Origin of the sequence: Massilia sp. UBA6681, from assembly GCF_002454935.1 — a bacterium.
In the GTDB taxonomy this organism is placed as follows: domain Bacteria; phylum Pseudomonadota; class Gammaproteobacteria; order Burkholderiales; family Burkholderiaceae_D; genus Telluria; species Telluria varians.
Map to the genome: position 1 here is coordinate 1 of NZ_DKJX01000128.1, position 56,739 is coordinate 56,739.

A 56,739-nucleotide genomic window follows, 5' to 3' on the forward strand; every position below is an offset into this window, starting at 1 on the left:
GGTGGGCGTTGCGACCGCCGAACAGGCCGACATCCCGATCCTGATCGACGCCCTCGGTACCGTGGTGCCGGCGGCCACCGCCACCGTGCGGCCGCAGGTCTCGGGCGTGGTGCAGAAGATCCTGTTCACCGAAGGGCAGACGGTCAAGGCCGGCCAGGTGCTGGCCACGATCGATCCGCGCCCCTTCGAGATGGCGCTGCTGCAGGCGCGCGGCCNNGCGGCCAGCGCCAGCGCGACGAGGCCCAGCTCGAGAACGCACGCCTGCTGCTCGGCCGCTACCGCACCCTGCTGGAGCAGGAATCGATCGCCCGCCAGGAGGTCGACACCCAGGCGGCGCTGGTCAAGCAGCTCGAGGGCACGGTCATGACCGACCGCGCGGCCGAAGGGATCGCCCAGCTCAATGTCGGTTACACCCAGGTCAAGGCGCCGATTTCCGGCCGGGTGGGCCTGCGCACGGTCGATATCGGCAACCTGGTCAACACGGGCGATGCGAACGGCGTGGCGGTGATCACCCAGCTGTCGCCGATCGACGTCGAATTCACCGTGCCGCAGGACCAGGTGCCGGCGCTGCAGGGACGCATTGCGCAAGGCGCCAAGCTGCCCGCCACCGCGCTGGACCGCACCCGCACCGATACCCTGGCCACGGGCAGCTTCATCGCGCTCGACAACCAGGTCGACGTGCAGACCGGCACCGTGCGCGCCAAGGCGCGCTTCGCGAACAGCGACAACAAGCTGTTCCCCAGCCAGTTCGTCAACCTGCGCTTGCAGCTGGACATGATCGACGATGCCGTGGTGGTGCCGGTGACGGCGCTGCGCCATGGGGCCAACGGCGACTTCGTGTTCGTGCTCAATGCCCAGGACAAGACGGTGTCGCAGCGCGCGGTGACGCGCGGGCAGGCGACCGTGGACAAGGTGCAGATCAAGACCGGCCTGAAGGTGGGCGAGCAGGTGATTACCGAAGGCGCGGATCGCTTGCGCGATGGGGCCAAGGTGACCTTGCCGGGCGATCGGCCGCAGGGTGCGCGTGTTGGTGCCGGCGGACAGCAAGTGCAGGGCGAGGGACGTCGTCAGCGTCAAGGGACACAACAATGAGCCTGGCTGTGCAAGCGAACTTGGGCCCCGGCCTGCGCCGGGGCGACGGAATTGAGGCTAACTAATGAGTCCATCGGCGCCATTTATTCGTAGGCCGGTCGCGACGGCCTTGCTGATGCTGGCAATCGTGCTGGCCGGCCTGGTCGGCTACCGCTTCCTGCCGCTGTCGGCGCTGCCGCAGGTGGACTTCCCGACCATCCAGGTGCAGACCCTGTACCCTGGCGCGAGTCCCGAAGTCATGGCGCGCACGGTCACCGCGCCACTGGAGCGCCAGTTCGGCCAGATGTCGGGCCTGACGCGCATGAGTTCCACCAGCGCGGCCGGAGTGTCCGTGATCACGCTGCAGTTCGGCCTCGGCCAGACCCTGGACGTGGCCGAGCAGGAGGTACAGGCCGCCATCAATGCCGGCGGCTCGCTGCTGCCGACCGACCTGCCGGCGCCGCCGGTCTACGCCAAGGTGAACCCGGCCGACGCGCCGGTGCTGACCCTGGCGATTACCTCCGACACGCTGCCGCTCACCGAGGTCCAGAACCTGGTCAACACGCGCCTGGCGCTGAAGATCAGCCAGGTTTCGGGCGTCGGCCTGGTGACCCTGTCGGGCGGCCAGCGTCCGGCCGTCCGGATCCAGGCCGATACCGAGGCGCTGGCCTCCTACGGCCTGGGCCTGGACACCCTGCGCTCCGCCATCACGGCGGCCAACGCGAATAGCGCCAAGGGCAATTTCGACGGCCCCACGCGTTCCTACGCGATCAACGCCAACGACCAGCTGCTGGCGGTCGAGGACTACCAGAACCTGATCGTCGCGTACCGCAATGGCGCCCCGGTGCGCCTGAAAGAAGTGGCGCGCGTGGTCGACAGCGCCGAGAACGTGCGCATCGGCGCCTGGGCCAACATGAAGCCCGCGATCATCCTGAACGTGCAGCGCCAGCCCGGCGCCAACGTGATCGCCACCGTGGACGGCATCAAGGAGCGCCTGCCCGAGCTGCAGGCCGGGCTGCCGGCCGCGGTGCGCATGGACGTGCTGAGCGACCGCACCGCCGGCATCCGCTCCTCGGTCGAGCACGTGCAGATGGAACTGCTGCTGGCCGTGGTGCTGGTGGTGCTGGTGATCTTCGCATTCCTGCACAGCCTGCGCGCCACCGTGATTGCCAGCCTGGCGGTGCCGATCTCGCTGGTCGGCAGCTTCGGCGTCATGTACCTGATGGGCTACAGCCTGAACAACCTGTCCCTGATGGCGCTGACGATCGCCACCGGCTTCGTGGTCGACGATGCGATCGTCATGATCGAGAACATCGCGCGCTACATCGAAGAGGGCGAGAAGCCGATGGCGGCGGCGGTCAAGGGGGCGACCCAGATCGGCTTCACCATCATTTCGCTGACCGTGTCCCTGATCGCGGTGCTGATTCCGCTGCTGTTCATGGGCGACGTGGTCGGCCGCCTGTTCCGCGAGTTCGCGGTGACCCTCGCCGTGACCATCCTGATCTCGATGGTGGTCTCGCTCACGCTGGTGCCGATGATGTCGGCGCGCTGGCTCAAGAGCCATGAAGAAGAGCGCCCGGGCCGCTTCGCGCAAAAGTCCCAGGCCTTCTTCGACCGCGTGATCGGGCGCTACGACGTGGCGCTGGGCTGGGTGCTGGCGCGCCAGGGCCTGACCCTGCTGGTGGCCCTGGCCACCCTGGTGCTGACCGCGCTGCTGTGGGTGGTCATTCCGAAAGGCCTGTTCCCGACCCAGGACACCGGCCAGCTGCAGGCACGCCTGCAGGCGCGCCAGTCGATCTCCTATGCCGAGATGGCCAGGCTCCAGCAGCTTGCCGCCGCCGAAGTGCTGAAGGATCCGGCGGTCGCCTCGCTCAGCTCCTACGTGGGCGTGGACGCGGCCAACAACACGATGCTCAACACCGGCACCATGCTGATCAACCTGAAGGACGAGGAACGCGGCGACCAGGAAGCGATCATGAACCGGCTGCGCAGCCGGGTGGCGGGCGTGGCCGGCGTTACCCTGTACCTGCAGCCGACCCAGGACCTGACCATCGACGCCGAAAGCGGCCCGACCCAGTACCGCCTGTCGATCGAGGGCGCCGACAGCGCCACCGTCAACGAATGGGCGAGGAAGCTGGTCGCCCAGATGGCCACCAAGAAGGAAGTGCGCAACGCCACCACCGACGCCGGCGCCGTCGGCAGCGCCGCCTACATCGACATCGACCGCGACACCGCCTCGCGCCTGGGCATCACGGCGGCCTCGATCGACGACGCGCTCTACAGCGCCTTCGGGCAGCGCATCGTCTCGACCATCTTCACCGAAACCAACCAGTACCGGGTGATCCTCGAGGCCCAGCAGGACGAGGCGATGTCGCTGGCAAGCTTGAACCGCCTGCAGCTGCGCACCAGCTCGGGCCAGCCGACCCCGCTGTCGGCAGTAGCCACCATCCGCGAGGCCGAGGCGCCGCTGCAGATCACCCACGTGGCCCAGTATCCGGCCGCCACCGTCGGCTTCGACACCGCAGCCGGCGTCAAGCTGGGCACTGCGGTGAATGCGATCCACAAGGCGGCGGAAGAAATCAAGATGCCGAACGCGGTCAGCATGACCTTCCTCGGCGCATCCGGCGCCTACCAGGCCTCGCTGTCGAACCAGCTGTGGCTGATCCTGGCGGCGGTGGTCTGCGTCTACATCGTGCTGGGCGTGCTGTACGAGAGCTACGTGCATCCGCTGACCATCCTGTCGACCCTGCCGTCGGCCGGCGTCGGCGCGCTGCTGGCCCTGTGGGTGACCGGGCAGGGGCTCGGGGTGATCGGCATCATCGGCATCATCCTCCTGATCGGCATCGTCAAGAAGAACGCGATCATGATGATCGACTTCGCCATCGAGGCCGAGCGCGACGAGGGCAAGGCGCCGCTGGAGGCGATCCGCCAGGCCGCGCTGCTGCGCTTCCGTCCGATCATCATGACCACGCTGGCCGCGCTGTTCGCCGCCGTCCCGCTGATGCTGGGCACGGGCGAGGGCGCCGAGCTGCGCCGTCCGCTGGGCCTGGCCATCTTCGGCGGCCTGATCGTCAGCCAGCTGCTGACGCTGTTCACCACGCCGGTGATCTACCTGGCCTTCGACCGCCTGGCGCAACGCAAGGGTGGGGACAAGCGCGGAAAGGCGCCGAACAAGCCCGAGAGGATCGGCGCATGAACCTGTCGCGGCCCTTCGTCGAACGCCCGATCGCGACCGTCCTGCTGACGATCGGCCTGGCGCTGGCCGGCATCGCCGCCTTCTTCGTGCTGCCGGTCTCGCCGCTGCCGCAGGTCGACTACCCGACCATCTCGGTGTCGGCCTCGCTGCCCGGCGCCAGCCCCGAGACCATGGCCTCGAGCGTGGCCACGCCGCTGGAGCGCAGGCTGGGCGTGATCGCCGGGGTCAACGAGATGACCTCGAGCAGCAGCAATGGCTCGACCCGGGTCAGCCTGCAGTTCGACCTGAACCGCAAGATCGACTCGGCCGCGCGCGAAGTGCAGGCCGCCATCAACGCCTCGCGCGCCGACCTGCCGGCCACGCTGCGCAGCAACCCGACCTACCGCAAGGCCAACCCCTCGGACGCGCCGGTGATCATCCTGGCGCTCACCTCGAAGACCCGCTCGCCCGGCCAGATCTACGAATCGGTATCGAACCTGGTGCAGCAGCGCCTGGCGCAGGTGAAGGGCGTGGGCGAGGTCGAGATTGGCGGCGGCTCGCTGCCGGCGGTGCGCGTCGAGCTGCTGCCTTATGCGCTGAACAAATACGGCCTGTCGAGCGAGGACGTGCGCGCCGCGATCCAGGCCACCAATGCCAACCGCCCGAAGGGCGCGATCGAAGGTGCGGGGAACCGCTTCCAGATCTATTCGCAGCCGGCCGGCAAGGAGGGGAGCACCCCCGGCCAGGGCAGGCCGCAGGCGGCCGACTACCGCGACCTGGTGGTGGCCTGGCGCGACGGCGCGGCGATCCGCCTGCGCGACGTGGCCGAGGTCATCGACGGCGTCGAGAACGTCAACACGCTCGGCCTGTTCAACGGCCAGCCGGCGGTCATCGTGCTGGTGACGCGCCAGCCGGACGCCAACGTCATCGAGACCGTGGACGGCGTGCGCGCGCTGCTGCCGACCCTGCAGGCCCAGTTGCCCGGCGACGTCAGCCTGCAGGTGGCCTCGGACCGCACCAACTCGATCCGCTCCTCGCTGCACGAGATCGAGTTCACCCTGGTGCTGTCGATCCTGCTGGTGGTGCTGGTGGTGAGCGTGTTCCTGCGCAGCCTGCGCGCCACCATCATCCCGGCGGTGGCCACCGTGGTATCGCTACTGGGCACCTTCGGCGTGATGTACATGCTGGGCTTCAGCCTGAACAACCTGTCCCTGATGGCGCTGACGGTGGCCACCGGCTTCGTGGTCGACGACGCCATCGTGGTGCTGGAGAACACGGCGCGCCACATCGAGGCCGGCATGGACCGCATGAAGGCGGCGCTGCTGGGCGCGCGCGAAGTGGGCTTTACCGTGTTGTCGATCTCGCTGTCGCTGGTGGCCGTGTTCATCCCGCTGCTGTTCATGGGCGGGCAGGTGGGCCGGCTGTTCCGCGAATTCGCCGTGACCCTGTCGGCCGCGGTGATGATTTCGCTGGTGATCTCGCTGACCACGACGCCGATGATGTGCGCCTGGCTGCTGCGCAAGGAAGACAAGGACAAGAAGCCCGGCTTACTCGCACGCTGGTCCGAGCGCGGCTTCGATCGCACGCTGCGGGTCTACCGGCACGCGCTCGACTGGGCGCTCGACAGCAAGCTCTTGGTGATGATCATCCTCGCTTTCGTGGTCGGCCTGAACGTCTACCTGTTCGCGGCGGCGCCGAAGGGCTTCTTCCCGCAGCAGGACACCGGCCAGCTCAACGGCGGCATCCGCGCCGACCAGAGCATCTCCTTCCAGGCCATGCAGGGCAAGCTGCGCCAGCTGGTGGACATCATCCGGCGCGACCCGGCGGTCGACACCGTGGTCGCCTTCACCGGCGGCGGGCGCGCGGGCGGCGGGTTCATGTTCATCAACCTGAAACCCATCGACGAGCGCGCGAAAGGCGATACCGGACAGGCCGTCATCGCGCGCCTGCGCCCGAAGCTGGCGCGCGTCACCGGCGTGTCGATCTTCCTCAATCCGGTGCAGGACCTGCGCATGGGCGGGCGTTCCAGCAACTCGACCTACCAGTACACGCTCAAGAGCGACAACGCGGCCGACCTGAAGCAATGGGCCACGCGCCTGGCCGAATCGATGAAGCGCCAGCCGGCGCTGGTCGACGTCGACACCGACCAGGCCGAGAACGGCGTCGAGACCTTCGTCACCATCGACAAGGACACGGCGGCGCGCCTGGGCATCGGCACGCGCGACGTCAACAATGCGCTGTACAACAAATTCGGCCAGCGCCAGGTCGCCAACATCTACGACGAGCTGAACCAGTACCGCGTGATCATGGGCGTGGCCCAGCGCTATGCCCAGTCGCCGGAAGCCCTGCGCGACGTCTACGTGCCGGCGCGCGGCGGCGGCGGTGGGACCGCCACCGGCACGCAGTCCACGTCCGGCACGGCCGCTTCGTCCACCAACCTGACCGCCGCACGCGACCCGTCCAGCGGCGCGGCACTGTCCACCGGCGCCACCACCATGGTGCCCCTGAGCGCGATCGCCAGCTACGCCGAAAGCTCGACCCCGACCTCGGTCAACCACCAGGACGGCGAACTGTCGACCACCGTCTCGTTCAACCTGGCGCAAGGCTTCAATCTCGAGGACGGCCAGGCCGCGGTGAAGCAGGCCGAAGCGGACATCGCCATGCCGTCCAACGTGCGCGGCAGCTTCCAGGGCACGGCGCGCGCTGCCCAGGAATCCAGCAAGGAGCAGCCGATGCTGATCCTGGCGGCGATCGTCGTGATCTACATCGTGCTCGGCATCCTGTACGAAAGCCTGGTGCACCCGGTGACGGTGCTGTCCACGCTGCCTTCGGCGGGCGTGGGCGCGGTGCTGGCCCTGCTGCTGTTCCGGATGGAGTTCTCGATCATTGCCCTGATCGGGGTCTTCCTCCTGATCGGCATCGTCAAGAAGAACGCCATCCTGATCATCGACTTCGCCCTCGAGGCCGAGCGTGCGCGCGGCCTCTCCGCGGCGGAGGCGGTGCGCGAAGCCTGCATCCTGCGCTTCCGCCCGATCCTGATGACCACCCTGGCCGCTGCCTTGGGCGCGCTGCCGCTGGCGATCGGTTTCGGCGAAGGCTCGGAGCTGCGCCGCCCGCTCGGCATCGCGATCATCGGCGGCCTGGTCGCCAGCCAGCTCCTGACCCTGCTCACCACGCCGGTCGTCTACGTCCTGCTCGACAAGCTGCGCACCAGGAAGCCGAACGAGCATGAGCTGACCCGCCATGCCGACCTCGATCAGCCGATCCCAGCAAAATAACGAATCCATGATGAGAACCCACGCCATGTACCGCCTTTCCCTCGTCGCCCTGGCTGCCGGCATCGCCGGCGGCTGTGCCGTCGGCCCCGCCTACCAGCGCCCCATGACGCCGGAACCGGTGGCCTTCAAGGAAGCCCAGGGCTGGGTGCCGGCGGCGCCCGCCGATGCGCTCGAACGCGGCCCCTGGTGGCAGCTGTTCGACGATCCGGTGCTGAACGAGCTGGCGGGTGCCATCGAGGTCTCGAACCAGAACGTGGCGGTGGCGGTTGCCAACTATGCGCAGGCGCGTGCGCTGGTGGCGCAGCAGCGCGCGTCCCTGTTCCCGACCGTGAACCTGAGCCTGTCCGGCGACCGCGCCGGCGTGCGCGGGCAGGGCGCGGACAATGCCTATCGGCTGAACCTGGGCGGCAGCTGGGAGCCGGACGTGTGGGGCCGCCTGCGGGCCGGCGTCACCAGCGCCCAGGCCAGTGCCGAGGCCACGGCTGCCGACCTGGCCAGCGCGCGCCTGTCGGCCCAGGGCGAGCTGGCGGCGAATTATTTTGCCGTGCGCGCCCTCGACGCCCAGCGCAGCCTGCTGGCGCGCACCATCGCCGGCTACGAGCGCGAGCTGCAGATCACGACCAACCGCTTCAATGTCGGCATCGTTGCCCGCACCGACGTGCTGCAGGCCCAGACCCAGCTGGCCAATGCCCGCAACGACGAATTGAGCCTGAAGCGCCAGCGCGCCCAGTTCGAGCACGCGATCGCGGTGCTGGTCGGCAAGGCGCCGAGCGAGTTCACGCTCGCGCCGCTGCCCGAATGGCGGGTGACGGTGCCGGCGGTGCCGGTGGGCGTGCCTTCGCTGCTGCTGCAGCGCCGCCCCGACATCGCCGCCGCCGAGCGCGACGTGGCCGCCGCGAATGCGGAGATCGGCATCGCGCGCTCGGCCTACTTCCCGAACATCGGCCTGTCGGCTTCGCTCGGCACCGGCGGCAGCAGCGTGTCGGACCTGTTCTCGGCATCGAATGCCGCCTGGTCCTTCGGGCTGTCGGCGGCGCAGGCGATCTTCAACGCCGGCGCCACCCGCGCCAGTGTGGCGGGGGCCGAGGCGCGCCACCAGGCGACCGTCGCGCGTTATCGCCAGACGGTGCTCACGGCCTTCGCCGACGTGGAGAACCAGCTCAGCGCGACCCGCATCCTGGAGCAGCAGCAGGAGCTGACCCGGGCGGCTTCCGAAGCCGCCGACAAGGTCGAGCAGCAGATCCTGAACCGCTACCGCGCGGGGCAGGTGAGCTATTCGGAAGTGGTGCAGGCGCAGGCCACCGCCCTGAGTGCGCGCCGCCAGCTGGTGCAGGTGCAGGCCGACCGCCAGGCGGCGGCGGTGGCGCTGATCCAGGCGCTGGGCGGCGGCTGGCGCGCGGGGCAGGAGCAGGGCTGAACTGCCCGTCATTACGCCAAAAAACGACCTCATGCATATATAACAAAGTTATACTGCCGGGTGCTTTTTATTCATCTGGGGTCTACCTTGTTCAAATCGTTCGTCCTGCCTGTTGCCTTGATCGGCGCCGCAAACCTCGCGCTCGCCGATGAAGGCCAATGGCAACCGCACCAGCTGCCGCAACTCAAATCCGAACTCAAGCGTATCGGGATCACCATCCCGGCCGAGAAACTGGCCGACCTGAGCAAGCATCCGATGAGCGCCATCGTCTCGCTCGGCGGCTGCTCGGCCTCGTTCGTGTCGCCGGATGGCCTGGTGGTCACCAACCACCACTGCGCCTACGGCGCGGTCCAGCGCAATTCCACCCCCGAGAAGAATTACATCGTGGGCGGCTTCCTGGCCAAGACCCGCGCCGATGAACTGCCGGGCGGCCCGAACACCCTGGTGTACGTGACCGAGAAGGTCGAGAACGTCACCGACCGCGTGCTCAAGGGATTGAGCCCGGCCATGTCGGGCCGCGATCGCCACGAGCTGGTGGAGTCGCGCATCAAGGCACTGGTGGCGGAGTGCGAGACCGACAAGTCGGTGCGCTGCTCGGTGCCGGCCTTCCACCGCGGCCTCGAGTACTACCGCATCAAGCAGCTGATGATCCGCGACGTGCGCCTGGTGTACGCGCCGTCCGACCGCATCGGCAACTTCGGCGGCGACATCGACAACTACGAATGGCCGCGCCAGACCGGCGACTACGCTTTCCTGCGCGCCTACGTCGGCAAGGACGGCCGCCCGGCCGACCCGTCGCCCGACAACGTGCCCTACAAGTCGAAGGACTTCCTGGTGGTCTCCGCGGAAGGCCTGAAGAACGGCGATCCGATCCTGCTGGCGGGCTATCCGGGCCGCACCAGCCGCTACAAGCTGCCGAGCGAGATCCGCTTCGCGCGCGACGTCGACTTCCCGGCCAAGGTGGGCAGTATCACTGCCGACCTGTCGGTGATCTCGGCCGCCACCATGGGCAACCCGGCCTGGGACGTGCGCTACGCGAGCGTGGCCAAGAGCCTGAACAACGTGCTCAAGAAGACGCAAGGCCTGCTGGACGGCTTCGCGCGCAAGGACATCGCCGCGATCAAGGACGTGCAGGACGCCGAGTTCCGCGCCTGGCACAAGCAGAACGGCAAGGGCGCCAAGGGCCTGCTGGGCGAGCTCGATGGCGTGATCGCCCAGGACATGGCGGCCTCGCGCCAGGAAGCCGCCTGGCTTGAGGCCACGCACAGCGACCTGCTCAAGAGCGCGCGCACCCTGTACCGCCTGGCGCTGGAGCGCCAGAAGCCGGACGCGCAGCGCGAGTCGGGCTACCAGGAGCGCGACCTGTCCTTCATCAAGGCGCGCCTGACCCGCCTCGAGCAGTCCTTCGTGCCCCAGGTCGACGAAGCCCGCTGGGGCGCCGCGCTGGCGCGCTATGCCCGCATCGATGCGAAGATGCACCCGCAGGGCCTGGATGGGCTGTTGCCGGCGCCGAACGCGCTGAACGCGATGTACAAGGCGACCGAACTGGCCGACACCGCCAAGCGCCTGGCCTGGATCGGCAAGGATGCGGACGCCTTCCGCAAGTCGAACGACCCCTTCATCCAGCTCGCCGTGCGCCTGCACGAGACCGGCATGGCGCTGGAAAACCGCCGCAACGAGATCGACGGCAATCTCGAACGCGTGATCCCGCAGTACATGGCGGCCGTCATCGCCTGGAAGAAGTCGCAAGGCAAGCCGGTCTACCCGGACGCCAACTCGACCCTGCGCGTGACCTACGGCACCGTGGCGCCCTACGCCCCGCGCGACGGCCTGGTCAAGGGTCCGTTCACGACGGTGGAAGGCATCGTCGAGAAGGCCACCAACAAGGATCCGTTCATCGCCCCCGCGCCGCTGCTGGATGCGATCAAGGCCAAGCGCTACGGCGTGTTCAAGGACCCGGTGCTGGGCACCGTGCCGGTGAACTTCCTGTCGAGCGCCGATACCACGGGCGGCAACTCGGGTTCGGCCGTGATGAACAAGCGCGGCGAACTGGTGGGCCTGAACTTCGATTCGACCTATGAATCGATCACCAAGGACTGGTACTTCGATACCGCGATCACGCGTGCGATCCACGTCGACATCCGCTACATGCTGTGGGTGATGAAGGAAGTCGACCACGCCGACAACCTGCTGAAGGAAATGACGATCAAGTATCCGAAGAAGTAATCGGGAAAGCTTGATCCAGAACCGCCGCCGGAGCGATCCCGCGGCGGTTTTTCTTTTGCTCACGGACGTGAGTATTTCCGCTTGTCTCGACCAGACGATTGACCAGCAACGTCTTTACATCCAATACTAAAAATGCAATTACAACAACATCATTGGAGACAGCATGAGAACACCAAGCTTGAAAGCCTTGCTGCAAGGCTGCGCACTATTCACGATGTTGGCCAGCGCATCGATGCAAGCCCAGGCCGCATTCGGCGTCACCACGACCAAGGACGCCAGCGACAGGATCGTCAGCTACACCATCGATACCGGCGCCGGCCTGGTATTCAAGGTGCGCGGCCACCCGAACGACACCAGCACCACCTCTCCCGGCGACCTGTCCAGCATCGTCTATAACGGCGTCGAATTCCAGGATGCGGCCCGCGGCACCCAGGTCAACAGCGGCTACGACTGGATCTATACGGACCAGACCGGGGTCGATGTCAAGGCCGAAGTGGTCGATGCCAACGGCAATGCCGTGCCGGTGACGGTGCCGGCTGCCGGCCAGAGCGCGACCACCGCGGCCAGCGACTACATCAAGGTGACGGTCAGGACGCTCGGCAGCGCAACCGGGGTCCTGACCCATTACTACCTGGTGAGGAAGGGCGACCCCAGGATCTACATGGGCACCCACTTCACCGCCGAGCCGACCGGCCAGGCGCTGGTGCGTTTCATTGCGCGCCTGCGCATCGCCGCGCTGCCCAGCGGCACGCCGGCCGGCACGCCCGGCGGCCTGGTGACGAATGCCGATCCGAACCGCCCGCCATCCTGGCCCGACGATCTGCGCGGCACTACCGGCGCCATCGAGTCGGGCGACATCTTCGGCATCAACAGCGGCGCGAATGCGGGCGAGACGCGCTCCAAGCACTACTCCAACATGCGCCTGAAGGACTGGACCCATATCGGCGGCACCGGTCCGAACGTCGGCGTGTGGATCGTCCGCGACAACAACGAAGGCGGCTCCGGCGGTCCGTTCTACCGCAGCCTGCTCAACCAGATCACCAGCACCAACAACGAGATCACCTACATCGTCAATTATAACGAGGGCCAGACCGAAGCCTTCCGTTTCAACCGCCTGAACGCCTACACCATGGTGTTCAACAACGGCGCGGCGCCAGGCAGCGTCGATACCGCATGGTTCTCGAAGATGAACCTGCTCGGTTACGTGCCGCCGACGGCGCGCGGCAACGTGTTCGTGCCCGCCATCTACGGCCGCAACCCGGCCTTCCCGTACACCGTCGGTTTCGCCAACGCCACCGCGCAATACTGGGCCGATGCCGCCAGCCACGACGGCAATACCCAGGCCAACGGCATGCTCCCCGGCGCCTACACCATGACCGTCTACAAGAACGAACTGGCGGTCGCCACGTCGACGGTCAAGGTCACGGCAGGCACCACCAATATCGTGCCGGCGCTGACGATCGCCGCCGATCCGCTGGTGAACAACGACGACCCGCGCGGCAAATGGCACATCGCGAAAGGGGACCCGAGCCTGACGCAGGCGCTGTTCCGCATCGGCGAGTGGGACGGCACGCCGCGGGAATTCCTGAATGGCGACAAGATCACCATCATGCACCCGTCCGACGTGCGCATGAGCCCATGGTTCGCCACGGCGAGCAGCGCCGATCCCTACCGTGTCGGCACCTCGACGCCCGGCCTGCACATGCCGGCCTTCCAGTGGAAGGGCTTGAATACCGCGCCGAACGGTCCGGTCACGATCAGCTTCGCCCTGAAGGCGAGCCAGATCTCGGCCACGTCGACCTACCGCTTCAGGATCGGCATCACCGCCGCGCAGGCAGGCGGACGCCCGCAGATCAACGTGAACAGCTGGACCTCGCCTTTCGTCGGCTCGCAGTCCGGCGACCTGTTCCCGCCGGGCCAGCCATCGACCCGCACCATGACGGTCGGCACCTACCGCGCGCGCAATATCACCTACGACTACACGATTCCGGCCAGCGCGCTGATCGCCGGCCAGAACACGCTCAAGATCTGGGTCGTCAGCGGGTCCACCAGCTCCTCGAGCTGGCTGACCCCGGCCGTCTCCTTCGACGCCATGGACCTGGTCAAGATCAACTAAGCACACGCAAGCAGAGGCTCTCCCGCGCCACGGGAGAGCACTCCACCACAACACATTCCAGAAGAGACCATCGTGAAACTCAGCTCCCTTTGCCTGACCCTCGCCGCCGCATTCGCCATCGGCAGCACCAGCGCCCACGCCGGCGTCATCACCGTCGCCAGCCCCAACGTGCCGGTCGAGATCTGCGATACCTGCACGGTCAGCTCGACGCTGAACGTGGAGCACCATGGCCGCGTCCTGGACGTCGACGCACTGGTCAACATCACCCACGGCTGGGATGCCGACCTGGTGCTGAGCCTGAGCCATGACGGCGTGACCGTGCTGCTGTCGAACCGCCAGGGCGGCTCGGGCGGCGCCAACTATACCGATACCCTGTTCGACGACGGCGCCGCCATCAGCATCGCCGAAGGCTATGCCTATGCCCCTTACACCGGGTCGTTCCGGCCGGAGGAGGCATTGGCCGCCTTCATCGGCCACAACGTGTTCGGCGCCTGGACCCTGACGGTGGTGGACAGCGAAGCGGGCGACGCCGGCAGCATCGACGGCTGGGCACTCACTGCCGAGGTGCCGGAGCCCGGCTCGCTGGCCCTGTTCGCGGTGGCGGCGCTCGGCCTGGGCGGTGCGCGCCGCTGCAAGCTCAGGTAAAGCGGGTCGCGAAGCGGCTCTCGATCAGGCCGGCTTTGCCCGGCTGGGGGCAATCGTGTCCGGATCCGGACGGTGAGCCTTGCGCATTGGTCAGCGAGTGGCCATAATCGCCTGCTGACCTGACCTTGCGTCCCCCGCATCGAATGAACGAACCGCTCGCCTTTCTCGGTTTCAGCACCACGCCGCTGGAACTCATCTCCTTCCTGCTGGCGGTGACCACCGTGCTGCTGAACATCCGCCAGAAGCACTGGGCCTGGCTGTTCTCGATCGCATCCTCAGCGACCTTCGCCGTGGTTTTCTTCGAGGCCAGGCTGTATGGCGACATGGGCCTGCAGTTCGTGTTCATCGGCGCCTCGGTATGGGGCTGGTACCAGTGGCTGCACGGCGCCGGCGACCGGCCGCTGGTGGTCACGCGCCTGAAGAGCGCGGGCTGGGGCTGGTCCATCGCCGCCTGGGCCATCGGCTTCGTGCTGCTGTCCCAGTTCCTCGACCGTCTCACCGACACCGATGTGCCGCATGCGGACGGCTTCCTGACCGCCGGCAGCCTGGTGGGCCAACTCCTGCTGGGCCGCAAGAAGGTGGAGAACTGGCTGGTGTGGATCGTGGTGGACGTGCTCTACGTCGGCCTGTACATCTACAAGGACCTGCACCTGACCGCCATCCTGTATGGGGTGTTCGTGGTGCTGGCCTGGACCGGCTGGCGCGCTTGGTCGAACATCGCGCGGAGGGATGCGTGAAGCCCAAGCCGATGCGCATCGCCGTGCTCGGCGCCGAATCGTCCGGCAAATCGACCCTGTGCGACGCCCTGGCGCGGCGCTACGGCACCGTGTGGGTGCCGGAGTACCTGCGCGAATTCGTCGATACCCACGGCCGCGTGCCGGACGAAGAAGACCAGTACCCGATCGCGTGCACCCAGCGCGCGCGCGAGGACGAGGCGGCCGCGCGCGCCGCAGGCTTCCTGTTCTGCGACACGACGCCCCTGATGACGGCGCTGTACAGCCGCCAGTACTGGGGCCGCGTCGACCCGCAGCTGGCGCGCCTCGCCGGCAGCCACGACTACGCCTGGACCCTGGTGACGGCGCCCGACAGCCCCTGGGAGCCGGACGGGCTGCAGCGCGAATCGGAAGAGGTGCGCCAGACCGTGCACCTGATGCTGGTCGAGACGCTGCAGGCGCGTGCCATCCCCTACGTCCTGCTCGAAGGCAGCCTGGAGCAGCGCTTGCGCAAGGTGGAGGGTCTGCTGGGGCGTCCTGCTGACTCTTTGTCTCTTGATTGAGGTGGATTGAGGAGACAAGCGGTTACATTTGCCTTTTTGTTGCCGTATGGTATTAGAATGTTTTTCTCAGCTTTGACAACTACGGCGGTGCGCTGTGAAAAACTGGATAGGCCGCCTGCTCGGCGGCACCGAGAAGGAGACCGCTGCCTCAGCCGCCATTGACGCGGCCGCGGTGGCAAATGAGACCGATATGGCGGCCGATGTGGACGCTGCCTACTACCGTTGGCTGGCCGCCTCGAGCGGCACCAACGCCAGTCCGGAGATCGAACGGCAGATCCTCGACGAGCTGCGCGCCCTCACGGACGACCCCGAAAGCGCCTCCGGCCTGGTGCCGCGCGTGCCGGAACTCGTGACGCAGCTGTTGGGCGCCCTGTCGGACGAGAACATCTCCACTGCCGCGCTGTCGGCCGAGGTCGGGCGCGACCTGGTGCTGGTCGCCGAAGTGATCCGCGAGGCGAACAGCGCCTACTACCGGCCGGCCAAGCCGATCGAGACCCTCGACGGCGCGGTGACCATGCTCGGCCTGAACGGCCTGCGCATGCTGCTGGCGCGCATCGCGATGCGCCCGCTGATCCGCGTGAAGGTGCAGGGCGTCGCGCGCCAGGTGGCGCCGAACGTGTGGCGCCACTCCGAGCGCTGCGCCTTTGCCGCCAGCGTGATGGCGCCGGGCCTGTCGGCCGGCGTTTTCGAATCCTACCTGGCCGGCCTGATGCAGAACGTGGGCCTGCAGGTCGCGTTCCAGATCGCGGACCGGGTCTGCCAGGGCAAGGTGCCCGGTTCGGGGACCTTCGGGATCGAACTGTTCGAGGCCAGCCGCCAGCTGTCGGCCGTGATTGCCCGTCACTGGGACTTCCCGGCCGAGGTGGTCGAGGCGATCGCCTGGGCGGGTGACCCGGACGGGCCGCACCTGGCCCAGGCGCTGACCCAGGGCGACCGCATCGCCAAACTGCGCCTGCTGCTCGATGCAGAGGTGATCGAGCCGGACGACAGTTTCGTGACCGCCGGCCTGGATGGCTTCCAGCGGCGCTGCCTGGGCAAGCTGGCGGAGCTGGCGGATTGACGTAGTAGGGTGCACGGCTCTGCCGTGCGCGCGTTCAACGAGCAGGAGCAAACCACGGTGCGTCCACGCAGCCGTGGTTTGAACGCGCGGTCGGCAGAGCCGACCACCCTACGAAAGAGCCGATCAGAAGTCGAACTGCGCCGACACCCTGAAGGTGCGCGGCGCGCCCGGCAGCAGGTAGCCGCCCAGCGACTGCGTCACGTCGCGCCAGTAGAACTTGTCGAACACGTTGTCCACGCGGGCGCGCAGGATGGTGTTCATCCCACCCACGCGCAGCGCATACGAGGCCCCCAGCGCGGCCACGTGGTAGCCTGGCACGACGGCGCGGTTGGCCGGGTCGAAGGCCTTGCTTCCCGAGTACTGCCAGGTGGCGTCCACTTTCAGCCCGCGCAGCGCCGGCACCGCGTATTCCACCCAGGCGGTCGAGCGGAACTCCGGCACATTGGTCACGCGCTTGCCTTCGACATCGAGGTCGCCGGTGCCGGTCTGTTCGGCGTCGAGCGCCATCAGGGACAGGCTGTAGTTCAGGTCGGAATTCAGCTTGCCCTGGGCCGCCAGTTCGAGGCCGCGGTGGCGCTGCTGGCCGGCGCGCACGAAGAGGTTGGCGGCGTTGACGTACTCCAGGCCCTGGCGAATGTCGAAGGCGGCGGCCGACAGCATCACCGCATTGCCCACCACGCCCTTGACGCCCACTTCCACCTGCTTCGAGCGGCTCGGCGGCAGCACGCTGTTTTCGTTGGCGGTTCCCATTTCGGCGATGCCGCCATGCTGCAGGCCGTGGCTTAGCGAGCCGTAGACGCTCCAGTCGCGCGCCGGCTTGTAGACCAGGGCGACGCTCGGCAGCACGAAGGAATCGTCGGCATGCACCCAGCCCTGTTCGATCTCGGCCAGCTCGTCGCGCTTGAGCTTTACCCAGCGCAGGCCGGTGTGCAGCGTGATCTTGTCGGACAGCGCCGCCACGTCCTGCACGAACAGGGCGCTTTCGCGGTCGCTGCGGCGCTCCATCACCGGGCCGGTACGCGGATTGCCCGGGGCCGGATCGACGGCCTGGTTGTTCCAGATGTTGCTGTAGCCCGCGTAGTCGTAGACGTATTCGCCGAAGCTGTCGTGGCGCTCGGACAGGGCGGCGCCCACGGTCAGCTGGTGGCGCACGGCGCCCGTGGCGAAGCGGCCCTGCAGCATGGCCTGCAGGCCCCACGGTGTCCGGCGTTCGCCCACGCTCTGGTAGTCATACACGTCGTAGTCGCCGTTCGAGCAGTAGCCCGGATAGAAGCCGTCGCCCTCGTTGCTGCAGCCGTAGGGGAAGGCGGTGTAGTCGTCGCGCTTGAACCAATGCTTGTTGGCGTTGAACGTGGCGGTCCAGTCTGGGTTTAGGCGGTATTCGAAGCGCAGGCCCAGGTTGCTGCTGTCGGTCTCGACCGGCCTGGTCCAGGGCTGGTCGTTCAGCAGGGTCTTGGCCGATACGCCGGTCGGCAGGACTTCGTTGCGCAGCAGCTGGTAGCCAGGCGCCGTGATCTGCGCCTTGTGCTGGTGGTCGACGTCGAGCTGGAGCAGGGCGTCCGGGCTGATCTGCCAGTCGAAGGCGGCGGAGACGAACTGGCGCTCGCCGTCGGCGCCGCGCACGTAGGACTTCAGGTCATCAAACGCGGCATTGATGCGATAGCCGAAGCGGCGGTCCTCGAAGCGGCCGCCCAGGTCGATCGAGCCATGCAGGGTGCCGCGCTCGCTCGCTTCCACCAGGACGGATCGCAGCGGCGCATTGGTCGGGCGCTTGGTGACGAAGTTGACCATGCCGCCGGGCGCCGCGACGCCGGCCTGCAGGCCGGCCAGGCCGCGCAGCACTTCGATGCGTTCCTTGTTCTCCAGCGGGATCTGGGTGTCGGCGGAAATCGCGATGCCGTCCTTGCGGTAGCTGGTGGCGTTGTCGAGGGCGAAGCCGCGGATCGAGAACTGCTCGGCATAGCCGACCGCGTTGTAGGCGTCGCCGATCGAAGCGTCGTAGCGGGCGGCGTCGGTCACGTTGCGGATCGACAGGTCCAGCATCTGGGTGCGATTGATGGCGGTGATCGATGCCGGGGTGTCGAGCAGCGGCGCGTCGGAAAAACCGCCGATGCTGGCGCGGTCGCTGGCGACCCAGCGGCTGCCGGTGACGACCACCGAGGCCACGCCGTCAAGCTCTTGTGCGGATGCGTTGGTGGAGAAGGCCTGCAGGATGGCGCAGGCAATCAGGGAGTATTTCAGCTTGGATGTCATGGTTTGCTCGTCTTCGCGCGCCACATCAAGCATGGCGCGCTGCTTTCATTAAAAAAGCCGGAGCCAACGTGGGGGAAGGGCAAACAAGGATGGGAACTGCGTTGCGCTTTCCTTCGCTGGCATTATCCAGATCAGGTACGAAGGGTATCTCTCACCCGGCAACGCGCTGTTCGCGCATGCCAGGACCCCTAGCGAGGCGGCAGTGTAGCACGGACACGGGAGGCCGTGGTGAATGTGGCAAGACGGGCCGGAACTCAGGACGCCATGGCGTCTGTGGGGGCGGCCGCGGGTGCGCAGGGAAGGGTCACCACGAATGTGCTGCCCAGGCCCAGGCCCGGACTGTGCGCGCTGACGGTGCCGCCATGCAGTTCGACCAGGCTCTTGACGAGCGCCAGGCCGATGCCCAGGCCACCTTCGTTGCGGCCCGGCGTGCGCGTGACCTGGCTGAAGGAGTCGAACACCCGGCCGAGCATTCCGGCCTCGATGCCGACCCCGTTGTCGTGCACGCTGATCTCGGCGCGCTCGCGCCCGACGTACAGGGCCAGCCGAATCTCGCCGCCTTCGGGCGTGTACTTGGCGGCGTTGACCAGCAGGTTGGCGACGATCTGTACCAGGCGCTTGTGGTCGCCCAGCACGACCGGCCCCTGCGGCGGAAGGTCTGCATTCAGCCGGTGGCGGCGCTGCCTGAACAGCGGGCGGGTCTGGTCGAGGGCGTCGTTCAGGACCAGGCACAGGTCCACGGGCGCGCGTTCCGCCGCGATCAGGCCTTGCCGCACGCGCGACACGTCGAGCAGGTCCTCGACCAGGTGGGTCATCGTTTCCACCTGGCGCCCGATGATCTCGGCGGTGCGATGCTGCTGCGCGGCGTCGGCGCCGCCTGGCAGGCGCAGCAAGTCGGCCGCCGCCCGGATCGGGGCCAGCGGATTACGCAGCTCGTGCGCCAGCACCGCCATGAACCGGTCCTTGTGCGCGTCCGCTTCGCGCAACGAGGCCAGGGCCCGTTCCAGCGCCTGCTCGGCGCGCCGGCGGGCGGCATCGGCGCGGTTCAGGCGCAGCGCCGCGTGCCAGGTGCTCGCCACGATCAGGGCCACGATCCCCCAGACCAGCAGCGCGATGCCGGTTTCGGTGTCGATGGCATCGAAGTGCAGGGCGAGCCAGACCAGCGCGCCGAGCAGGACCGGCATGGCGATGGCCGACAGCAGCAGCCGGCGCGCCATCTGCGCCTCGGGGGTGTGGCCGGCGACCGCCGCCATCATTCCTGCGGAAGGGCGTGCGGCCAGGGCGCCCAGCGGCAGCAGGATCAGCACCAGGGCCGTCAGGATCGAGGTGCCGCTGCCGGGCAGCGGCTGGTACAGGAAGGTGTCGCGGAACATGTAGCTTGCCAGCGTGAGCGCGGCCAGGGAAAGCACCCCGAGCGCCAGCCATTGCGCGAGCTGGACATGGCGCGCACGGGGCAGGGCCAGGAGGCTGATGCCCATGCCGAAGAACATCGCCGCGGTCAGTGGCGACGACAAACGCCACCAGCCGGCATGGTCGGCAATGAAGGACGCTGCGAATGGCCAGTCCAGCCGCGCGCTGCCATGTGCCAGCAGGATCGCGGCCGCCATGGCGGTCACGAGCAGCGCCGGTGCCGGGCCGAAGCGGGTATCGGCGCCGCGCCCGTGCAAAGTGAGTGCGCCGCTGGCGAGCAGGGTCAGGGTGGCGGTCAGCGGGACCATAGCCGGCAAACCGGCGAAGACGGAAACGAGCGAATCGATGCCGGCCGCCCACCCCAGCAGGCAAATGGCGGCGATGAGTGCGCAGGCGCAGGCGACGGGGCGCGGCAAGGCGGGCACGGGGACGGCGGGCGACGCGCGGCTGCTGGATGTCGAATGGGCTCGAGAAGGCATGTCCCATCATCATAGTCGGAATGCCCGGGCCGGCGCGCCGGATTCCGGCCTTGCCGGCACGCCCCGGATGGGACAGACGGGATGACGGGCGGCCCGCAACGAGCCGCCCGGCCTCAGGCCTCGGCCGTGGCCGGCGCCGCGACCGCGCGCGCCTGGGCGCTGGCGGCCGGCACCATGTGGCGCAGCATGGTGGTGCGGGTGGAGTCGCCGATGGCGCGCCAGTATTCGCGGCGCTGGGCGGCGCGCTTGCGGTGCTTGGACGGCATGTCGGCCAGCGGCTTGAGGTAGAAGGGCAGGCGGATCAGGTAGCTGCGGCCCGGCATCTCGACTCCGCCGAGGATCTTCCAGAAACCGTCGTAGGCATTCTCGAAGTGCTTCAGGTCGGCCGGATCGTAGGCGATGTGCGAGGTGCACTTGATCGCCACCACCTGGTCGATGCCCAGGGCCTGCGCCACGCCCTGCATCGCGGCGAAGCAGAAGAAGCTCGGCGAGTTGTTGGGGAAGGCTTCTTCGAAAGCGTCGAAGGCGGCGCCGGAGTCGAGCCAGCGGCCCTGGTTGCGGGTGACGAAGGGCACGGTGGGCAGCTCGCTGCCGGCCAGCTGGCCGTCGATCCAGGTGTAGGACAGGCGGTGCAGGTACTTGCCGTCGGCGACCAGCGAAATGGTGAGGTCGCCCTCGGCATCGTGGCGCGGCGCCATCTCGAGGCGCAGCAGGAAGCTGTGCTCACCGGTGTCGTGCTGCCACAGCGTGAGCCCGCCGCCGCCGTAGACGGCCTGGTGGTAGGCATTGCTGAACGCGGCGTCCTCGAAGCGGTAGTGCGACAGCACGCACTGCACGCGCTCGCGCGCGCTCAGGTCGCGCGCCAGGTAGCTGCGGTGGCTCAGGTGGTGGAACAGGTCGTCGTTGGGGGCGGCCGCGACGAAGCGGCGCACCAGGTCGAGGCGGCACAGGGCCTGGTGCTCGCGCCAGTAGCGCAGCACGCGCAGGCTGCGCACGATGCTCAGCATCCAGGAGGCAGGCGTGTACTGGCTGCGGCGTGCAATCCAGTGCTTGGTCAGGTGAGCGAAAATCATGTGAGCGCTCCAGTCGGCGTAAAGTTGCGGGCGCCACGGCGGCGCCACTGCTTTATCTTCGATGCCCACTACATGGGTACTCGGAAAACCTGCTGCGCGCTGCAGTGGGTTTCAGGAAGCCGCAAATGTAAATGGGCTTGCATCGCAGAAATCACATTCTGCCACGCAATTTGCCAGGATGCTAACTCGTGCTGTGGTAATACGGAGAACGCTGGGGGATGGGAATGAAACCGTTAGGACGGGTTGCGTTCATGTCGTGTCTCTCTCTCGTGGTTCGTCTTGCTTATTCTTGCTTGTTTTTCGCCTGTTTTGCGACTTTTTGTTTTCGCCTGACAGGCACTACAAGATTACCATGTTTGTGCGGCGACACGCTTCCGATTCATCATCGATAATTGCGCCAGACCGAACCAGACCGGAGGTGCGAGATGGCGTATGAACTTTTTTACTGGCCGGGTATACAGGGGCGTGGCGAGTTCGTCCGGCTTGCCCTGGAAGAAGCGGGAGCCGAGTACGTGGACGTGGCGCGCCGCGAGGGCGGCATGGACCTGCTGCTGTCGGCGCTCGAGACCGAAACCCGTCCCTCGTTCGCGCCGCCTTTCCTGCGTGCCGGCGAGCTGACCATCGGCCAGGTGGCCAACATCCTCCTGTACCTGGGCGAGCAGCATGCGCTGGCGCCCCGCTCCGATCCGGGCCGGCTGTGGACCCACCAGCTGCAGCTGACCATCGCCGACCTGGTCACCGAGATCCACGATACCCATCATCCGATCGCCACCTCGCTCTATTATGAAGACCAGAAGCCGGAAGCGCAGCGGCGCGCCGCCGACTTCATCGAGACGCGCCTGCCCAAGTTCTTCGGCTATTTCTCGCGCCTGCTCACTAATCCCGAGCAGCGCGACTGGCTGGTGGGCGACAAGCCGAGCTATGCCGACCTGTCGCTGTTCCAGGTGATCGAAGGCCTGCGCTATGCCTTCCCGAACGCCATGAAGCGGCTAGAGGGCGAGTATCCGGCCCTCGGCGCGCTGCGCGACCGCGTGGCGGCGCGGCCCAATATCGCGGCCTACCTGGCCTCGCCTCGCCGCATCCCGTTCAACCAGAACGGGATCTTCCGCCACTATCCCGAACTCGACGAGTAGTCAGTCCCACCCAGGCGCGAACTCGGGGCTGACCAGGCGCTCGCCGCGGTCCAGCGCATCGATCGCAAGCAGCTCGTCCTGCGTCAGCACCAGGCTGCCGGCGGCCAGGTTACTGGCCAGGTTGGCGCGTTTGGTCGACGAGGGGATGACGGCATAATCCTTGGCCATCAGCCAGGCCAGCGTCACCTGCGCGGCCGTGGCGCCATGGCGCGCGGCGATTCCCTTGATGACCGGATCATCCATCACCTTGCCGTAGGCGAGCGGCATGTAGGCGGTGACGTGGATGCCCATCTCGCGTGCGAAGGCGGCGACCGTCCGGTTCTGCAGGTAGGGATGCAGCTCGACCTGGTTGGTGGCGATGTTGTGGGCGCCGACCGCATCGATCGCTTCCCGCATCAGGGCGATCGGGAAATTCGAGATGCCGATGGCTCCCGTGAGACCCTGTTCGCGTGCGCTGAGGAGGGCCCCCATCGATTCGGCCACCGGCACCGCGGCGCCCGGCGAAGGCCAGTGGATCAGGGTAAGGTCGACCTGCTCCAGGCGCAGCTTGCGCAGGCTCTCCTTCAGGCTGGGCACCAGGACCTCGCCAGCCAGGTTCTCCGTCCAGATCTTGGTGGTCACGAAGACCTCGTCGCGCGCGAGCTTCGACGCGGCCAGCGCGCTGCCGACTTCGGCTTCGTTGCCGTAGATCTGGGCGGTGTCGATGTGGCGGTAGCCCAGTTCGAGTCCGTTGCGGACCGAATCGATGGCCTGCTGGCCCTGCAGGCGGAAGGTGCCGAGGCCGAGTTGCGGCATGTGCATGGTGAATCCTTTCATTGAAAAATCAGTGGGTGGCGACGGCGTGCTGCCGAGCCGCCTTGGCCGGCAGGCCGTCGCGGCGGTCCAGCCAGCGCGCCAGCGTGGTAAGAAGGAAGGCGCCGACGACGATCAGGGCGCCGATCGGGGGCGTGGCCATCAGTCCGAATTTGGCGACGATCAGGCCGCCGCCCCAGGCGCCGAAGGCGATGCCGACATTGAAGGCGGCGATGTTCAGGCTTGATGCCACATCCACCGCATGCGGCGCATCGCGTTCGGCGCGCTGCACCACGTAGACCTGCAGGCCGGGCACGTTGCCGAAGGCGACCGCACCCCAGGCCAGCACGGTGGCCAGCACCAGCCACTTGTTGGGCGCGGTGAAGCCGAGCACCAGCAGCACCAGCGCGAGCAGCGCGAACACGATCTGCAGCGCCGGCAGCGGGCCCTTGCGGTCGGCCAGCTTGCCGCCCCAGATGTTCCCGGCCGCGACCGAGACGCCGTAGACCAGCATCACCAGGCTCACGCTCGAGGCGGCAAAGCCCGAGACTTCCTGCAGGATCGGCGCCAGGTAGGTAAAGGCGATGAAGGAGCCGCCATAGCCGAGCGTGGTCATGGCATACACCAGCAGCAGGCGCGGCTTCTTCAGCACCGCGAGCTGGGTCAGGAGGCTCGATGGCTTGCTGCCGGCGATGTCGGCCGGCACCAGGATCCAGCTGCCGACGATCGCGACCAGGCCCAGCAGCGACACGGCGAGAAAAGTCGCCTGCCAGCCGAAGTGCTGGCCGATGAAGGTCCCGAGCGGCACGCCGGTGACCAGGGCCACGGTCAGGCCGGTGAACATCAGCGCGATCGCGCTGGCGGCCTTTTCCTTCGGCACCAGGCTGGTGGCGATTGTGGAGCCGATCGAGAAGAACACGCCGTGCGCGAGGCCGGTCAGCACGCGGGCGGCCATCAGGGCCGGGTAGCCGGGCGCCATCCAGGCCACCAGGTTGCCGATGGTGAAAAGCAGCATGAGGCCGAGCAGCAGCTGCTTGCGCGGCACCCGGCCCGTGAGGGCGGTCAGCACCGGCGCGCCGACGGCAACGCCGAGCGCGTACAGGCTTACCAGGAGGCCGGCGGACGGCACCGACACGTTCAGGCTGGCGGCGATGGTAGGAATCAGGCCGACGATCACGAACTCGGTCGTGCCGATGGCGAAGGCGCTCAGCGTGAGCGCCCAGAGGGCGAGTGGCATGGTGTTCTCCTTTGTATGCCGGGGGATTGATCCAGGCCTTGCAGTGTGCCGCTTCGGGCTGCGTAGAAAAATGCCTTGGCGTACAATTTACTTTTGACATGGAGTCACGAATGATCGATGTAGAAGCCTTGATTGCATTCGCTGCAGTCATAGATACGGGATCGTTCTCGAAGGCCGCCGAGCGCCTCGGACAGACGCCTTCGGGGGTGTCGCGCACCATCTCGCGGCTCGAGGACCACCTGGGCATGACGCTGATGCACCGCACCACGCGGCGCCTGCAGCTGACGGAAGAGGGCGGCTGGCTGCTGGGGCGGGCGCGCAGCCTGCTGGCCGACCTGGCCAATACCGAGCTCGAGGCCGCCGCGCGGCGCTCGCAGCCTTCGGGCCTGGTGCGGGTGAACGCGGCCACGCCGGCGCTCGACCACTTGCTGGCGCCGCTGCTGCCGGCATTCCTGGACCAGTATCCGCTGGTGCAGCTGGAGCTGGTCAGCGGCGAGACCTACGTCGACCTGATCGAGGAACGGGCCGACCTGGCGATCCGCATCGGCGCGCTGCCCGATTCGACCCTGAACGCGCGCCGCCTGGGCAGCTCGCGTCTGCGCGTGCTGGCGGCGCCCACGTATCTCGACAAGCATGGCACGCCGGCCAGCGTCGACGCGCTGAAGGAGCACCGCACGCTCGGCTTCACGGCGCCGGCCCTGCTCAACACCTGGCCGCTGCGTCACGCCGGCGGGGAGGGGTGGACGGTGGCGCCGAGCGTGGCGGCATCGAGCGGCGAGACGGTGCGCCACCTGGCGCTGGCCGGGGCGGGCGTGGCCTCGCTGTCGGATTTCCTGACGCGCGCCGATGTGGCGGCCGGCAGGCTGGTGCCGGTGCTGGAAGGGGCGAGCCTGCCGTGGACCCAGCCGGTGTGGGCGGTGTTCTATAAACAGGGATCGCTGGCGCCGCGCGTGGCCGCGCTGGTGGACTTCCTGGCGCGGCGCCTGGAAGAGGTGCTGGAACGCTGAAGGATCAGGCCTCGAGCGTCCCGGCGCGCTCCAGCCGCTTGTAGTAAATCAGCGAAAACGCCACCGGCACCAGCGCCGACGCCACCATCGCCACCACCGCCACCGCCCCCGGCAGCACGCCGAAGGCCGCCAGCAGGGGCAGCAGGCCGCCCGCCACCATGCTCCTGGCCGCCAGCCGGTGCGTGGCGTACCACACGCGCTCGTTCGCCAGCGTCCATGGCGTGCGGATGCCGAGCCAGAAGTTGCGGCGCACCTTGCCCATCACGTTGCCGAGCAGGACGAACAGCAGCCCCAGCCCGCCCAGTACCGCGCGGTCCATCGGAAAGCCGGGCCGATATGCGGCCCACAGGTGGACGCACTGGAGGTAGGCGATCAGGCAGACCATGAGCATGCCGCTGAACCACCAGGTGCTCTCGAAACCGTCGATGGCAAAGCGTTGCGGCGATATCCTGGGCAGGACCAGCCAGAGCGCGGCCAGTCCCAGCAGGAAGGCGGAGTGGATCAGCAGCATGTGGCGCTCGTCCCAGCCGTCGATCTCGCCGCCGGCATTCCAGTGCACCGGCACCCGCGCCGGCAGTTCCGGATAGATCGCCGCGGCCATGCCCAGCACAACCAGCATCGCCGCCAGGCACACCAGGATAAAACGCTTCTTCATCATTTTTCTCCCCTGGCGCCGCGCGCCATGTCCATCGACCAGGCCAGCACGTCCTCGAGCACCGTGGTGTCGAGCGCATACCAGATGGTCTGCCCCTCGCGCCGGCTGGTGATCAGGCCGGCCGCCTTGAGCACTGCGAAATGATGCGACATGGTCGGCTTGCTCATGTCGAAGCGTGCCGCCACCTCGCCCGCGCTCATCTCTTCGTGACGCAGCAGGCGCAGGATCTCGCGCCGCGTCGGATCGGCGATCGCCTTGAACACCTCGTTCAGCGGTCCTGCCATGTTCGATCGCTTTCTAATTAGATGACTGTCTAAATACTAGGGCCGGCACGGTCTCAGGTCAAGCTTTTTGGCGCTGTCAGCGTTAGCTATGGATGACTCCGAACACGAGTCGCAGCAATTGCTCCACCGTCCTAATCCGTCCACCATCGAGCGCCCGACGCCAGCCCAGGTAATTCGGCAGGTAGCGCGAAGCTACTCCTCGGAAGCGGCTCAACCACTGCCGGAAGCGCTGGTGGTAGGCATTCACATTTTGCACATGGATGACACCGGTAAGGCCGCGGCGTACCCGTACGCCCGCACGAAGGTTCACCGCCTCGTGCGCAATGCGATGCTTGCGGGCGAAACGGCGATACGCCCCATGGCCGTCGCTGACCAAGAGCACCTGCCGATCGAGCCGGGGCAGCAGGTGCTGCTCCAGCTGCGCAACCGTCAAGGCGCCACGGCCGACTACGGCATCGGCGGTCTGGCCACTGCGGTCGCGCGCGACAAGAATGCAGTCGAGTTCGCGTGAAATGCCGCGCCTGCTGGCGCGGCCGCCTCGCCGGCGCGCCGGTCGATCCAGCTTGCGCGCGCCTTTCTGCGATTCCAAGATGAACATCTCGTCCGCCTCGGCAATGCCGGCCAGGCACTTCGGCTGGACATGCCTGGGGCGCTCCAGGAAGCGGTGGCGCCAGCGGAAGGCGGTGTTGCGGTGCACGCCGAGGTCACTGGCGGCTGCGCGTACCGACTTCGGGTCGAGCACGGTGCCGAGGTAATCGAGCCATTTTTCACGTAGCCGCAGCCGCGCCAGCGGCGTTCCGCTCAGGTCGTTATAGGTGCGGCCGCAGGCGCGGCAGCGGTAGCGCTGCAGGCTGTTCGCTTGACCGTGCCGGTAGTAGCGTTCGCAGGCGCAGCTGGGGCAGCGGCGCTGCGTGGCGCCGATCTGGCCGATGAGGGCAATGACTTGGTCGAGCCCGGCAGCGGAATGCAGGGCCGCCAGCGTTTGCAGGCGCTGGGGCAGGTTCAGTGCGGGGAGTCTGGCAAACCACTTCTTGAAATGCGGTGCGCGCATGGTCGTTCCCGTCTGTGATGACAGGCGTTCGACCATGAAACAGCTCAGCAGTTCCGCGCTCATCCATAGTTAAAGTTGACAGCGCCAGCTTTTTAGGGATGGCCAGAACCTTCGCCCGGCGCTAGTGTCTGTACGCTTGTTCCCAACCGAGGAGACCGCCATGAGCACGCTAGAAAACACCGTCAAGCCCGTCGAAGACGGCATGCACACCATCACGCCCCACTTGGTCTGCGCCGGCGCCGCCGACGCCATCGCCTTCTACACGCGCGCCTTCGGCGCCGAGGAAGTCATGCGCCTGCCCGGGCCCGGCGGCAAGCTGGCCCATGCCAGCGTGCGCATCGGCGATTCGATGCTCATGCTGATGGACGAATTCCCCGACTGGGACGCCACCGGCCCCACGGCGCTGGGCGGCACGCCGGTCACCATCCACCTGTCGGTGCCGGACGTCGACCACGCCTTCGAGCGCGCGGTGGAGGCGGGCGCGATCGCGCGCATGGCGCCGGCCAACATGTTCTGGGGCGACCGCTACGGCGTGGTCGAAGACCCGTTCGGGCACCGCTGGTCGATGGCCACCCATATCCGCGACGTCTCGCCCGAGGAGATGGCGGCGGCCATGCAGCAGGGCTGCCCCTGAGGGATTATCATGGCGGTCGCCCAAGCACAAGAAAGAGACTGCCATGAACGATACCGACATCCTCCGCATTGCCGCCTTCTCCGACGGCGACCAGGGCGGCAACCCGGCCGGTGTCTGGATCGGCGAGGCGCTGCCGTCCCCGTCCGAAATGGGGGCGCTGGCGCACGCCATCGGCTTTTCCGAAACCGTCTTCGCCGCGCCGCAGCTTGCCGGCTCGACCGGGGCCTGGCGCGTGCGTTATTTCTCGCCCGAGTCCGAAGTGCCGTTCTGCGGCCATGCCACCATTGCGCTGGGCGCCGCGCTGGCGCGCCGCTTCGGCGACGGCCGCTACGAGCTGGCGCTGAACGCGGCCACCATCTCGGTCGAGGGACGGGTGGAGGGTAGCCGGGTAGCGGCCAGCCTGCAGTCGCCGCCGACCAGGAGCCGCCCGGCGCCCGCCGCGCTGGTCGACGCCGCGCTGGCCCTGTTCGGCTATACCCGCGCCGACCTCGACGAGCGCATCCCGCCGGCCCTGGCCCACGGCGGCGCCGACCACCTGGTGCTGGCGCTGAACAGCCGCGCGGCGCTGGCCCGCATGGCCTATGAGCTCGACGCCGGCCGCCGCCTGATGAACGAACACGGCCTGGTGACGGTGGTCTTCGCCTGGGCGGAAACGCCGCAGCTGTTCCATACGCGTAATCCCTTCGCCTCCGGCGGCGTGCTCGAAGACCCGGCGACCGGGGCCGGCACCGCGGCCTTGGCCGGCTACCTGCGCGACATCGGCTGGCCGCACGGCGGACGCATCGAGGTAGTGCAGGGCGAAGACATGGGCGTGCGCTCGCGCCTGTCCGCCGACATCGGCCCGGAAGCGGGTGCAGCGATCCGGGTGTCCGGCACGGCACGCATGATGTAAACACGCTGCGGCACTAACCGGGCGGCGCTTATTGTCAAATAACTATTGGTAAGTGTGACGACATTGTTAAGTACGCTCGTGCTTTCCTGTAGGAGAAATCTTGCAAAATTGTCGGAATAATCTTGCAATTGTGTAGGACAAACAGAGGGCAAAAAGTGCTTCAGCTCAGCAATTAGATTTTTGCTGATCGGATTGATAATTTGATTCAAGCAAGTTTCGTTTCATAATTTCAATCCGGAGTAGCCATGTCGCTGTTCGACCCAGTCGTTTCCAACCCCGCCGATGTGGCCCGTGCCGCTCGCGCCGCCGGTTGCCCCATCGAGCGCCTGCCATTCACCATTCGCCGGGTCGAAACCGAGGCCGACCTGCTCAAGGCCGTGAAGATCCGCCATGCGGCCTATGCCCGCCATGTGCCGGACTTCGCACGCTCGCTGGCCCAGCCCGAAGCCGCCGACTACGAGGACGACACCATCGTGCTGCTGGCCGAATCCCGGCTGGACGGCTCGCCGATCGGCAGTACCCGCATCCGCACCAACCTGTACCGCCCGCTCGGCGTCGAGGAATCGGTCGAGCTGCCGTCCTGGCTGCAGGGCCGCCGCCTGGTCGAAGCGACCCGCCTCGGCATCGACGAGGGCCGCATCGGCCGTGTGGTCAAGATGGCACTGATCAAGGCCTGTTTCATGTATTGCGAAGACAACGCCATCGACTATTCGGTCGCTACCGGCCGTCCGCCGGTGGACCGCCAGTACGAGCAACTGTTGTTTTCCGATGTGTTCCCGGAGCAGGGCGCCGTGCCGCTGCGCCACGTCGGCAATATCCCGCACCGCGTCATGGCCTTCGAGATCGCCAGCTTCGAACAGCGCTACCGCGATGCGCGCCATCCGCTGGCCAAATTCTTCTTCGATACGCAGCATCCGGACATCGACGTCGGCCCCGCCGCGCCGCCGGCGCTGGCCACCACCAAGGTGACAAAATTGACGGATTTGACGTTGCAGACACGCCAATTCGCTGTTTGCTAAGCATATATTGCATGACGGCATCTACCTAAAGCTGTATCCTTGCGACTTGACGCTGCGCCGGCTCCGGCGCAGCATTGATTCGCACCGGTCCAGCTTATGTCCATCCCAACACCCCAACGTCGTTCTTCGCTTCTGGCCGCCGCGCATGCGGTGGTGGAGCGGGTGTTGAAGTTGTTCTCGTATTACCTGATCCCGTTCGGGATCGGCCTCGTTTCCCTCGTCGCCCTGATCTTCTGGCACGACCAGTACCGCACCTCCGGCGACGTGCCGCTGTCGATGCATGTGACGGTCCAGCAGGAAGCCAGCCTGTCGCCGGGCGCCGCGCTGGCACGCGCGCGCGCCTCCAGCCTGGTGACCGGCCATGACACCCATTTGTCCGAAGCCCCGGTCTGGTTCGCCTTCGAGCCGATGCCGCGCGCCGGCGCCCAGGTGGTCGAGTTTCCCTCGCGTCACGCGCTCGACGTGGCCTGCTGGGACGCCGCCAGCCTGGCGCCGCTCGGCAGCGCCACCCGCAGCGCCGGGCAAGGGGCCATCGAAGCCTCGAAGGCCGGCTTCGCCCTCACGCTGAACCCGCTGCCGCCGGAACTGCTGTGCCGCGCCGATTTCTCCGGCCCGGCGCGCCTGTCGGTCCTGCAGTGGCCGGCCGAACAGCACCAGCTCTCGGTCGAGCAGTACCACCGCAAATCGGGCCTGCTCGACGGCGGCATGATCGTGCTGGCCCTGTTCATCCTGATCACCGCCCTGATCAACCGCCAGCCGCTGTACGTGCTGTTCGCCGGCTGGCTGGTGCTGAACCTGCGGGTGGCCGCGCTGTCGGCCGGCTGGGACATCCAGTGGCTCGGCCAGACCATCCCCTCCGACTGGCTGCTGCGCAGCCGTTCGGTGACCATCACCCTGTACGGAATCGCCACGCTCACCCTGTACCAGTCGCTGCTGCGCGAGAACATCGCCGCGCTGCGCTACGTGCTACCGTTCCGCATCATGCAGTGGCTGTGCATGCCGATGCTGGCCGCCGCCATGTTCCTGCCTTACGGCATGTACCTGCCGCTGCTGTGGGGCATCACGGTATGCTGCTTCTCGGTGATGACGGTGGGCCTTTTCAAGATCATCGCGGAATCGCGCAACCGGGTCGCCTCCTGGTTTGCCGCCTCCTTCGCCGTCAGCTTCCTGGCCACCATCGCCGAAGTCGCCTCGGCCGCGCTCGGCATGCGCGAATTGCTGGGCATCATCAACAGCGTCACCGCCGCGCTGGCGTCGAGCCTGCTGGCCGCGCTGGCCGTGGCCGAGCAGATGCGGGTCGAGACCGAGCAGCGCGAAGCGGCCCAGCAGGAACTGGAGCACGCCTACCAGGCCATGCCGGTGGGCCTGTTCACGCTCGACATGTATGGCCACTTCCTGAGCGTCAACCCGGCGCTGCAAAAGATGCTGGGCATCGCCAGCTTCGTACCGGGCCGCACCGCGTGGCGCCAGTTCTTCACCGAAAGCACCTGGACCGAGCTGCACGAGGGGGTGCACGCCAAGGCCGAGGCCGAGATGGAACTGACCAGCCGTGACGGCACCCAGCGCTTCCTGGTGAGCGCCACGCTGGCGCGTTCGCGCATCGAGGGCGTGCTGCAGGACACCACCGAAAAGCACAAGGTCACCGAGCAGCTGCACTTCATGGCCAACAACGATCCGCTGACCAAAGTGTACAACCGGCGCGGCATCGAGCGCGAATTCGCGCTGGCGGCGAATGGCCTGGCCGCCGGCAAGCCGATGGCACTGGCCTACGTCGACCTCGACCGCTTCAAGCTCATCAACGACCTGTTCGGCCACGCCGCCGGCGACGAAGTGCTCAAGCAGGTGTGCGAACGCATGGCCACCATGCTGGCCGGCGGCCAGCAGATCGGCCGCGTGGGCGGCGACGAATTCGTGATCCTGATGCCGGAGACCGCCATCCCGCTGGCCTCGATCATCTGCCGCGGCATCGTCGACCGCCTCGGCAACACGCCGTACCGGGTGGGCGACAAGGCCTTCCACGTGCGCGGCTCGGTCGGCCTGATCGAGGTGACGCCGGGCATCGCCATGAAGGACGCCGTGTCGACCGCCGACCGCGCCTGCCGCGAAGCCAAGACGGGCCAGGGCGAGGGCCTGGTGGTGTACGAACGCGGCGCCGAAGCCTTCCGCCAGCGCGCGGCCGAGCTGGACATGGTGGCGCGCCTGTCCGGACCGCAGGCCACCGAGGGCCTGCTGCTCGAGATGCAGCCGATCATGTCGCTGCGCAGCCCGCGCGAATCGTTGAACTTCGAGGTCTTGTTGCGCATGCGCGAGCCGGACGGCCGCGTGGTGCCGGCCGGCGCCGTGATCTCGGCGGCCGAGAAGAGCGGCCGCGCCAGCGTGATCGACCGCTGGGTACTGAACACCACCCTGGCCTGGATCGCCGAGCATGCCGAAGAGCTGGGCAATACCCGTTTCGTCTGCATGAACCTGTCGGGCGCCTCGCTCAACGACGAGCGCTTCGTGCAGGACACCTTCGACATCCTGGGACGCTACGTGCACGTCGCCAGCCGCCTGTGCCTCGAGATCACGGAGAGCGTCGCCCTGCATGACCTCGACAATACGCGCCGCTTCATCGACCAGGTGCGCAGCTTCGGCGTGAAGGTGGCGCTGGACGATTTCGGCGCCGGCTACACCTCCTTCTCCTACCTGAAGGAACTGCCGGCCGACGTGCTGAAAATCGACGGCAACTTCATCGTTAACATCAACGCCCACCCGGCCAACGTGGCGATCGTCGAAGCGATCGTCAGCCTGGCGGGCAACCTGGGCATGAAGACGATCGCGGAATGGGCGGAAGACGCGGCCACCGTGCAGACGCTGGCGGAGATCGGCGTGGACTACGTGCAGGGCTGGGCGGTGGCGCGCTCGCAGCCGCCGGAGCGCCTGCTGCAGGCCAGGTCGGCCGCGGATTTCATCACCAATCCAGAGGTGCTGGACGTGTTGCGCGTGCTGGAGTCGCCGGCAGCGCCGCACCTGGCGAGCGTGACGCGGCTGCACGACTTGCACTGATATCGTTGGGCGCTAGCGGCCTTCACGCAGACTTGGATTCCCGCCTTCGCGGGAATGACGGTCTGTAGACTGGTGGATTGAATCGTTGTACGTCAGCCCGTGGCATTAGCACGTCGTGCCCGCGTAGGCGGGAACCCAATGTGACCTTCGCCGAACAGACGCAACGCTCAATCCAGCGTCGCCAAAGTGTGCTTGGACGCTCCGGCCGCATCCATCAGCAGGAACTGCGCCCGCGCCGCCTTGAGCGTGACCACGTCGCGCAGCATCGGCTTGGCCTTCACGCGCTGGGCCGCCTGGCGGCGCTGCACGACCGGCGTTGGCGGCAGCACGCCGCGCTCGGTGATCAAGGGATAGGGTTCGGCGCGCGTGACGCCTTCGTCGGCAGGCATATTCGCCAGGCGCACCATGGTGGCGCCGTGCTCGCAGGGCTGGTCGGTCAGGGTGACGCGGCCGGCGCCGTCCACGCACTTGACGATGTTCGCGCCAGCGTGGGCGCCGGGCGCGGCCAGTGCCGCGACAACGATACTGAGGCAGAGATGACGCTTCATGGTCGGCTCCTTTGTTCGAGCCTCCATTGTCGATGTCGATCTTGCAATGCTCTGTTCGCTGCCTCACGTGTGCGCGGCCTGCGCACAAGAATCTCTCAGCCGTTAGGGCGTTCCGCGACCAATTGCACTTCCACCAGGAAACCATAGTGCAGCGCCGGTACCGGCACCACGGCGCGCGCCGGCCGGTGGTCGCCGAACACCCCGGCATACGCGGTGTTGAATGCGGGCCAGTGCTCGACGCCGGCCAGGTAGGCCGTGCATTGCACCACGTCATCCAGCCCGCAGCTGGCCGCGCGCAGGATCTTCTCGCATTGCGCGAACACCGATGCGCATTGCGCTTCGAAGGAAAGGTCGGGCAGGTCGCGCGCCGGCAGCACTCCCGACACGAACACCAGGCCGCCGCGCGTGATAACGGCCTGCGAATAATGCCCGGCCGGCGCGGGCAGTTCGGGCGACTGGATGAATTCCATCAGGCGAATCCGTCAGGATTCGAGGGTCTGCATCAGTTCGGCGAAGCGCGACAGGTCGACGTTGCCGCCGCTGATCAGGATGCCCACGCGCTTGTCCTTGACGTCGACCACGCCGTGCAGCGCTGCCGCCGCCGCCAGGCAGGCGGTCGGCTCGACCACCGTCTTCATGCGCTCGGCAAAGAAGGCCATGGTCTGCACCAGCTGGGCGTCGCTCACGGTGACGATGTCGTCCACGCTGCGGCGGATCACCTCGAAGTTATGCTCGCCGATATGGGTCACCATGGCGCCGTCGGCGATGGTCTTCGGCACCGCGATGTGAACGATTTCTCCCTTGCGCAGCGACTGCTGGCCATCGTTGCCGGCTTCCGGCTCGACCCCGATCACCTTGCAATTCGGTGACAGCGCCCGCGCCGCCAGCGCGCAGCCGGCCAGCAGGCCACCGCCGCCCAGGCACACCAGCAGGATGTCGAGTTCGCCGACTTCCTCGAACAATTCCTTGGCCGCCGTACCCTGGCCGGCAATCACGTCCGGGTGGTCGTAGGGGGGAATCAGGGTCATGCCGCGTTCTTCCGACAGGCGCCGGCCGATCTCTTCGCGATTCTCGGTGTAGCGGTCGTAGGTAATGACTTCGCCACCGTATTCCTTGGTGGCTTTCACTTTCAGCGCCGGCGCGTCCTGCGGCATGATGATGGTCGATTTGATGCCCGCCAGCTTCGCCGACAGAGCAATTGCCTGCGCGTGGTTGCCCGACGAGAAGGTCAGCACGCCGGCGGCGCGCTGGGCATCGTCGAACTTCGCGATCGCGTTGTAGGCGCCGCGGAACTTGAACGCGCCCATGCGCTGGTAGTTCTCGCACTTGAAGAACAGGGTGCCGCCGGTGAGCTTGTTGGCCGTGCTCGACGTCAGGACCGGCGTGCGGTGCGCGGCGCCAGCCAGGCGCTCGGCGGCCAGTTCGACGTCACGGTAGGTAAGAGTGGCAGCGGCGGAGGTAGCGGTCATGGCGGGCTCGCGAAAGTCGAAAGCGGACAGTATAGCGAAGGCGCCACGCTCCGGCTGAAAGGAACTAGCCATGCTACTTGTACAAAACGCTTGCGCTTTCCTTCAATTTGTTCTTTAATTTCTGTAACGACAGAAATAAGGGAAAATCATGAGCCTCAGCCCGACCGCACAGAAATTTGTCCTGCACTGGGGAGAGATGGGCACCCGCTGGGGCGTCAACCGGACCGTTGCCCAGATCCACGCGCTGCTCTACCTGTCCGGGCGCCCGCTGACCGCCGACGACATCGTCGAGACCCTGGGCGTGGCGCGCTCCAACGTCAGCAACAGCCTCAAGGAGCTGCAGAGCTGGAAGCTGGTGCGCGTGTCGCACGTGCTGGGCGACCGGCGCGACCACTTCCAGGCCTTGCAGGACGTGTGGGAAATCTTCCGGGTCATCCTGGAAGAGCGCAAGCGCCGCGAGATCGACCCGACCCTGACCGTGCTGCGCGAATGCGCCATCGAAGGCGAAGAAGACGCGGGCCTGGACGCGGCCACGCTGGCGCGCATGCAGGTCGTGCTCGAGTTCCTCGAGATGCTCAGCGCCAGCTTCGAGGATTACCGGCACCTGCCGCCGCAGACGCTGCAGCGCTTCCTCAAGATGGGCGGCAAGGTCGCCCGCTTCCTCGGACCCAACAGCAAGGAACAGCCATGACATCCACCGTGAGCAAGCTATCGGGACTGCGCGAGGTGATCGCGGCGGCGCGCGGGCAGGGCGGCGGTGCGACGCCCGCCATATCCTTCGACGCGCATCGACGCAGCGTTCTTGTCACCGGCGCCACCGGCTTCGTCGGCCAGCACCTGGTGCGGGCCTTGCTGCAGGACGGCCACAGGGTAGTCGCCCTGAGCCGGCAGCCGGAAGCGGCGGCGCGCCTGTTCGACGGCAGGGTGGATTGCGTCGGATCGATGGAGGCGCTGCCGCCGCAGACCCGCATCGAGGTCGTGGTCAACCTGGCCGGCGCCCGTATCCTGGGTCCGCGCTGGTCCGCGGCGCGCAAGGAAGCGCTGCGCCGCAGCCGCATCGGCCTGACGCGGCAGGTGGTGGACTGGATCGCGCGGGCCGACCACAAGCCTTTCCTGCTGCTGAACGCATCCGCCATCGGCTACTACGGCATCCAGCGCATCGGCGACGAATCCGAGCTGGACGAATCGTCGCCGCCGCAGCCGGTCTTCATGTCGGACCTGTGCCGCGAATGGGAAGAGGCGGCCGGCAGGGCCGCGCAGTATGGCGTGCAGGTGGAGTGCATGCGCTTCGGCCTGGTCGTGGGCGTGGGCGGGGCGCTGCCCATGATGCTGCTGCCGATCCTGCTCGGCCTGGGCGGCAGGCTGGGAAGCGGTCGGCAGTGGCTGTCGTGGATCCATGTGGACGATGTCGTGGGCGGCATGGCGCACCGCTGGCGCCATGCGCTCGCGCACCCGCGTCCGGGTGCGGTCGGGGCCAGCAACTTCACCGCCCCCGAATGCGTCACGCAGGCGCAATTCAGCGAGGCGGCGGCGCGCATCTGGCGCCGCCCCAGCTTCATGCCGACGCCGGGCTGGCCGCTGCGCATGGTGCTGGGCGAGCAGTCCGACCTGCTGCTGGAAGGGCAGCGCGTCGCGCCGCGCCGGCTGCAGCAGGAGGGTTTCGCGTTCCGCTATCCCGGCATTGCGCAGGCGCTGGCGAGCCTGAAAGGCGCCTGACAGAGCGCGTTTCATGCGCTCTGCATGGAGCGCGATCGCCCCATCCAATCGTGCGACCGGGTCCATGCCAACTCATTAGACTGCGCGGAGTTTGCAGTGTTGCCACATGGCAAAACTGCAAACTTTCCGCCAAGTTAATAGTGAGAGACCTCCCGATGACCCAGCTGAACCAAGCCCTCGGACGTCCCACGGTCCCGACCTGGACGCCGCACCTGCGCAGCCACATCCAGGCCGCCGCCGAACACCTCCAGAACGACTCGGAAGAGATGCGCCAGTGCTCGCCGGAGCAGGTGCTGTACCACGAGTACATGCAGGCCGGAGCCCCGCACGGACCGGCCCTGTATGCCGTCAAGGGCGAACACTGGAACGGCGTCAGCCCGAAGTTCCTGGAGTTCATCAACGCCTTCCAGTTCGCACGCGGCGACATGGGTTATGCCGAATCCGGCTACGGCATCCAGCGCCACCGCAACTTCATGCGCCGCCTGATCGTCAGCGAGCACCACCTGGAGGCGCGCCGGCCCGCGGCTGGCCTCGACATCGACGTCGGCTGCCTGGCGATGACGACCCGGATGGCCATGTACGACATGGCGAAGGTTGCCCTGCGCCATGCGACGCAAACCCATCCGGGCAAGACGCCGGTGGCGCTGGTGCCGACACCAAGCTGGGACTACCGCGGCATCTTCAAGGACGTCGGCTTCGAGATCGTGTTCCTGCCGCTGGGGCCGAAGAACGGCTGGCTGCCGGACCTGAAGGCATGGGATGCGATCGTGCGCGAGACGCTGGCCGACGGCAGCCGCCACATCGCCATGGCGGTGACCAATCCCCAGCACAACCCGACCGGCATGCAGTGGCCGGTCGACGTGACCCGTTATCTGCTGGACCTGTGCGCCGACCAGGGCGGCTTTCTGCTGCTCGACGACGCCTATTACTGCGTCCACGATCCGCGTGCGCCGGTCGTCAACCACCTGAAAGCGCTGCTCGATGCGTTCGACCACGACGGCGGCGACAACGCGCTGGTACGCTCGGGCATGTTCGAGCGCTGGGTCGCGACCCGTCCCTTCGGCAAGCAGTTCTCCTGCAATACCATGGGCGTGGCGGCCATCACCACCTCGCCGAAGATGCTGCGCCAGCTGAGCCGCGAATCCTGGATCAACCGCTACCACACCAATACCCACAACGCGGAACTGATGTGCGCCTGGCTGGCCACGCCGGAAGCGGCCGACTGGACCATCGAGACCGGCCTGTTCTACACCCGCCAGAAAGAACTGGTGCGTGCGCGCCTGAAGGAGCGCATGGGATGGATGGATGCCGCCTTGTGCATCGGACCGTCGACCTCGTACATGCTGATCGAGATCCCGAAGGTTTACCAGACGACGGACGGCGGCATCGATCGCTTCCGCGACGACCTGTTCTTCACCACCGGCACCCTGGTGTCGGCCTCGCTGTTCAACCAGACCGCGCCCGTGCCTTACGTGCGCCTGCACCTGGGAAGCCATCCGGACGTGATCGAGGAGTTCCTGCGGCGCTGGGAAGCGGCCGGCCTGCGCTACGACATGGCATCCACCTTCGGCGGCCGGGCGGCGCTGGCCACACCGGTGCTGCCGCCGGTGTTCCGCAAGGAAGCCTGAGGCTTAAATACCGAAGGCCTTCAAGCCGGCGTCGAGCAGCACCTCGAAGGGATTGCTGCGGCGCCCGCCCGCCTGGGCCGAGCGCGGCACTTCCTCGTACAGGAAGCAGGCATCCTGCCCGGCGAAACTGTCGTGGAACAGCGGCTGCCTGCCCGCCAGGTAGGGCAGGAAGGGTTCGGCGCGAACGGTAGCATAGCGCGCATGCGCGCCGAAGCCCAGGGTTGCATCCTGGCTGATCGTGCGGCCGGCCCCGGCCTGTTCCAGGCGCACGCCGCGGCAGCCTTTCAGCACCAGGGTCGCCGGGCCCTCGAAGGCGAGGTAGCGCAGTTGCAGGGTGAGCCAGGCGTGCAGGGTTCCCACGCGCCAGTGGCTGCGGATGGCGGGCCGCCGGCCGGTCTGGTAGACCATCCCGGCCAGGCCGCGCGGCTGCAGCACGAAGGATTCCCCGGGCCCGAGTACCAGGAGCGCGACTTCGTCGAGCGGGTCGCTGGTGGCCGACACGACCACGTCGGCCGCCGCGCTGGCGCGCAGGCGCTTGAGCATCCACAGGCGCGCGGCCAGGCTGCTCAGCGGCCGCCGCCAGTCGAACAGCAGCCGGGTCGCAACAAGCACGCCGGCGGGCTGGCTCTGGCAGTAGTCGGGGCGGATCAGCAGTTCCTCGCCCGGCGCCAGCGCCAGTTGCTGCGAGACGGCGGAGATGCGTGAGGAAGTGCGGATGGGCGTGCCGGAGGACGCCGGCGCGTCCTCGAAGACGATCGCCGGCCTCCTCGCCGCCAGAGGCGCCAGCACGAAATAGAACAGGGCGCGGATGGCGGCCGGCACCAGCCACCACGCGGCCAGCACCAGCAATGCCGGCAGCAACAGCGGCTGCACCAGCCCGTAGGCGCGCCAGGCGCCGCTGGTGCCCGCCAGCTCCTCGACCTGCCGCAGCCGTTCGCGCAGCGGTGCGGACGCTGCCGCCAGGGCTTCTTCATTGAGCCGGAACGCGGCCGGTGCGCCGACCGCCGGCAGCGTGTTCACCAGCGCCCGCTGCGCCACGAAGGCGCGATGCGCGGCGCTGTTCCTGGCTCGCAGCTGTGTTAGCTGTGCGTCCAGTGCCCGCAGCTGCCGGTAGTCGTCGGTGAAGAACAGTTTGCCCCAGGTTCCCGCGGCCTGTTCCGCCTGGGCGCGCTTTTTCATGGCGTCCTGCAGCGCCGTGTAGACCGCCACGTGTTCGCGCCGCAGCCGTTCCAGGGTGACGAGCGCGGCCTGCCGGTTGGCGAGCGCATCGGCGCGCGCGCGCAGGGCCTGGAGGTGGGTCTTTTCCTGGCGCCGCAGTTCGATTTCCATGTCGCGCATGGCCGAACGGGCGAGCTGCTGCGCCAGTGCCTCGCGGCCGGCGAGGACGGCGCCCAGCACCGGCGCCGCTTCCCGCTCGCGGCGCAGCCGCGCGATCTCGGCGTCGATGGCGGCGATGCGGCCGTCGAGCCGGGCGATGCCGGCGCCGGCCAGCTGCCGCAGTTCTTCTTCGGTATTGCGCGCCAGCGCGGCGCGGCGCGCGTCGAAGTCGGCCTGCGCCTGGCGCAGCGCCGGCAACTCGGCGACGATGTGCTGGATGTCCGCCCATTCGCCCCGCAGCCAGTGGCCTGAGGCGAGGACCAGCACGATGGCCGCGAACACCAGCAGGTTGCGGCCGAGGCCACGGAGGAGGGCGGCCAGCAGCTGACCCACGCGCGCTTACCCGGCCAGGGGCAAGGCCAGCTGCAGCAGCAGCCCGCCGCCTTCGCGGTTGCTCACCGTGAGCTCGGCATTGTGGCGGCTCAAGACGCGTTCCACGATGGCCAGGCCCAGGCCGGCGCCGTTGGCCTGGCCGCGTGCGCTGTCCAGGCGCGTGAAGGGTTTGAGCAGCTGGTTGATCTGGTCTTCCGGCACGCCCACCCCGTGATCGCATATCTCGATCACGGCGCGGCGGCCGTGGCCGGTGGCCTTGACCCGCAGGACGATCGCGATCTCGGTGTAATCCTGGCCCGGGGTCTTGCCGTACTTGCGTGCGTTCTCGATGATGTTGTTGACCACGCGCCGCAGGTCGGTCGCGTTGCCCATCACGTGCACGCCCGGCATCAGGTCGACCTGCACGCGCAGGTCGCGGATGCGGCCCGCCTCGCGGCCGACCTCGGCCAGCATTTCGGACAGGTTCACCGCGATGAAGGTGGCGGCATCGGTCGGCTTGGCGTAGTCGAGGAACTGGCCGATGATCGCATCCATCTGGTCGATGTCCGACTGCATGCCTTCGCGCGCCTCCTGCGGCAGGTTGGCCATCTCGACCTCGAGCTGCATGCGCGCCAGCGGCGTGCGCAGGTCGTGCGAGATGCCGGCCAGGATCACGGCGCGGTCCTTCTCCACCTGCGCCAGGTCGTCGACCATCTGGTTGAAGCTGCGGTTGGCCTCGATGATCTCCTGCGAGCCTTTCTCGGGCAGCGGCGCCGGCTTTTCGCCCTTGGCGATGGCGCGCGCGGCCGCCGTCAGGCGCGCCAGCGGCCGGTTGACCAGCGAGGAGATGAAGGCGGCGCCGATCAGCGACAGCAAGCCCACCAGCGTGGCCCAGCCGAGCCACTGCACGCGGGTCAGCCCGGCCAGGCGCTCGCGCTCGAGCATCAGCCAGTATTCGTCGCCGTCGATGTTGAAACTGATGTAGAAGCCCGGCACCCCGTTCACGCCGGCGGAAAAGCGTGTCTGCTTGCCCAGCCGTTCGCGCACGATGGCGGCGATCTCGGGCATCAGGGGATTGTTGGGCGGCGGCTCGACGATGTCGTCTTCGTTGAGCGTCAGGACGCGGATGCCTTCATTCGACACCAGTTCGAGCAGCAGCTCGAGCCGCTGCGCAGGCGCCGAGTGGATCAGGGCAGCCCTCGTGATGGTGACCGCCGACACCACCAGCTCGGCGGTCTGCTGGATCTGCGGGCCGCGCTGGAACACGCTGATCATGCCGATCCACGAGCCCATCGAGGCGGCGGTGAGCGCCGACATCAGGAGGAAGGTACGCCAGAACAGGCCGCTCCGGTACCAGGCAAAGCGGGCGGCGCGGCGCGCCGCCGAGAGTGGGGCGAACACTAGCGCGGCTGTCCTTCAGGGATGAACACGTAGCCCAGGCCCCAGACGGTCTGGATGTACAGCGGGCTGGAAGGATCCGGCTCGATCAGCTTGCGCAGGCGCGAAATCTGCACGTCCAGCGAGCGGTCGAAGACTTCGTATTCGCGGCCCCGGGCAAGTTCCATCAGCTTCTCGCGCGAGAGCGGCTGGCGCGCGTGGCGTGCGAACACCTTGAGCACCGAGAATTCGCCGGTGGTCAGGGGCACGGTCTCGCCATTTTTCTTCAGCGTGCGCGTGCCCAGGTCGAGCACGAAATCGCCGAACTCGAAGGTTTGCGGGGTTTCGCTCGGCGCGCCCGGGATTTCGTCCGGGCCCTTGCGGCGCAGGACCGCGCCGATGCGGGCCACCAGCTCGCGCGGGTTGAAGGGCTTGGGCAGGTAGTCGTCGGCGCCCATCTCGAGGCCGACGATGCGGTCGACGTCCTCGCCCTTGGCGGTCAGCATGATGATCGGGGTCTGGTCGCCGGCGCCGCGCAGGCGGCGGCAGATCGACAGGCCGTCTTCGCCCGGCAGCATCAGGTCCAGCACCAGGAGGTCGTAGCGCTCGCGCAGCCACAGCTTGTTCATGGCCGGCGCGCTCTCCGCGGTCACCACCTGGAAGCCCTGCTCGGTGAGGTAGCGGCGCAGCAGGTCGCGCAGGCGCACGTCGTCGTCCACCACCATGATCTTGGCGGAGTGGCCGCCCTGGTTGCCGGTGGCGCTGTTGTTGGTCGGGTTGCTGCCCGTATTGTTCGTCGATGCGTTCATATGGAATCCAGAATTGTCAGAAGCATGTCGCTATGGTAACGTGTTATCGCTTGAACATCTTGTTCGGATGGCTCAGCCATTACATTGTGTTACAAACTTTACCCATTCGGTCTTACACCTCGGACGCTATGCACATACACTGGCTGCAAGTGGAAATCACAGCTTATCTGTTTATATGGCATCGCGGAAGAGGAACACCATGAACAACGTGCACACGAAAATCCAGGCAGCAAACGAAGGGCGGCTGGCGCGTTTCGTCAGGCACGGTGTGATCGCTGTCGCCCTGGCTTGCAGCGCCGCCGGCGCCATGGCAGAAGGCCAGGACCGTGGCCAGCGCCGCGAAGAGATGCAGCAGCAGGCCATGCGCGACCGTTACGAGATGCGCGCCCAGGATCCGCGCTACGACCCGCGTGCCCAGGAAATGCGCGACGAGGCCCGCATGCGCCAGGAACAGGCGATGCGCGACTCCATGCGTGAAGAGGGTGGCCGCCGCGGCCGCATGACGCCGGACGAGCGCAGCGAACTGAAGCGCCAGATCAACGAAGCCAACCGCGACCTGTATCCGAACGCGCGGCGTCGCTGAGCCGGCTTGCACTCCTGACGGCGCCTGCGGGCGCCGTTCTCGTTGACGGCGCGCTTCCCCCATCGGTGGGGTTTCTTCATGGAAATCTAGTTGCTATATGTTTATTTTCGTATTGCAACGTGCTATCTTGAAGAGACCTTAGCAGATCGGGAGAACGCGCCGTGTCCAACCCAGCAGCCGCAGAAGCCTGCATCGCCCGCCAGGCCGACGGCATCTATTGCGACGTGGCCGCCCTCGGCCCGGCCCTGCTGGCGGCGGTCGACGGCATCCTGCTCGGGAACCAGTATTTTTCGGGGCTGGACTATCCGGTCCTGATCAAGGCCTTGTTCGGTCACGGTCCCGAACTGCCGCGCAATGCCCGCGGCGAGACCGTGGTGCGCCTGGCGGACGACATCCAGCCCTTCGATCCGGCGCGCCGCGAGCTCTACCGCGCCGTCAGGATCGCCGACGGCCAGGCCGAATACTACTTCGAACCCGTGTTCCTGCCGGACCCCGAGGGCGTCGAGCAGCCGGCCCGGCTCGACATCGACGAGTTCATCGCCGACATGTGGATGAAGGGTATCCGCTTCGGCATCGACGTCGCGGGAGTCAGGGACGCCATCGCCACCGGCGCGGCCGGCCGCATCGTGGTGGCGCGCCGCCTGCCTCCGCGGCCGGGCGAGGATGCGCGCGTGGTCGAGGTCTCGAACGAACTGCACCGCAGCGACGCCCCGCGCCAGCTCGCCAACGGCAAGCTCGACCTGATGAGCTTCCAGAACCGCTTCCCCCAGGTCCAGCGCGGCACGCGCCTGCTGCGCAAGCTCCCGCGCGTGCAGGGTGAGCCAGGCTTCGACCTGTCCGGCATCGCCCTTGCGCCCGAGCTGCCGGTCGATCTCGAACTGAGCGACTGGAGCGGCCCCGGCACCACGGTCGATCGCATCGCCGAAGGCGAGTTCGTGCTCGCCCTGCAGGACGGCTTCCTGAACGTGGAAGGCAACCGGATCTCGGTGGGCGACAAGATCGTCAGCCACGACGGGGTCAGCGCCAGGACGACAGGCAACCTGCAGCTCGAGGGCGACTACGAGGAATTCGGCGAGGTGCAGGAAAACCGCGTGGTCGAAGGCGAGAGCATCACGGTGCATGCCGACGTCTTCGGCCGCATCGCCTCGCGCGGCGGCGTGGTGCGCCTGAACCGCAACCTGATGGGCGGCAGCGCGCGCAACAGCGATGGCCCGATCGTCGTGGCGGGCGTCGCATCGAACGCCACCATCCAGAGCACCAACGGGGAGGTCAGCCTGCAGCGCGCCGAGAACTGCATCGTCTCCGGCAGCAGGGTCTCGATCGTCGAAGCGCTCAATTGCGAGATCGTGGCCGACGAGGTGGAAATTAGCCAGGCCGAAGGCTGCGCCATCGCCGCCAGGCGCATCGCCATCGAGCGCGCTGCGCCGCGCGGGCACAGCGAGATGCGGGTCTTCGTGCTGCGCCCGGACTGCACGCGCATCGATGCGGCGATCGGCATGATCCGCGAGCGCGTGGGCCAGTTCGGCGAGCTGGCCGGCCGGCGCCGCGCCGCCATGGGCGCGCTGGCGGCCCAACCCGAGGTGGCCAGCTACGTCAGGCTGGCGGGGCGCGTGCGCAAGGGCGAACTGGTGCTCACGCCGGAACAGCAGCCGGCGTTCAAGAAGCTGGCCGCCGCCGCCGCGCCGGCGCTCAAGCAGATGGCCACGCTGTCGCAGGAGATCAAGGACGTCGAGGCCGAGCAGCAGTCCGGCATGGCGCTGCTGGGAAGGCTGCAAGCCCAGCGCGCGCAGCACAGCGGCACGGTCAGCGTCGCCATCGCGCAGGTGGCGGGCGAGCTCACGGTGCGTGCGCTCGACGTGGAACCGGACAGCGCGGACGCGGAGCGCGGCAATCACTACAACCTGGCGCCGCGCGAGATCAAGGCGCGCCTGCGCGAGGCCAGCGGCGCCGAACTGCTGTTCGCCGGCGGCAGCGGCAGCGTCAGCTGGAGCACGGCGGAGGCCGTCGCCTGATCTTCAATCGTCTTGCGCGGGACGGATGGCAGTACTCTGGTGGAAGCTGTTCTTCCAGCCGTCCGGCTGGCGTATCCACAGGTGCGCGAAGCGAAAGCGCAGCGGTTTGGCGGGACCGCCCGCCATCTGCGCGCGGAAGGTGCCGATCACCAGCGCCGCGTTGCCGCCCTCCAGCAGCTGCACCTCGGTGCTGTCGATCTCGTAGAGCCGGAAGTGGAAGTCCTTGCGTTCGAGCGCGGTGAGCAGCTCGGTCTTGCTGCGCACCCGCCCGCGGCTGTCGACATGGTAATAATCGCGGTCCATCAGGTGGCGCAGGGTGGCGATGTCGCGCTGCAGGATGGCCTTGGCGCGCTGCCGTTCCATCCCGGCCAGCATGGCCGGAAGGTCGACTTCGCCGGCGGCAATGGCGCGCTGGCTCTGGAAGCCGGCCGCCTGGGCGGCGCCGGGCGTCGCCAGGACGGCGGGCAGTACCGCGAGCAGGGCAAGCATGACCAGGCTGGTCGGCGGTTTCATGGCGGCTCCTCTGGATAAGCGAACACGGGCGCTACCCACCCATGATACCCGCACCGCGCGCGGCTATGCCCGCGCGACGTGGATCTTTTCCTTGATGTGCTTGAGGTTGGCCACGATGGTGAAGGTCATGATCACCAGCAGCGACCACGAGCTCCACTTGCTCACGTGGACCACCGACCAGGCGCCCAGCTGGTTCGGGTAGCGCCACACGCCCCAGAAGGTGCCGATGTTCTCGGCCAGCCAGATGAAGAAGCCGATCAGCACGAAGGCCAGCAGCAGCGGCATCCTGCGGTCGCGGTCGAGCGGCCGGAACACCACCATGGTGCGCGAGTACAGGCCGAGCGCGCAGGCGGCCAGGTACCAGCGGTAGTCGCCGATATAGTGGTGGGTGAAGAAGTTCAGGTAGATCAGGATCGCAATGGCCCAGGCCATCCAGTGCGGCGGATGGTGGCGGATGCGCAGGTCGAACAGGCGCCAGGCCTGCACGATGTAGCTGCCGATGGCCGCGTACATGAAGCCCGAGAACAGCGGCACCTCCAGCACTTTGGTGTAGGCGAAGTCGGGGTAGGCCCAGGACTGGATGGCGCTGGACACCTTGAAGGCCTCGAGCGCGAAGCCGATCGCGTGGAACAGGCAGATCGCCTTCAGCTCGTCCATCGTCTCCAGGCCTGACCTCACCATCCACAGCTGGATCGCCAGCGCCACCAGCAGCAGCACGTCGTAGCGCGGGATGCCGAGGATGCCGGTGCGCGGCGTGAGCATCATGGCGGCGAAGAACAGGCCGACGAACAGGCAGGCGCGCGCGTTCTTGAAGCCGAAGTACAGGAACTCGGCGCCACCGCGGCGCCAGCCGCCGAGCTGGCGCGGGCGGGTGTCGAGCAGGACGTTGTCGAGCGCAAGGGTGATGGGAGCGGAGCCGGGCGTCTTGTTCATTGTTGTCGGTCGCGGTTGGAGGCGGATGGGATCGACCGATGTTGTCACAGAAGGGGTGGCGAATCAATGCTTCGCTGCGCCGCTGTTGCGGTATTAGAATGGAGACATGCATACGTCGATCCATCCGAAACCCGATGAATGGGGCAAGCCGGTCGCCATCGCCGCGCCCACCGCGCCGACGCCGCTGGACAACTGGCTCGACCCGCTGCTCCCCGCCACCGTGATCCCGGGCGGCCCGGTGCCGCCGGCATTGAACGGCCTCGCATTCGCCGTGTGGCGCGAGGCCCCGCGCATCGATGCCGGCTGGATCGCGCTTGCGGGGCAGGAGGATGCATTCGACGAGCCGCCCTTCAAACCCGCGCCGGGCAAGCGCGTGGCGGCCGGCGTCGTGATCCTCGAGGACGACGGGCGGGTCTGGGCGGTGCACCCGTCGAACGGCTTCGGCGGCTACCCGGCCACCTTCCCGAAAGGGACGCTGGACCCGGGCATGCTGCTGCGCGCCGCGGCGATCCGCGAAGCATACGAGGAAAGCGGCCTGCACGTGCTGTTGACCGGACACCTGATGGACCTGACGCGCAGCCGCAGCCGCACCCGCTACTACCTGGGCCGGCGCGTCGGCGGCTGCCCGTCCGACATGGGCTGGGAGAGCCAGGCGGTGTCGCTGCTGCCGCGCGCGTACCTGGACAAGGTGCTGGTCAATCCGAACGATGCGCCATTGGTGGCCTGGCTGCAGGCCTGAACGAGAGACGCCATGGAACCCATTGCGCTGGTCCTCGGGATCGTGTTCCTTGCGGTCGTCGCGTACAGCAACTACCGGTACATACGCGGCGCGCGCGACATCGTCGGCATGGCGAACGAGGAGTTCCGGCAGATACGTATCACGGAAGCGCCGCCGGAGCTGTGCTTCGACGGGCGCAGCGCCGAGATCGTGGTCGAGAACGTGGCCTACCAGGACGAGTACCGCATCCGCGCCATCAGTGTGACGCGCTATGCGCGCAATGCCCACGGTGAGTATTTTTACTTTGTATCGGAGGGCAGGGGCAGGGCCTATTTCAAGCACATCGAACAGCGCGCCGCCAGGGCGGCGCTGGGGAAGCGCTACCTTGCCCCCCGAGCCTGAGGACGAACGGAGAACCATGCAGATCGAGCGCATCCATTTTGAAGAGGTATTCGATGTCGCCGCCGGCGACTTCAGCTTTCGCAGCGAAGGCCGCACCCATTACGGCGTCAATCTGGGGCACGGAACGATTCCGCAGGCAGGCGCCACCTACGCCATCGCATTCGGGCGGGCGGGAGACTGGAACTCGGTGCTGGGCTGGCGCGACCTTGCCTCGCAAGCGGTCATCCTCACGCATTCGGCCGCCGGGCTGGTGCTGGCCACGGTCTACGACATCTATTGGTACGGCCTGTTCTTTTTCGCGGGCGGTTTCCTGTTCGGCGGCATCCGCCTGGCGCTCGCTTTCGCGGCGCTGTTCATCGCCGGGATGGCCTACGTGAGCTTCCGCAATGTCCAGACCCTGCGCCGGGCCAAACGCGCTTTGCGCTCTGTCGGCGAATCCGGCAATAGCCTGGACAACAGCAGTGCAGTGTGCCCCGGCACAGTGCGATAGTTGACTGCAGTCAACATTTTAAGGGGAGCTCGCCTTTAGCATTGGTGGTGCCGATGAAAGGAACCACCATGTCGAACCACCTCCTCGCTGCACCCCAGCAATTCCTTGGGTTCACCCTGGGCGGGCTCGATTACGGGCTCGACTATTCCGCGGTGCAGGAACTCAAGGCATACCGGTCGCTCGAGCGTTTCTGCAGCGACGGCGAGATCATCGGCGGCGTGGCGCTCTCGCGCGGGGTGATCATGCCGGTGATGGACCTGCGGGCCGCCTTCGCCCCCGTCTTTGCGCTGCCCGAGCCGGATACCGACGTGGTGATCGTGCGGGTGGCCGCAGGCGTGGTCGGCGTGGTGGTGGAGCGCGTCACCGGCGTGGTGCGCCTGCGCCCGGAGCAGGTGGTCGCGCTGCCGGGCGCCCAGCGCGACGCCGACTACCTGATCGGGCTCGGCCTGGCCAAGGGGCGGCGCATGATCCTGATCGACATCGCGCGCCTCATGTCCGTGGCGCCGGCCGAACCGCGCCAGGTCGCCTAGAGCAGGGGGGCGTCAGAAATCCGCGCTCACGGATAGCCATAAGCGGCGCCCGTCCATGTTGTTGACGTAGACGCTGCTCCAGGTCGGCGCAGCAGACCCCGGCGCCTGGTAAGGACGGTAATCGATGAAGTCCTTGTTGGCCAGGTTGTAGACCGCCGCATTCAGCGTGACGCGCTTGTTCAGCTGGTAGCTGCCGCCCAGGTGCAGCATCCCATACCCCTTGTAGTCGCCCAGCACCGCCTTGGCCGCGCGGGTGGCTGCCGAGCTGCCCGGATCGCGGAAGCGCTCGCTGCGAGCCTCGAGGCGCAGCCAGGCATTCCATTGCGCCGAGATGTCCCAGGCGAGGCGCGCGTTGAGCGCATGTTCCGGCGTGTCGCCGAGCGGCTTGCCGGCATTCGGGCCGCTTTTCTGCTCACTGTCGGTCCAGGTGTAGTTGGCGCTCAGGGCCCAGCCGGGGGCGAGCGGGAAGCGGGTCGCGAGCTCCAGGCCGCGGGTCACCGCCTCGTCGACGTTGGTGGACTGGCCGAAGGCGTCGACGTTCGGCCAGTTGCCGAAGCTGACGCAGCCCGGGCGGTTGGGCGCCAGCCGGTAGGAGCAGTTGAGCAGGCCGGTGCCGGTGGTGATCTTGTCCTTGAACTCGTTGTTGAACAGGGCGGCATTGGCGGTCCAGCCGGCGCCGTTGTCGAAGTAGACGCCCAGTTCGGTCGTCACGCTGGTCTCGGGCTTGAGGCCGGGGCTGCCCACCAGGGGAATCGTGCCCTGACCGCCGAAGCCGTTGATGCCGGGCGCCAGCTGCTCGACGCGCGGGGTCTTGTAGCCGCGGCTGGCGCCGCCCTTGACGGTCCAGCGCGGCGACGCGTTCCACACCAGGTAGGCGCGCGGGCTGAGCTGGCCGCCGAAGATGCTATGGTCGTCGTAGCGCGCGCCGAGCGTCAGGAGCAGCGGCTGGGCAATGCGCCACTCGTCTTCCAGGAACAGGGCTTTCTGGGTGAAGGCGAAGGCCTGCGGCGCCACGCCGTCGACCATCTCGGCGTCCCAGTGCTGGGCGCCGATGGTGGTCAGGTGATTGGCCCAGGGCGCCACCAGCTTGGTGTCGAACACGCGGCTCTCCACTTCCAGGGTGCGCGCGCTGCCGGCCACGGCGCCAGGGGTGCCCGGCGGGATGGTGCGGCCGATGGTTTCGGTGCGGTTGACCATGTAGCTGCTGTCCAGGGTAGCGAAGCCCAGGCGTGCGCGGTAGGACAGGCTGCCCTGGTCGCGGTTGTACTTCTGCTTCGGACCGTAGCCGCCCTGGATGCCCAGGGTCCCGAGCTGGCCGCGCGTGTTGTCGTAGCTCTGGCGGGTGCTGTCCGCGTCCAGCGTGAATTCGTGCATGCGGCTGGGCGCCCAGGCCAGGCGCGCGCCAAGGTTGTGGATGCTTGACTCGACCGGATTGGCGCCCATGGTCGGCGCAACGATGCCATTCTGGTTCTGGTAGCGGATATCGGCGGCGGCGCGGCGCTGGGTGCTGCCGCGCAGCGACAGGCCCAGCACGTCGGCGGCGAGCGGTCCGCTCAGGTAGAACTTGGCGCCCTTGACGTCGCCGAAGCGCGATTCCTCCTGCACCGTGTAGTCGGCCGCCACGTTGCCATGCCAGCGCTTGCCGACCTTGCGCGTGATGATGTTGATCACGCCGCCCATCGCGTCCGAACCGTACAGGGTCGACATCGGGCCGCGGATGATCTCGATGCGCTCGATCGCGCCGACCGGCGGCATGAAGCTGGTCGAGGTGCCGCCGAAGCCGTTCGGGGTGACGCTGCCGGCGGCGTTCTGGCGGCGGCCGTCGATCAGGACCAGGGTGTAGTCGCTGGGCATGCCGCGGATGCTGATGTTCAGGCCGCCGGTCTTGTCGCCGGCCGCGCCGACGTCGATGCCTTCCACGCTCTCCAGCGCCTGCGCCAGGTTGCCGAAGCGTTCCTTCTCGAGCTTCTCGCGGGTGAGCACGGTGATCGAGGCCGGCGCTTCGCGGATGCTCTGCTCGAAGCCGGATGCGGTGACGACGACGGTCGCCATGTCGTGCGGCGCCGGGTCGGCGCTGGCGGCGAGGGGCAGCAGGGCGACGGCCGTGCTGATGAGGGAGCGGCGGAACAGCGGCAGGGCAAAGCGGGGCGCAGGCATACGGTATCCGTGTAAAAAGTCGAAAAAGAACGTAAAGATATGCAGAATGGAAACATTATAAATGAGAATAAGAATGATTCCTATTTAAATTTTAGGACGACTTCGGCTGAAGTATGAGCTTTGCCTCACACGTTGGCAGCGCCATGCTTCATTGATCTAGTTCCCCTTGGTTCTTGACCACTGCTAAGTCATCCTTCGCCTGTCCCGCCATGATTCCTCACCATCAAAATGGGAGAAATCATGGCAACCGACTTTTACCTGCAGCTCGATGGCGTCAAGGGAGAATCGGCAGATTCGAAACACCAGGGCTGGATCGAGTGCACGTCGGTGCATTGGTCCATCACACAGCCGCGAAGCGCGACGGCATCGACTGGCGGCGGCCATACAGCCGAGCGGGCAGAGCTCAGCGAAATCAGTATCAGTAAGTTGATCGACGTAGCATCGCCCCTGCTTGCGCAATTGTGTGCATGCGGGAAAACGCTGCCAAAAGCGAAACTCGAGATGCAGCGCGCAGACGGCAACGGCGAGCCGGTCAAATATTTCGAAGTCGAACTCGAGAACGTGTTGATCGCGCACGTCGCGCCCAGCTTCGCCGGCGGGGACTTCCCGACCGAGAGCCTGGGTCTAAAGTTCTCGAAGGCGCGCTGGAAGTACACCCAGCAGAAAGTCGGTGGCGGAAGCAGCGGCAACACGGCAGGTGGCTGGGACCTTGCCATGAACAGGATTGCGTGATGCGTGCGCTGATCCCGCTGCTTCTGGCAATCATGCCCGCATGCCCGGCACGGGGCGGGAACGCACCGCCCGCGGTGACCGGCGAGGCCCTAGTCCAACTGATGGGGAACGTGGATCCGGCCAGCGTGGTTTGGAGCGAAGAGAGCCCGTTCCGCACCAGAGCAATCGCGGCCGAGTACATCGACTTGTCGAACCGCGAGTTTGTCCGCGGATACATCCAGGCTGTGCACGATGCTGCCGAGGGCAAAGGATGGTGCTGGGACAAAAGGTATCGCCCCAAGCTGCATGAGATGGAATCGGACGCGTGGCATGCGCTGCAGCGGATGCCGGCCGCTCAGCTGAAGCGCAATGCCGCAGAACTCATTGTCGAGACCTGGCAAAAGATGTGGCCGTGCCCGGCTAGACAGAGGAGGGCTCCATGAGGGCACCGTATGCAAATCTCAGGAGACACTTTCCGGATACGGACAATGTTTTAGTCGGGAAGAGCTCTACCACTGGATTGGATATCCCGAGAACATCAACAACCTGAATTTCAACAACACGTGCGCAATCCGGATGAGTCTGGCCCTGCTCGGCGCCGGCTATCCGAATCCGGGCGACTGGCTCATCAAGGCCGGCAAGTATAAAGGGCGCTCGATCGAGACACGGCAGCGCAGGCTGAGCAACTGGCTGGTTCGCCACGTGGGCAAGCCAGCGAAGTTCGGGAGCAGCCTGGAGGCAGAGCAGAAGATAGCGAACCGGCACGGGATCGTCTCGTTCTTCAGCATCTATGGCGATACTAACCCGCAGGGACACATTGCCATCATTTCAAGAGACCGTTGGGGCAAGTACCTGCGATGCGGGAATGAGATTGATGGGACCGCGACCGGCTGCTACTGGCTGTCGCGCGAGGTCTGGTTCTGGCCGATGACCTAGCAGGACCGTTTGTCGACCTGGCCGGCGTGTCCCGGCCAGGTATTCGGTTGGTACGTCAAGCCGCCAGGCCTTCGAGCTGCTCCTGCAGCTCCAGCCATTCGGATTCGAGCTGTTCCAGGTCGCGCGCGGCGAAGGCCTGGTCGGCCACGAGAAGCTTGAGCTTTTCCTTGTTCTCGGCCTCGTAGATGCTCGGCTCGAGCAGCTGGGCGTCGATCTCGGCCTTCTTCGCGTTCAGCTTGGCCATCTGCTCTTCGAGGCGCTTGACGCGGTTCTCGATGGGTTTCCTGAGCGCGGCCATGCGCTGGCGCGCTTCCGCTTCCAGCTTCTTTTGCTCCTTGCGGTCGACCGGGGCCGCCATTGGCGCATCCGGCTTGCCGTCCTTCGCAGGGGCGGGCGCCGGCAGGGTGTCGGTGCCCTTGCCGAGCTTGGTCTGGAACAGCCATTCCTTGTAGTCGTCCAGGTCGCCGTCGAAGGGCTGCAGCTTGCCGTCGGCGACGATGATGAACTCGTCGGTCGTGGCGCGCAGCAGGTGGCGGTCGTGCGACACCAGCACCACGGTGCCCTCGAACTGTGCCAGCGCCATGGTCAGCGCCTCGCGGGTCTCGAGGTCGAGGTGGTTGGTCGGTTCGTCCAGCAGCAGCAGGTTGGGGCGCTGCCACACGATCAGGGCCAGGGCCAGGCGCGCCTTTTCGCCGCCGGAGAAGGGCGCGATCGGGCTGGTCACCATGTCGCCCGGGAAGTTGAAGCTGCCGAGGAAGTTGCGCAGCTCCTGCTCGCGCACGTTCGGCGCAATCTTCAGCAGGTGCCACAGCGGCGACTCGTCGTGGCGCAGCATCTCGACCTGGTGCTGGGCAAAATAGCCGATCGACAGGCCCTTGCCCAGGGTGGCCTTGCCCTCCAGCGGCATCAGCTCGCCGGCGACGGTCTTGATGAGCGTAGACTTGCCGGCGCCGTTCACGCCAAGCAGGCCGATGCGCTGGCCGATCTGCAGCGAGAAGTTGACGCGCTTGACGATCGCCTTGCCGCCGACCTTGTCGCCATGCTCATCCAGCAAGGGGTAGCCGGCATCGACGTTGTCCAGCACCAGCAGCGGATTCGGCGCGGAGAGCGGCTCGCGGAATTCGAAGGAGAATTCGGCGGCGGCGCGCAGCGGGGCCAGCTCTTCCATCTTGGCCAGCGCCTTCATGCGGCTCTGGGCCTGGCGCGCCTTGGTGGCCTTGGCCTTGAAGCGGTCCACGAAGGATTGCAGGTGGGCGCGGGTGCGCTGCTGTTTTTCGAAAGCGGCGGCGGCCAGCACCAGGTGGGCGGCGCGCTGGCGCTCGAAGGCGCTGTAGTTGCCCGAATAGCGCTTCAGCTTGCGCTCGTCGATGTGCACGACGACGTTGACGATCTCGTCGAGGAAATCGCGGTCGTGCGAAATGATGATCAGGGTGCCCGGATAGCGCTTCAGCCAATCCTCCAGCCAGATGATCGCGTCCAGGTCCAGGTGGTTGGTCGGCTCGTCCAGCAGCAGCAGGTCGGAAGGGCACATCAGGGCCTGCGCCAGGTTCAGGCGCATGCGCCAGCCGCCCGAGAAGCTGGCCACCGGCTGCGCCATCTGCTCCAGCGAGAAGCCCAGGCCAAGCAGCAGCTGCTCGCCGCGCGACTGCACCGTGTAGGCGTCGGCATCGGCGAGCAGACTGTGGATTTCGCCCAGGCGCATGCCGTGGTCGTCCGCATCCGGATGCGCTTCCAGGTCAATGAGTTCGGCCTGCAGGCGGCGCAGGTTGACGTCGCCGTCGATCGCGTACTCCAGCGCCGGACGGTCGAGGGCCGGGGTCTCCTGGGCCACGTAGGCCATGCGCCACTTGGCGGGGAAGTCGATGGCGCCCTGATCCGGGTGCAGCTCGCCGCGCAGCATGGCGAACAGGCTCGATTTGCCGGCGCCGTTGGCGCCGATCAGGCCGATCTTGTCGCCCGGGTTGAGGGTAAGGTCGGCGTCCTCGAGCAGCGGCTTGGTGCCGCGCATCAGGCTGACGTTCTGGAAGCGGATCATTGCGTATTTCTGGTTTTACGTAGGGTGGGCGGATCTCCCGCCCACGCGTTCAACTCTCGTATGCGCTGTGGTGACGCATCTGCTGGTTGGACGCGTGGGCGGCAAAGCCGCCCACCCTACGAACATCGTTAAAGCGAACGTAAATTATTGCGATTGCAGTTGTTCGGCGGTGAGCAGGAACACGGCGTCGTCACCGGCGCTGGTGCTCAGCCAGGTCAGCCCCAGGTGCCCGAAGGCCGCTTCGGCATAGTCGCGCTCGTTGCCGATCTCGACCACGAGGATGCCTTCCGGCGTCAGGCGCTCCGCGGCGCCTTCGACGATCTTGCGCACCAGGTCCATGCCGTCCTCGCCGCCCGCCAGGGCGATCTGCGGCTCGCGCAGGTATTCCGGCGGCAGCTTGCCCATCGAAATGCTGTTCACGTAGGGCGGGTTGGTGACGATCAGGTCGTAGCGCTTGAAGGGCACGTGCTCGTACAGGTCCGATTCGATCGGATTGACGCGGCCTTCCAGCTTGTATTCGCGGATGTTGTGCTCGGCCACGGCCAGCGCGTCCTTCGAGATGTCCACCGCGTCGACCACGGCATTCGGGAAGGCGTCGGCCATCATGATCGCCAGGCAGCCGCTGCCGGTGCACAGTTCCAGCACGTTCTCCACGCTTTCCGGATCCTGCACCCAGGGGCTGAAGGTCTGCGGGATCAGTTCGGCGATGAAGGAGCGCGGCACCAGCACGCGTTCGTCCACGTAGAAGTGGTAGTCGCCCAGCCAGGCTTCCTTGGTGATGTAGGCGGCCGGCACGCGCTCGACCACGCGGCGCTCGATCACTTCCATCACCTGGATCACTTCGTCCGGCAGCAGGCGCGCGTCCAGGAAGGGGTCGAGGCGGTCCAGCGGCAGCTTGAGGGTGTGCAGGATCAGGTAGGCGGCTTCGTCGAAGGCCTCGGCGCTGCCGTGGCCGAAGAAGAGGCGGGCAGAGTTGAAGCGGGTGATCGCATAGCGCAGCAGGTCGCGCGGCGTGCTGAAAGTGGTGTTGGTCATGGCCTTCTCCCGGTTTTTATTGCTCGTTACTGGGCCAGCAGCTGTTCCAGCGTGCGGCGGTAGATGTTCTTGAGGGGATCGATGTAGCGCAGCTCGATGTGTTCGTCGATCTTGTGGATGCTGGCGTTCGGAGGCCCGAATTCTATCACCTGCGGGCAGATGCGGGCGATGAAGCGGCCGTCCGAGGTCCCGCCCGTGGTCGACAGTTCGGTCTGCACGCCCAGCTCCTCGAAGATGGCGTCGCACAGCGTGTCCGACAGCAGGCCTTTCGGCGTCAGGAAGGGCTGCCCGGATAAGGTCCACTGCAGTTCGTAGTCGAGCCCGTGGCGGTCGAGGATGGCGTGCACGCGCGCTTCCAGGCCGTCGGCAGTGCTGGCGGTGGAAAAGCGGAAGTTGAAGTCGATCGTCACGTGGCCCGGGATCACGTTGGTGGCGCCGGTGCCGGCCTGGATGTTCGAGATCTGCCAGCTGGTCGGCGCGTAGTACTCGTTGCCTTCGTCCCAGACTTCCGCCGCCAGTTCCGCCAGCGCCGGCGCGGCCTGGTGGATCGGGTTGCGCGCCAGGTGCGGGTAGGCGATGTGGCCCTGGATGCCCTTGATCATCAGGTGGCCCGAGAGCGAGCCGCGGCGGCCGTTCTTGATGGTGTCGCCCAGCACGTGGTTCGAGGTCGGTTCGCCCACCAGGCAGTAGTCCAGGGTCTCGCCGCGCTCTTCCAGGCGCTCGCAGACGACCACCGTGCCGTCCACGGCCGGGCCTTCCTCGTCGCTGGTGATCAGGAAAGCGATCGAGCCTTTATGGTCAGGGTGGGCGGCGATGAATTCCTCGCAGGCGACCACCATGGCCGCGATCGAAGTCTTCATGTCGGAGGCGCCGCGGCCGTACAGCTTGCCGTCGCGGCGGGTCGGCACGAAAGGGCTTGATACCCACTGGTGTTCGGGACCGGAGGGCACCACGTCGGTGTGGCCGGCGAACACGAACACGGGTGCGGTCGTCCCCTTGCGCGCCCACAGGTTGGTGACGCCGTTCGATTCGATGGTCTCGCAGTGAAAGCCGAGCGGCGCCAGCAGTTCCTTCAGGCGCTCCTGGCAGCCTTTGTCCTGCGGCGTGACCGAATCGAGGGCGATCAGCTCTTCGGTCAGCAGGAGGGTGCGCGAGGGTTTCATGCAGCGTCCCTGAATTTCGCCGCGTAAGCGTCGGCCGAGAAGCCGACCGAGACTGGG

48 protein-coding genes, 1 pseudogene and 1 riboswitch (1 of these 50 only partly in view) are annotated in these 56,739 nt (G+C 67.1%); of the genes and pseudogenes, 28 read left to right on the top strand and 21 right to left on the bottom strand.

Annotated features, from left to right (window positions below):
* From B2R83_RS23575 to B2R83_RS23620, 10 genes and pseudogenes are all read left to right on the top strand, one after another.
* Positions 1–1,092 (top strand): annotated as a pseudogene (locus B2R83_RS23575) (efflux RND transporter periplasmic adaptor subunit); the annotation flags it as partial.
* A 64-nt stretch (positions 1,093–1,156) separates the two neighbouring features.
* Positions 1,157–4,267: an efflux RND transporter permease subunit gene (locus tag B2R83_RS23580; RefSeq protein WP_292045588.1), complete on the top strand. Its 3,111-nt coding sequence runs from the start codon at positions 1,157–1,159 to the stop codon at positions 4,265–4,267.
* Positions 4,264–7,524, top strand: coding sequence for an efflux RND transporter permease subunit (locus tag B2R83_RS23585; RefSeq protein WP_292045591.1), 3,261 nt, complete (start codon positions 4,264–4,266; stop codon positions 7,522–7,524). Before B2R83_RS23580 ends, B2R83_RS23585 begins: the two co-directional genes overlap by 4 nt.
* Positions 7,525–7,549: 25 nt before the next feature.
* The gene (locus tag B2R83_RS23590; protein ID WP_292045593.1) at positions 7,550–8,941 is read left to right on the top strand and encodes an efflux transporter outer membrane subunit; all 1,392 of its coding nucleotides are present in this window, start codon (positions 7,550–7,552) and stop codon (positions 8,939–8,941) included.
* Positions 8,942–9,028: 87 nt separating this feature from the next.
* Positions 9,029–11,167 carry a S46 family peptidase gene (locus tag B2R83_RS23595; RefSeq protein WP_292045595.1) on the top strand — a complete coding sequence of 713 codons (2,139 nt, stop codon included), beginning with the start codon at positions 9,029–9,031 and terminating at the stop codon, positions 11,165–11,167.
* A gap of 163 nt (positions 11,168–11,330) precedes the next feature.
* Positions 11,331–13,283 (top strand): rhamnogalacturonan lyase B N-terminal domain-containing protein, encoded by a 1,953-nt coding sequence (locus tag B2R83_RS23600; RefSeq protein WP_292045597.1) that lies wholly within the window; start codon positions 11,331–11,333, stop codon positions 13,281–13,283.
* A gap of 72 nt (positions 13,284–13,355) precedes the next feature.
* Positions 13,356–13,928 carry a proprotein convertase P-domain-containing protein gene (locus B2R83_RS23605; RefSeq protein WP_292045599.1) on the top strand — a complete coding sequence of 191 codons (573 nt, stop codon included), beginning with the start codon at positions 13,356–13,358 and terminating at the stop codon, positions 13,926–13,928.
* 143 nt (positions 13,929–14,071) lie between these two features.
* On the top strand, positions 14,072–14,665 hold the full coding sequence (gene pnuC, locus B2R83_RS23610) for a nicotinamide riboside transporter PnuC (protein ID WP_292045601.1): 594 nt from the start codon (positions 14,072–14,074) through the stop codon (positions 14,663–14,665).
* Between the two features lie 11 nt (positions 14,666–14,676).
* Positions 14,677–15,204 carry an ATP-binding protein gene (locus B2R83_RS23615; RefSeq protein WP_307189391.1) on the top strand — a complete coding sequence of 176 codons (528 nt, stop codon included), beginning with the start codon at positions 14,677–14,679 and terminating at the stop codon, positions 15,202–15,204.
* Between the two features lie 94 nt (positions 15,205–15,298).
* The gene (locus B2R83_RS23620; RefSeq protein ID WP_036205880.1) at positions 15,299–16,264 is read left to right on the top strand and encodes an HDOD domain-containing protein; all 966 of its coding nucleotides are present in this window, start codon (positions 15,299–15,301) and stop codon (positions 16,262–16,264) included.
* 123 nt (positions 16,265–16,387) lie between these two features.
* On the opposite strand, the gene B2R83_RS23625 is transcribed toward B2R83_RS23620, so the two are convergent.
* From B2R83_RS23625 to B2R83_RS23635, 3 genes are all read right to left on the bottom strand, one after another.
* Positions 16,388–18,517 (bottom strand): TonB-dependent siderophore receptor, encoded by a 2,130-nt coding sequence (locus B2R83_RS23625; RefSeq protein ID WP_292045606.1) that lies wholly within the window; start codon positions 18,515–18,517, stop codon positions 16,388–16,390.
* Between the two features lie 91 nt (positions 18,518–18,608).
* A riboswitch (TPP riboswitch) is annotated at positions 18,609–18,717 on the bottom strand.
* 54 nt (positions 18,718–18,771) lie between these two features.
* The gene (locus B2R83_RS23630; protein ID WP_292045608.1) at positions 18,772–20,406 is read right to left on the bottom strand and encodes a sensor histidine kinase; all 1,635 of its coding nucleotides are present in this window, start codon (positions 20,404–20,406) and stop codon (positions 18,772–18,774) included.
* A 113-nt stretch (positions 20,407–20,519) separates the two neighbouring features.
* Positions 20,520–21,479 (bottom strand): DUF535 family protein, encoded by a 960-nt coding sequence (locus tag B2R83_RS23635; RefSeq protein ID WP_292045610.1) that lies wholly within the window; start codon positions 21,477–21,479, stop codon positions 20,520–20,522.
* Positions 21,480–21,904: 425 nt separating this feature from the next.
* Here B2R83_RS23635 and B2R83_RS23640 point away from each other — a divergent pair, with 425 nt between their 5' ends.
* Positions 21,905–22,612, top strand: coding sequence for a glutathione S-transferase (locus B2R83_RS23640; RefSeq protein WP_285378915.1), 708 nt, complete (start codon positions 21,905–21,907; stop codon positions 22,610–22,612).
* Here the strand turns inward: B2R83_RS23640 and dkgB are convergent, their stop codons facing one another.
* Both dkgB and B2R83_RS23650 read right to left on the bottom strand, forming a co-directional pair.
* Positions 22,613–23,413, bottom strand: coding sequence for a 2,5-didehydrogluconate reductase DkgB (gene dkgB / locus B2R83_RS23645; protein ID WP_292045612.1), 801 nt, complete (start codon positions 23,411–23,413; stop codon positions 22,613–22,615). It lies immediately after the preceding gene.
* Between the two features lie 22 nt (positions 23,414–23,435).
* Positions 23,436–24,641 carry an MFS transporter gene (locus B2R83_RS23650; protein ID WP_292045614.1) on the bottom strand — a complete coding sequence of 402 codons (1,206 nt, stop codon included), beginning with the start codon at positions 24,639–24,641 and terminating at the stop codon, positions 23,436–23,438.
* 110 nt (positions 24,642–24,751) lie between these two features.
* Between B2R83_RS23650 and B2R83_RS23655 the strand changes: the two genes are divergently transcribed.
* Positions 24,752–25,648 (top strand): LysR family transcriptional regulator, encoded by an 897-nt coding sequence (locus tag B2R83_RS23655; protein WP_292045616.1) that lies wholly within the window; start codon positions 24,752–24,754, stop codon positions 25,646–25,648.
* Positions 25,649–25,652: 4 nt separating this feature from the next.
* On the opposite strand, the gene B2R83_RS23660 is transcribed toward B2R83_RS23655, so the two are convergent.
* The 3 genes from B2R83_RS23660 to B2R83_RS23670 all read right to left on the bottom strand — a co-directional run bounded on the left by B2R83_RS23660 (position 25,653) and on the right by B2R83_RS23670 (position 27,638).
* The gene (locus B2R83_RS23660; RefSeq protein WP_292045618.1) at positions 25,653–26,303 is read right to left on the bottom strand and encodes an SdpI family protein; all 651 of its coding nucleotides are present in this window, start codon (positions 26,301–26,303) and stop codon (positions 25,653–25,655) included.
* A complete protein-coding gene (locus tag B2R83_RS23665) occupies positions 26,303–26,587 on the bottom strand; it encodes an autorepressor SdpR family transcription factor (RefSeq protein WP_229412980.1) in 285 nt (94 codons plus the stop codon). The genes B2R83_RS23660 and B2R83_RS23665 overlap by 1 nt, the downstream gene beginning before the upstream one ends.
* Positions 26,588–26,669: 82 nt before the next feature.
* Positions 26,670–27,638: an IS1595 family transposase gene (locus tag B2R83_RS23670; protein ID WP_292045690.1), complete on the bottom strand. Its 969-nt coding sequence runs from the start codon at positions 27,636–27,638 to the stop codon at positions 26,670–26,672.
* 160 nt (positions 27,639–27,798) lie between these two features.
* Here B2R83_RS23670 and B2R83_RS23675 point away from each other — a divergent pair, with 160 nt between their 5' ends.
* The 4 genes from B2R83_RS23675 to B2R83_RS23690 all read left to right on the top strand — a co-directional run bounded on the left by B2R83_RS23675 (position 27,799) and on the right by B2R83_RS23690 (position 33,228).
* A complete protein-coding gene (locus B2R83_RS23675) occupies positions 27,799–28,272 on the top strand; it encodes a VOC family protein (protein ID WP_292045622.1) in 474 nt (157 codons plus the stop codon).
* 43 nt (positions 28,273–28,315) lie between these two features.
* Positions 28,316–29,164, top strand: coding sequence for a PhzF family phenazine biosynthesis protein (locus B2R83_RS23680; protein ID WP_292045624.1), 849 nt, complete (start codon positions 28,316–28,318; stop codon positions 29,162–29,164).
* Between the two features lie 245 nt (positions 29,165–29,409).
* Positions 29,410–30,183: an N-acyl amino acid synthase FeeM domain-containing protein gene (locus B2R83_RS23685; RefSeq protein ID WP_292045626.1), complete on the top strand. Its 774-nt coding sequence runs from the start codon at positions 29,410–29,412 to the stop codon at positions 30,181–30,183.
* Positions 30,184–30,345: 162 nt separating this feature from the next.
* Entirely contained in the window at positions 30,346–33,228 is a 2,883-nt protein-coding gene (locus B2R83_RS23690; protein WP_292045628.1) for a putative bifunctional diguanylate cyclase/phosphodiesterase, read from the top strand.
* Between the two features lie 167 nt (positions 33,229–33,395).
* Here B2R83_RS23690 and B2R83_RS23695 read toward each other — a convergent pair whose 3' ends face one another.
* From B2R83_RS23695 to B2R83_RS23705, 3 genes are all read right to left on the bottom strand, one after another.
* Positions 33,396–33,776, bottom strand: coding sequence for a DUF4124 domain-containing protein (locus tag B2R83_RS23695; protein ID WP_027863815.1), 381 nt, complete (start codon positions 33,774–33,776; stop codon positions 33,396–33,398).
* 95 nt (positions 33,777–33,871) lie between these two features.
* Positions 33,872–34,246: a RidA family protein gene (locus tag B2R83_RS23700; protein WP_292045632.1), complete on the bottom strand. Its 375-nt coding sequence runs from the start codon at positions 34,244–34,246 to the stop codon at positions 33,872–33,874.
* A 12-nt stretch (positions 34,247–34,258) separates the two neighbouring features.
* Positions 34,259–35,245, bottom strand: a complete 987-nt coding sequence (locus B2R83_RS23705; RefSeq protein WP_292045634.1) for a threo-3-hydroxy-L-aspartate ammonia-lyase — start codon at positions 35,243–35,245, stop codon at positions 34,259–34,261.
* Between the two features lie 148 nt (positions 35,246–35,393).
* Here B2R83_RS23705 and B2R83_RS23710 point away from each other — a divergent pair, with 148 nt between their 5' ends.
* From B2R83_RS23710 to B2R83_RS23720, 3 genes are all read left to right on the top strand, one after another.
* Positions 35,394–35,936 (top strand): GbsR/MarR family transcriptional regulator, encoded by a 543-nt coding sequence (locus B2R83_RS23710; protein ID WP_027863812.1) that lies wholly within the window; start codon positions 35,394–35,396, stop codon positions 35,934–35,936.
* Positions 35,933–36,961 (top strand): TIGR01777 family oxidoreductase, encoded by a 1,029-nt coding sequence (locus B2R83_RS23715; RefSeq protein WP_292045637.1) that lies wholly within the window; start codon positions 35,933–35,935, stop codon positions 36,959–36,961. The genes B2R83_RS23710 and B2R83_RS23715 overlap by 4 nt, the downstream gene beginning before the upstream one ends.
* Positions 36,962–37,116: 155 nt before the next feature.
* Positions 37,117–38,589 (top strand): pyridoxal phosphate-dependent aminotransferase, encoded by a 1,473-nt coding sequence (locus B2R83_RS23720; protein WP_292045639.1) that lies wholly within the window; start codon positions 37,117–37,119, stop codon positions 38,587–38,589.
* Between the two features lie 3 nt (positions 38,590–38,592).
* On the opposite strand, the gene B2R83_RS23725 is transcribed toward B2R83_RS23720, so the two are convergent.
* From B2R83_RS23725 to ompR, 3 genes are read right to left on the bottom strand one after another with little or no spacing between them, the layout of a single operon-like run.
* Positions 38,593–40,299 (bottom strand): hypothetical protein, encoded by a 1,707-nt coding sequence (locus B2R83_RS23725; RefSeq protein ID WP_292045641.1) that lies wholly within the window; start codon positions 40,297–40,299, stop codon positions 38,593–38,595.
* A gap of 6 nt (positions 40,300–40,305) precedes the next feature.
* Positions 40,306–41,679, bottom strand: a complete 1,374-nt coding sequence (locus B2R83_RS23730) for a sensor histidine kinase (RefSeq protein ID WP_027863810.1) — start codon at positions 41,677–41,679, stop codon at positions 40,306–40,308.
* Positions 41,679–42,380 carry a two-component system response regulator OmpR gene (gene ompR / locus B2R83_RS23735; protein ID WP_051306146.1) on the bottom strand — a complete coding sequence of 234 codons (702 nt, stop codon included), beginning with the start codon at positions 42,378–42,380 and terminating at the stop codon, positions 41,679–41,681. Before ompR ends, B2R83_RS23730 begins: the two co-directional genes overlap by 1 nt.
* Before the next feature lie 283 nt (positions 42,381–42,663).
* Here ompR and B2R83_RS23740 point away from each other — a divergent pair, with 283 nt between their 5' ends.
* Together B2R83_RS23740 and B2R83_RS23745 are read left to right on the top strand one after the other, a co-directional pair.
* Positions 42,664–43,047, top strand: a complete 384-nt coding sequence (locus B2R83_RS23740) for a hypothetical protein (RefSeq protein WP_292045643.1) — start codon at positions 42,664–42,666, stop codon at positions 43,045–43,047.
* Between the two features lie 161 nt (positions 43,048–43,208).
* Positions 43,209–45,059 (top strand): flagellar assembly protein A, encoded by a 1,851-nt coding sequence (locus B2R83_RS23745; RefSeq protein ID WP_292045645.1) that lies wholly within the window; start codon positions 43,209–43,211, stop codon positions 45,057–45,059.
* 3 nt (positions 45,060–45,062) lie between these two features.
* On the opposite strand, the gene B2R83_RS23750 is transcribed toward B2R83_RS23745, so the two are convergent.
* The gene (locus B2R83_RS23750) at positions 45,063–45,572 is read right to left on the bottom strand and encodes a nuclear transport factor 2 family protein (protein ID WP_292045647.1); all 510 of its coding nucleotides are present in this window, start codon (positions 45,570–45,572) and stop codon (positions 45,063–45,065) included.
* 63 nt (positions 45,573–45,635) lie between these two features.
* Positions 45,636–46,505 (bottom strand): DUF817 domain-containing protein, encoded by an 870-nt coding sequence (locus B2R83_RS23755; RefSeq protein WP_292045650.1) that lies wholly within the window; start codon positions 46,503–46,505, stop codon positions 45,636–45,638.
* Between the two features lie 106 nt (positions 46,506–46,611).
* Between B2R83_RS23755 and B2R83_RS23760 the strand changes: the two genes are divergently transcribed.
* The 4 genes from B2R83_RS23760 (at position 46,612) to B2R83_RS23775 (ending at position 48,645) form a co-directional block, all read left to right on the top strand.
* Positions 46,612–47,244 (top strand): NUDIX hydrolase, encoded by a 633-nt coding sequence (locus B2R83_RS23760; protein WP_292045653.1) that lies wholly within the window; start codon positions 46,612–46,614, stop codon positions 47,242–47,244.
* Positions 47,245–47,256: 12 nt separating this feature from the next.
* Positions 47,257–47,625 carry a hypothetical protein gene (locus tag B2R83_RS23765; protein ID WP_292045654.1) on the top strand — a complete coding sequence of 123 codons (369 nt, stop codon included), beginning with the start codon at positions 47,257–47,259 and terminating at the stop codon, positions 47,623–47,625.
* Positions 47,626–47,641: 16 nt separating this feature from the next.
* Positions 47,642–48,115, top strand: coding sequence for a hypothetical protein (locus B2R83_RS23770; RefSeq protein ID WP_292045655.1), 474 nt, complete (start codon positions 47,642–47,644; stop codon positions 48,113–48,115).
* Positions 48,116–48,183: 68 nt separating this feature from the next.
* Positions 48,184–48,645, top strand: a complete 462-nt coding sequence (locus tag B2R83_RS23775; protein ID WP_292045656.1) for a chemotaxis protein CheW — start codon at positions 48,184–48,186, stop codon at positions 48,643–48,645.
* A 12-nt stretch (positions 48,646–48,657) separates the two neighbouring features.
* Here B2R83_RS23775 and B2R83_RS23780 read toward each other — a convergent pair whose 3' ends face one another.
* Entirely contained in the window at positions 48,658–50,802 is a 2,145-nt protein-coding gene (locus tag B2R83_RS23780; RefSeq protein ID WP_414674466.1) for a TonB-dependent receptor domain-containing protein, read from the bottom strand.
* A gap of 240 nt (positions 50,803–51,042) precedes the next feature.
* On the opposite strand from B2R83_RS23780, the gene B2R83_RS23785 reads away from it, so the two are divergent.
* The 3 genes from B2R83_RS23785 to B2R83_RS23795 are packed head-to-tail and all read left to right on the top strand — an operon-like array spanning position 51,043 to position 52,449.
* Positions 51,043–51,534, top strand: a complete 492-nt coding sequence (locus tag B2R83_RS23785) for an Hcp family type VI secretion system effector (RefSeq protein WP_292045657.1) — start codon at positions 51,043–51,045, stop codon at positions 51,532–51,534.
* The gene (locus tag B2R83_RS23790) at positions 51,534–51,956 is read left to right on the top strand and encodes a Rap1a/Tai family immunity protein (RefSeq protein ID WP_292045658.1); all 423 of its coding nucleotides are present in this window, start codon (positions 51,534–51,536) and stop codon (positions 51,954–51,956) included. Before B2R83_RS23785 ends, B2R83_RS23790 begins: the two co-directional genes overlap by 1 nt.
* A complete protein-coding gene (locus B2R83_RS23795) occupies positions 51,883–52,449 on the top strand; it encodes a T6SS effector amidase Tae4 family protein (RefSeq protein WP_292045659.1) in 567 nt (188 codons plus the stop codon). Before B2R83_RS23790 ends, B2R83_RS23795 begins: the two co-directional genes overlap by 74 nt.
* A 55-nt stretch (positions 52,450–52,504) precedes the next feature.
* On the opposite strand, the gene B2R83_RS23800 is transcribed toward B2R83_RS23795, so the two are convergent.
* The 4 genes from B2R83_RS23800 to B2R83_RS23815 form a co-directional block, all read right to left on the bottom strand.
* A complete protein-coding gene (locus B2R83_RS23800) occupies positions 52,505–54,484 on the bottom strand; it encodes an ATP-binding cassette domain-containing protein (protein ID WP_292045660.1) in 1,980 nt (659 codons plus the stop codon).
* Positions 54,485–54,628: 144 nt separating this feature from the next.
* Positions 54,629–55,519: a 50S ribosomal protein L3 N(5)-glutamine methyltransferase gene (gene prmB / locus B2R83_RS23805; protein ID WP_292045661.1), complete on the bottom strand. Its 891-nt coding sequence runs from the start codon at positions 55,517–55,519 to the stop codon at positions 54,629–54,631.
* Between the two features lie 26 nt (positions 55,520–55,545).
* Positions 55,546–56,682, bottom strand: a complete 1,137-nt coding sequence (gene dapE / locus B2R83_RS23810) for a succinyl-diaminopimelate desuccinylase (RefSeq protein ID WP_292045662.1) — start codon at positions 56,680–56,682, stop codon at positions 55,546–55,548.
* Positions 56,679–56,739, bottom strand: partial view of an ArsC family reductase gene (locus B2R83_RS23815; protein WP_292045664.1) — the end only. Its footprint extends 299 nt past the window's final position; only the last 61 of its 360 coding nucleotides appear in the window; the start codon falls outside the window, past its right edge — the gene reads right to left on this strand; it ends in the stop codon at positions 56,679–56,681. The genes dapE and B2R83_RS23815 overlap by 4 nt, the downstream gene beginning before the upstream one ends.

What these genes read in the sequence shown, in the direction of transcription:
- B2R83_RS23650 (WP_292045614.1), bottom strand. Translation starts at nt 24,641, where the DNA reads ATGCCACTCGCCCTCTGGGCGCTCACGCTGAGCGCCTTCGCCATCGGC.
- B2R83_RS23750 (WP_292045647.1), bottom strand. Translation starts at nt 45,572, where the DNA reads ATGAAACCGCCGACCAGCCTGGTCATGCTTGCCCTGCTCGCGGTACTG.
- B2R83_RS23755 (WP_292045650.1), bottom strand. Translation starts at nt 46,505, where the DNA reads ATGAACAAGACGCCCGGCTCCGCTCCCATCACCCTTGCGCTCGACAAC.
- B2R83_RS23800 (WP_292045660.1), bottom strand. Translation starts at nt 54,484, where the DNA reads ATGATCCGCTTCCAGAACGTCAGCCTGATGCGCGGCACCAAGCCGCTG.
- B2R83_RS23600 (WP_292045597.1), top strand. Translation starts at nt 11,331, where the DNA reads ATGAGAACACCAAGCTTGAAAGCCTTGCTGCAAGGCTGCGCACTATTC.
- B2R83_RS23700 (WP_292045632.1), bottom strand. Translation starts at nt 34,246, where the DNA reads ATGGAATTCATCCAGTCGCCCGAACTGCCCGCGCCGGCCGGGCATTAT.
- B2R83_RS23785 (WP_292045657.1), top strand. Translation starts at nt 51,043, where the DNA reads ATGGCAACCGACTTTTACCTGCAGCTCGATGGCGTCAAGGGAGAATCG.
- B2R83_RS23760 (WP_292045653.1), top strand. Translation starts at nt 46,612, where the DNA reads ATGCATACGTCGATCCATCCGAAACCCGATGAATGGGGCAAGCCGGTC.
- pnuC (WP_292045601.1), top strand. Translation starts at nt 14,072, where the DNA reads ATGAACGAACCGCTCGCCTTTCTCGGTTTCAGCACCACGCCGCTGGAA.
- B2R83_RS23775 (WP_292045656.1), top strand. Translation starts at nt 48,184, where the DNA reads ATGTCGAACCACCTCCTCGCTGCACCCCAGCAATTCCTTGGGTTCACC.
- B2R83_RS23780 (WP_414674466.1), bottom strand. Translation starts at nt 50,802, where the DNA reads ATGCCTGCGCCCCGCTTTGCCCTGCCGCTGTTCCGCCGCTCCCTCATC.
- prmB (WP_292045661.1), bottom strand. Translation starts at nt 55,519, where the DNA reads ATGACCAACACCACTTTCAGCACGCCGCGCGACCTGCTGCGCTATGCG.
- B2R83_RS23660 (WP_292045618.1), bottom strand. Translation starts at nt 26,303, where the DNA reads ATGAAGAAGCGTTTTATCCTGGTGTGCCTGGCGGCGATGCTGGTTGTG.
- B2R83_RS23670 (WP_292045690.1), bottom strand. Translation starts at nt 27,638, where the DNA reads ATGCGCGCACCGCATTTCAAGAAGTGGTTTGCCAGACTCCCCGCACTG.
- B2R83_RS23665 (WP_229412980.1), bottom strand. Translation starts at nt 26,587, where the DNA reads ATGGCAGGACCGCTGAACGAGGTGTTCAAGGCGATCGCCGATCCGACG.
- B2R83_RS23740 (WP_292045643.1), top strand. Translation starts at nt 42,664, where the DNA reads ATGAACAACGTGCACACGAAAATCCAGGCAGCAAACGAAGGGCGGCTG.
- B2R83_RS23590 (WP_292045593.1), top strand. Translation starts at nt 7,550, where the DNA reads ATGTACCGCCTTTCCCTCGTCGCCCTGGCTGCCGGCATCGCCGGCGGC.
- B2R83_RS23640 (WP_285378915.1), top strand. Translation starts at nt 21,905, where the DNA reads ATGGCGTATGAACTTTTTTACTGGCCGGGTATACAGGGGCGTGGCGAG.
- B2R83_RS23795 (WP_292045659.1), top strand. Translation starts at nt 51,883, where the DNA reads ATGCCGCAGAACTCATTGTCGAGACCTGGCAAAAGATGTGGCCGTGCC.
- B2R83_RS23585 (WP_292045591.1), top strand. Translation starts at nt 4,264, where the DNA reads ATGAACCTGTCGCGGCCCTTCGTCGAACGCCCGATCGCGACCGTCCTG.
- B2R83_RS23720 (WP_292045639.1), top strand. Translation starts at nt 37,117, where the DNA reads ATGACCCAGCTGAACCAAGCCCTCGGACGTCCCACGGTCCCGACCTGG.
- B2R83_RS23705 (WP_292045634.1), bottom strand. Translation starts at nt 35,245, where the DNA reads ATGACCGCTACCTCCGCCGCTGCCACTCTTACCTACCGTGACGTCGAA.
- B2R83_RS23625 (WP_292045606.1), bottom strand. Translation starts at nt 18,517, where the DNA reads ATGACATCCAAGCTGAAATACTCCCTGATTGCCTGCGCCATCCTGCAG.
- B2R83_RS23715 (WP_292045637.1), top strand. Translation starts at nt 35,933, where the DNA reads ATGACATCCACCGTGAGCAAGCTATCGGGACTGCGCGAGGTGATCGCG.
- dkgB (WP_292045612.1), bottom strand. Translation starts at nt 23,413, where the DNA reads ATGCACATGCCGCAACTCGGCCTCGGCACCTTCCGCCTGCAGGGCCAG.
- B2R83_RS23790 (WP_292045658.1), top strand. Translation starts at nt 51,534, where the DNA reads ATGCGTGCGCTGATCCCGCTGCTTCTGGCAATCATGCCCGCATGCCCG.
- dapE (WP_292045662.1), bottom strand. Translation starts at nt 56,682, where the DNA reads ATGAAACCCTCGCGCACCCTCCTGCTGACCGAAGAGCTGATCGCCCTC.
- B2R83_RS23685 (WP_292045626.1), top strand. Translation starts at nt 29,410, where the DNA reads ATGTCGCTGTTCGACCCAGTCGTTTCCAACCCCGCCGATGTGGCCCGT.
- B2R83_RS23770 (WP_292045655.1), top strand. Translation starts at nt 47,642, where the DNA reads ATGCAGATCGAGCGCATCCATTTTGAAGAGGTATTCGATGTCGCCGCC.
- B2R83_RS23765 (WP_292045654.1), top strand. Translation starts at nt 47,257, where the DNA reads ATGGAACCCATTGCGCTGGTCCTCGGGATCGTGTTCCTTGCGGTCGTC.
- B2R83_RS23630 (WP_292045608.1), bottom strand. Translation starts at nt 20,406, where the DNA reads ATGCCTTCTCGAGCCCATTCGACATCCAGCAGCCGCGCGTCGCCCGCC.
- B2R83_RS23635 (WP_292045610.1), bottom strand. Translation starts at nt 21,479, where the DNA reads ATGATTTTCGCTCACCTGACCAAGCACTGGATTGCACGCCGCAGCCAG.
- B2R83_RS23580 (WP_292045588.1), top strand. Translation starts at nt 1,157, where the DNA reads ATGAGTCCATCGGCGCCATTTATTCGTAGGCCGGTCGCGACGGCCTTG.
- ompR (WP_051306146.1), bottom strand. Translation starts at nt 42,380, where the DNA reads ATGGTGGTGGACGACGACGTGCGCCTGCGCGACCTGCTGCGCCGCTAC.
- B2R83_RS23695 (WP_027863815.1), bottom strand. Translation starts at nt 33,776, where the DNA reads ATGAAGCGTCATCTCTGCCTCAGTATCGTTGTCGCGGCACTGGCCGCG.
- B2R83_RS23675 (WP_292045622.1), top strand. Translation starts at nt 27,799, where the DNA reads ATGAGCACGCTAGAAAACACCGTCAAGCCCGTCGAAGACGGCATGCAC.
- B2R83_RS23655 (WP_292045616.1), top strand. Translation starts at nt 24,752, where the DNA reads ATGATCGATGTAGAAGCCTTGATTGCATTCGCTGCAGTCATAGATACG.
- B2R83_RS23710 (WP_027863812.1), top strand. Translation starts at nt 35,394, where the DNA reads ATGAGCCTCAGCCCGACCGCACAGAAATTTGTCCTGCACTGGGGAGAG.
- B2R83_RS23615 (WP_307189391.1), top strand. Translation starts at nt 14,677, where the DNA reads ATGCGCATCGCCGTGCTCGGCGCCGAATCGTCCGGCAAATCGACCCTG.
- B2R83_RS23680 (WP_292045624.1), top strand. Translation starts at nt 28,316, where the DNA reads ATGAACGATACCGACATCCTCCGCATTGCCGCCTTCTCCGACGGCGAC.